Annotated in this window: 56 protein-coding genes and 2 pseudogenes (2 of these 58 running past the window's edge); 32 read left to right on the forward strand and 26 right to left on the reverse strand. The window is 72.4% G+C overall.

Annotation, left to right across the window (positions count from 1 at the left end):
* Positions 1-285, forward strand: partial view of an alpha/beta hydrolase gene (locus ABT296_RS20975; protein WP_351929451.1) — the 3' end only. It extends 834 nt beyond the left edge of the window; only the last 285 of its 1,119 coding nucleotides appear in the window; its start codon lies beyond the left edge, outside the window; the stop codon is at positions 283-285.
* 175 nt (positions 286-460) lie between these two features.
* Entirely contained in the window at positions 461-1,861 is a 1,401-nt protein-coding gene (locus ABT296_RS20980; RefSeq protein WP_351929453.1) for a hypothetical protein, read from the forward strand.
* A 19-nt stretch (positions 1,862-1,880) separates the two neighbouring features.
* On the opposite strand, the gene ABT296_RS20985 is transcribed toward ABT296_RS20980, so the two are convergent.
* Positions 1,881-2,294, reverse strand: a complete 414-nt coding sequence (locus ABT296_RS20985) for a VOC family protein (protein ID WP_351929455.1) — start codon at positions 2,292-2,294, stop codon at positions 1,881-1,883.
* An 82-nt stretch (positions 2,295-2,376) separates the two neighbouring features.
* Positions 2,377-3,267 carry a KPN_02809 family neutral zinc metallopeptidase gene (ypfJ, locus tag ABT296_RS20990; RefSeq protein ID WP_351929457.1) on the reverse strand — a complete coding sequence of 297 codons (891 nt, stop codon included), beginning with the start codon at positions 3,265-3,267 and terminating at the stop codon, positions 2,377-2,379.
* 260 nt (positions 3,268-3,527) lie between these two features.
* Between ypfJ and ABT296_RS20995 the strand changes: the two genes are divergently transcribed.
* From ABT296_RS20995 to ABT296_RS21005, 3 genes are all read left to right on the forward strand, one after another.
* Entirely contained in the window at positions 3,528-5,126 is a 1,599-nt protein-coding gene (locus ABT296_RS20995; protein ID WP_351929459.1) for an ABC-F family ATP-binding cassette domain-containing protein, read from the forward strand.
* A 335-nt stretch (positions 5,127-5,461) separates the two neighbouring features.
* Positions 5,462-5,680 carry a helix-turn-helix domain-containing protein gene (locus tag ABT296_RS21000; RefSeq protein ID WP_019758351.1) on the forward strand — a complete coding sequence of 73 codons (219 nt, stop codon included), beginning with the start codon at positions 5,462-5,464 and terminating at the stop codon, positions 5,678-5,680.
* A gap of 144 nt (positions 5,681-5,824) precedes the next feature.
* Positions 5,825-6,616, forward strand: a complete 792-nt coding sequence (locus ABT296_RS21005) for an enoyl-CoA hydratase/isomerase family protein (protein WP_351929462.1) — start codon at positions 5,825-5,827, stop codon at positions 6,614-6,616.
* Between the two features lie 380 nt (positions 6,617-6,996).
* Here ABT296_RS21005 and ABT296_RS21010 read toward each other — a convergent pair whose 3' ends face one another.
* Positions 6,997-7,722: a nucleopolyhedrovirus P10 family protein gene (locus ABT296_RS21010; RefSeq protein ID WP_351929464.1), complete on the reverse strand. Its 726-nt coding sequence runs from the start codon at positions 7,720-7,722 to the stop codon at positions 6,997-6,999.
* 88 nt (positions 7,723-7,810) lie between these two features.
* On the opposite strand from ABT296_RS21010, the gene ABT296_RS21015 reads away from it, so the two are divergent.
* Genes ABT296_RS21015 through amaP form a run of 5 tightly spaced genes read left to right on the forward strand, consistent with a single transcriptional unit; the run spans position 7,811 to position 10,190 of the window.
* Complete coding sequence (locus ABT296_RS21015) at positions 7,811-8,302, forward strand: Asp23/Gls24 family envelope stress response protein (protein ID WP_351929466.1); 492 nt, start codon at positions 7,811-7,813, stop codon at positions 8,300-8,302.
* Between the two features lie 31 nt (positions 8,303-8,333).
* The gene (locus ABT296_RS21020; RefSeq protein ID WP_351929468.1) at positions 8,334-8,525 is read left to right on the forward strand and encodes a hypothetical protein; all 192 of its coding nucleotides are present in this window, start codon (positions 8,334-8,336) and stop codon (positions 8,523-8,525) included.
* Positions 8,526-8,530: 5 nt separating this feature from the next.
* Entirely contained in the window at positions 8,531-8,929 is a 399-nt protein-coding gene (locus ABT296_RS21025; protein WP_351929470.1) for an Asp23/Gls24 family envelope stress response protein, read from the forward strand.
* On the forward strand, positions 8,926-9,606 hold the full coding sequence (locus tag ABT296_RS21030) for a DUF6286 domain-containing protein (RefSeq protein WP_351929472.1): 681 nt from the start codon (positions 8,926-8,928) through the stop codon (positions 9,604-9,606). Before ABT296_RS21025 ends, ABT296_RS21030 begins: the two co-directional genes overlap by 4 nt.
* Positions 9,603-10,190 (forward strand): alkaline shock response membrane anchor protein AmaP, encoded by a 588-nt coding sequence (gene amaP / locus ABT296_RS21035; protein WP_351929474.1) that lies wholly within the window; start codon positions 9,603-9,605, stop codon positions 10,188-10,190. Before ABT296_RS21030 ends, amaP begins: the two co-directional genes overlap by 4 nt.
* A gap of 57 nt (positions 10,191-10,247) precedes the next feature.
* Here the strand turns inward: amaP and ABT296_RS21040 are convergent, their stop codons facing one another.
* The 5 genes from ABT296_RS21040 to ABT296_RS21060 form a co-directional block, all read right to left on the reverse strand.
* Complete coding sequence (locus ABT296_RS21040; RefSeq protein WP_351929476.1) at positions 10,248-11,003, reverse strand: SDR family oxidoreductase; 756 nt, start codon at positions 11,001-11,003, stop codon at positions 10,248-10,250.
* A gap of 5 nt (positions 11,004-11,008) precedes the next feature.
* The gene (locus ABT296_RS21045) at positions 11,009-12,793 is read right to left on the reverse strand and encodes a glycoside hydrolase family 15 protein (RefSeq protein WP_351929478.1); all 1,785 of its coding nucleotides are present in this window, start codon (positions 12,791-12,793) and stop codon (positions 11,009-11,011) included.
* Positions 12,794-12,857: 64 nt separating this feature from the next.
* Positions 12,858-13,652 carry an SURF1 family cytochrome oxidase biogenesis protein gene (locus tag ABT296_RS21050; RefSeq protein ID WP_351929480.1) on the reverse strand — a complete coding sequence of 265 codons (795 nt, stop codon included), beginning with the start codon at positions 13,650-13,652 and terminating at the stop codon, positions 12,858-12,860.
* A 49-nt stretch (positions 13,653-13,701) separates the two neighbouring features.
* Positions 13,702-13,935, reverse strand: a complete 234-nt coding sequence (locus ABT296_RS21055) for a metallothionein (RefSeq protein ID WP_351929482.1) — start codon at positions 13,933-13,935, stop codon at positions 13,702-13,704.
* Between the two features lie 79 nt (positions 13,936-14,014).
* Positions 14,015-14,995, reverse strand: a complete 981-nt coding sequence (locus tag ABT296_RS21060) for a DEDDh family exonuclease (RefSeq protein WP_351929484.1) — start codon at positions 14,993-14,995, stop codon at positions 14,015-14,017.
* Positions 14,996-15,154: 159 nt separating this feature from the next.
* Here ABT296_RS21060 and ABT296_RS21065 point away from each other — a divergent pair, with 159 nt between their 5' ends.
* From ABT296_RS21065 to ABT296_RS21080, 4 genes are all read left to right on the forward strand, one after another.
* The gene (locus ABT296_RS21065; RefSeq protein WP_351929486.1) at positions 15,155-15,865 is read left to right on the forward strand and encodes a VIT1/CCC1 transporter family protein; all 711 of its coding nucleotides are present in this window, start codon (positions 15,155-15,157) and stop codon (positions 15,863-15,865) included.
* A gap of 118 nt (positions 15,866-15,983) precedes the next feature.
* A complete protein-coding gene (locus tag ABT296_RS21070; RefSeq protein ID WP_351929488.1) occupies positions 15,984-16,844 on the forward strand; it encodes a sterol desaturase family protein in 861 nt (286 codons plus the stop codon).
* On the forward strand, positions 16,841-17,506 hold the full coding sequence (locus tag ABT296_RS21075; RefSeq protein WP_351929490.1) for a lysoplasmalogenase: 666 nt from the start codon (positions 16,841-16,843) through the stop codon (positions 17,504-17,506). The genes ABT296_RS21070 and ABT296_RS21075 overlap by 4 nt, the downstream gene beginning before the upstream one ends.
* A 35-nt stretch (positions 17,507-17,541) precedes the next feature.
* Positions 17,542-18,585 (forward strand): zinc-dependent alcohol dehydrogenase family protein, encoded by a 1,044-nt coding sequence (locus ABT296_RS21080; protein ID WP_351929492.1) that lies wholly within the window; start codon positions 17,542-17,544, stop codon positions 18,583-18,585.
* Positions 18,586-18,785: 200 nt separating this feature from the next.
* Here the strand turns inward: ABT296_RS21080 and ABT296_RS21085 are convergent, their stop codons facing one another.
* The 4 genes from ABT296_RS21085 to ABT296_RS21100 all read right to left on the reverse strand — a co-directional run bounded on the left by ABT296_RS21085 (position 18,786) and on the right by ABT296_RS21100 (position 24,472).
* Positions 18,786-19,787: a CopD family protein gene (locus ABT296_RS21085; RefSeq protein WP_351929494.1), complete on the reverse strand. Its 1,002-nt coding sequence runs from the start codon at positions 19,785-19,787 to the stop codon at positions 18,786-18,788.
* A 101-nt stretch (positions 19,788-19,888) separates the two neighbouring features.
* Positions 19,889-21,259, reverse strand: a complete 1,371-nt coding sequence (locus ABT296_RS21090; protein ID WP_351929496.1) for a CoA transferase — start codon at positions 21,257-21,259, stop codon at positions 19,889-19,891.
* Positions 21,260-21,423: 164 nt separating this feature from the next.
* Entirely contained in the window at positions 21,424-22,923 is a 1,500-nt protein-coding gene (locus ABT296_RS21095; protein ID WP_351929498.1) for a S8 family peptidase, read from the reverse strand.
* A gap of 25 nt (positions 22,924-22,948) precedes the next feature.
* On the reverse strand, positions 22,949-24,472 hold the full coding sequence (locus tag ABT296_RS21100) for a S8 family peptidase (RefSeq protein ID WP_351929500.1): 1,524 nt from the start codon (positions 24,470-24,472) through the stop codon (positions 22,949-22,951).
* 377 nt (positions 24,473-24,849) lie between these two features.
* Here ABT296_RS21100 and ABT296_RS21105 point away from each other — a divergent pair, with 377 nt between their 5' ends.
* The 3 genes from ABT296_RS21105 to moaA all read left to right on the forward strand — a co-directional run bounded on the left by ABT296_RS21105 (position 24,850) and on the right by moaA (position 27,960).
* Positions 24,850-25,206, forward strand: coding sequence for a DUF485 domain-containing protein (locus tag ABT296_RS21105; protein WP_351929502.1), 357 nt, complete (start codon positions 24,850-24,852; stop codon positions 25,204-25,206).
* Entirely contained in the window at positions 25,203-26,825 is a 1,623-nt protein-coding gene (locus ABT296_RS21110) for a monocarboxylic acid transporter (RefSeq protein ID WP_351929504.1), read from the forward strand. Before ABT296_RS21105 ends, ABT296_RS21110 begins: the two co-directional genes overlap by 4 nt.
* A 145-nt stretch (positions 26,826-26,970) precedes the next feature.
* Positions 26,971-27,960 (forward strand): GTP 3',8-cyclase MoaA, encoded by a 990-nt coding sequence (gene moaA / locus ABT296_RS21115; RefSeq protein ID WP_351929506.1) that lies wholly within the window; start codon positions 26,971-26,973, stop codon positions 27,958-27,960.
* A gap of 4 nt (positions 27,961-27,964) precedes the next feature.
* Here moaA and ABT296_RS21120 read toward each other — a convergent pair whose 3' ends face one another.
* Together ABT296_RS21120 and ABT296_RS21125 are read right to left on the reverse strand one after the other, a co-directional pair.
* Positions 27,965-28,183: a hypothetical protein gene (locus tag ABT296_RS21120; RefSeq protein ID WP_351929508.1), complete on the reverse strand. Its 219-nt coding sequence runs from the start codon at positions 28,181-28,183 to the stop codon at positions 27,965-27,967.
* 215 nt (positions 28,184-28,398) lie between these two features.
* Positions 28,399-28,797, reverse strand: coding sequence for a DUF3099 domain-containing protein (locus tag ABT296_RS21125; protein ID WP_351929509.1), 399 nt, complete (start codon positions 28,795-28,797; stop codon positions 28,399-28,401).
* Positions 28,798-29,041: 244 nt separating this feature from the next.
* Here ABT296_RS21125 and ABT296_RS21130 point away from each other — a divergent pair, with 244 nt between their 5' ends.
* Positions 29,042-29,320, forward strand: coding sequence for a GlsB/YeaQ/YmgE family stress response membrane protein (locus tag ABT296_RS21130; protein ID WP_351929511.1), 279 nt, complete (start codon positions 29,042-29,044; stop codon positions 29,318-29,320).
* A gap of 64 nt (positions 29,321-29,384) precedes the next feature.
* Here the strand turns inward: ABT296_RS21130 and tyrS are convergent, their stop codons facing one another.
* The 3 genes from tyrS to ABT296_RS21145 all read right to left on the reverse strand — a co-directional run bounded on the left by tyrS (position 29,385) and on the right by ABT296_RS21145 (position 33,691).
* Positions 29,385-30,653 (reverse strand): tyrosine--tRNA ligase, encoded by a 1,269-nt coding sequence (gene tyrS, locus ABT296_RS21135; RefSeq protein ID WP_351929513.1) that lies wholly within the window; start codon positions 30,651-30,653, stop codon positions 29,385-29,387.
* A gap of 43 nt (positions 30,654-30,696) precedes the next feature.
* Complete coding sequence (locus tag ABT296_RS21140; RefSeq protein ID WP_351929515.1) at positions 30,697-32,085, reverse strand: metallopeptidase TldD-related protein; 1,389 nt, start codon at positions 32,083-32,085, stop codon at positions 30,697-30,699.
* Positions 32,086-32,167: 82 nt separating this feature from the next.
* Positions 32,168-33,691, reverse strand: a complete 1,524-nt coding sequence (locus ABT296_RS21145; RefSeq protein ID WP_351929517.1) for a TldD/PmbA family protein — start codon at positions 33,689-33,691, stop codon at positions 32,168-32,170.
* A gap of 244 nt (positions 33,692-33,935) precedes the next feature.
* Between ABT296_RS21145 and fabG the strand changes: the two genes are divergently transcribed.
* The 3 genes from fabG (at position 33,936) to ABT296_RS21160 (ending at position 35,934) form a co-directional block, all read left to right on the forward strand.
* Positions 33,936-34,640, forward strand: a complete 705-nt coding sequence (gene fabG, locus ABT296_RS21150; RefSeq protein WP_351929519.1) for a 3-oxoacyl-[acyl-carrier-protein] reductase — start codon at positions 33,936-33,938, stop codon at positions 34,638-34,640.
* A 5-nt stretch (positions 34,641-34,645) separates the two neighbouring features.
* Positions 34,646-35,413 (forward strand): enoyl-ACP reductase FabI, encoded by a 768-nt coding sequence (gene fabI / locus ABT296_RS21155; protein WP_351929521.1) that lies wholly within the window; start codon positions 34,646-34,648, stop codon positions 35,411-35,413.
* Between the two features lie 167 nt (positions 35,414-35,580).
* Positions 35,581-35,934, forward strand: a complete 354-nt coding sequence (locus ABT296_RS21160) for a hypothetical protein (protein WP_351929523.1) — start codon at positions 35,581-35,583, stop codon at positions 35,932-35,934.
* Here ABT296_RS21160 and ABT296_RS21165 read toward each other — a convergent pair.
* Positions 35,915-36,604, reverse strand: a complete 690-nt coding sequence (locus ABT296_RS21165; RefSeq protein ID WP_351929525.1) for a FadR/GntR family transcriptional regulator — start codon at positions 36,602-36,604, stop codon at positions 35,915-35,917. The two genes, ABT296_RS21160 and ABT296_RS21165, sit on opposite strands and share 20 nt — an antisense overlap.
* A 70-nt stretch (positions 36,605-36,674) precedes the next feature.
* On the opposite strand from ABT296_RS21165, the gene ABT296_RS21170 reads away from it, so the two are divergent.
* From ABT296_RS21170 to ABT296_RS21185, 4 genes are all read left to right on the forward strand, one after another.
* Positions 36,675-38,033, forward strand: a complete 1,359-nt coding sequence (locus tag ABT296_RS21170) for a CynX/NimT family MFS transporter (RefSeq protein WP_351929527.1) — start codon at positions 36,675-36,677, stop codon at positions 38,031-38,033.
* 49 nt (positions 38,034-38,082) lie between these two features.
* Entirely contained in the window at positions 38,083-38,202 is a 120-nt protein-coding gene (locus ABT296_RS21175; RefSeq protein ID WP_351929529.1) for an SGM_5486 family transporter-associated protein, read from the forward strand.
* A gap of 253 nt (positions 38,203-38,455) precedes the next feature.
* Entirely contained in the window at positions 38,456-38,662 is a 207-nt protein-coding gene (locus ABT296_RS21180; RefSeq protein ID WP_351929531.1) for a hypothetical protein, read from the forward strand.
* 65 nt (positions 38,663-38,727) lie between these two features.
* Positions 38,728-39,249: a SixA phosphatase family protein gene (locus ABT296_RS21185; RefSeq protein WP_351929533.1), complete on the forward strand. Its 522-nt coding sequence runs from the start codon at positions 38,728-38,730 to the stop codon at positions 39,247-39,249.
* Between the two features lie 57 nt (positions 39,250-39,306).
* Here ABT296_RS21185 and serB read toward each other — a convergent pair whose 3' ends face one another.
* Positions 39,307-40,515, reverse strand: coding sequence for a phosphoserine phosphatase SerB (gene serB, locus ABT296_RS21190; protein WP_351929535.1), 1,209 nt, complete (start codon positions 40,513-40,515; stop codon positions 39,307-39,309).
* A 275-nt stretch (positions 40,516-40,790) separates the two neighbouring features.
* Positions 40,791-42,701 carry a streptophobe family protein gene (locus ABT296_RS21195; RefSeq protein WP_351929537.1) on the reverse strand — a complete coding sequence of 637 codons (1,911 nt, stop codon included), beginning with the start codon at positions 42,699-42,701 and terminating at the stop codon, positions 40,791-40,793.
* Positions 42,702-42,940: 239 nt separating this feature from the next.
* Here ABT296_RS21195 and ABT296_RS21200 point away from each other — a divergent pair, with 239 nt between their 5' ends.
* Positions 42,941-45,463 carry an ABC transporter ATP-binding protein/permease gene (locus ABT296_RS21200; RefSeq protein WP_351929539.1) on the forward strand — a complete coding sequence of 841 codons (2,523 nt, stop codon included), beginning with the start codon at positions 42,941-42,943 and terminating at the stop codon, positions 45,461-45,463.
* 90 nt (positions 45,464-45,553) lie between these two features.
* Here ABT296_RS21200 and ABT296_RS21205 read toward each other — a convergent pair whose 3' ends face one another.
* The 3 genes and pseudogenes from ABT296_RS21205 to ABT296_RS21215 all read right to left on the reverse strand — a co-directional run bounded on the left by ABT296_RS21205 (position 45,554) and on the right by ABT296_RS21215 (position 48,403).
* Entirely contained in the window at positions 45,554-46,321 is a 768-nt protein-coding gene (locus tag ABT296_RS21205) for a transglycosylase SLT domain-containing protein (protein ID WP_351929541.1), read from the reverse strand.
* 298 nt (positions 46,322-46,619) lie between these two features.
* Positions 46,620-47,708, reverse strand: a complete 1,089-nt coding sequence (locus tag ABT296_RS21210) for an S-adenosylmethionine:tRNA ribosyltransferase-isomerase (protein WP_351929542.1) — start codon at positions 47,706-47,708, stop codon at positions 46,620-46,622.
* A pseudogene (locus tag ABT296_RS21215) lies at positions 47,705-48,403 on the reverse strand (SDR family NAD(P)-dependent oxidoreductase). The gene ABT296_RS21210 and the pseudogene ABT296_RS21215 overlap by 4 nt, the downstream one beginning before the upstream one ends.
* Before the next feature lie 205 nt (positions 48,404-48,608).
* Here ABT296_RS21215 and ABT296_RS21220 point away from each other — a divergent pair.
* The 3 genes from ABT296_RS21220 (at position 48,609) to chpE (ending at position 50,813) form a co-directional block, all read left to right on the forward strand.
* Complete coding sequence (locus ABT296_RS21220) at positions 48,609-49,775, forward strand: GAF domain-containing sensor histidine kinase (protein WP_351929544.1); 1,167 nt, start codon at positions 48,609-48,611, stop codon at positions 49,773-49,775.
* Positions 49,768-50,409 (forward strand): response regulator, encoded by a 642-nt coding sequence (locus ABT296_RS21225; protein ID WP_351929546.1) that lies wholly within the window; start codon positions 49,768-49,770, stop codon positions 50,407-50,409. Before ABT296_RS21220 ends, ABT296_RS21225 begins: the two co-directional genes overlap by 8 nt.
* A gap of 155 nt (positions 50,410-50,564) precedes the next feature.
* Complete coding sequence (chpE, locus tag ABT296_RS21230; protein ID WP_351929548.1) at positions 50,565-50,813, forward strand: chaplin ChpE; 249 nt, start codon at positions 50,565-50,567, stop codon at positions 50,811-50,813.
* A 239-nt stretch (positions 50,814-51,052) separates the two neighbouring features.
* Here chpE and ABT296_RS21235 read toward each other — a convergent pair whose 3' ends face one another.
* Positions 51,053-51,841, reverse strand: coding sequence for an Rv1486c family protein (locus ABT296_RS21235; RefSeq protein ID WP_351929550.1), 789 nt, complete (start codon positions 51,839-51,841; stop codon positions 51,053-51,055).
* 138 nt (positions 51,842-51,979) lie between these two features.
* Between ABT296_RS21235 and ABT296_RS21240 the strand changes: the two are divergent.
* The 3 genes and pseudogenes from ABT296_RS21240 to ABT296_RS21250 all read left to right on the forward strand — a co-directional run.
* A pseudogene (locus ABT296_RS21240) lies at positions 51,980-52,504 on the forward strand (ABC transporter ATP-binding protein); the annotation flags it as partial.
* 375 nt (positions 52,505-52,879) lie between these two features.
* Positions 52,880-53,311 (forward strand): NfeD family protein, encoded by a 432-nt coding sequence (locus ABT296_RS21245; protein ID WP_351929554.1) that lies wholly within the window; start codon positions 52,880-52,882, stop codon positions 53,309-53,311.
* A gap of 155 nt (positions 53,312-53,466) precedes the next feature.
* Positions 53,467-54,414 (forward strand): SPFH domain-containing protein, encoded by a 948-nt coding sequence (locus ABT296_RS21250; protein ID WP_351929556.1) that lies wholly within the window; start codon positions 53,467-53,469, stop codon positions 54,412-54,414.
* Positions 54,415-54,480: 66 nt separating this feature from the next.
* On the opposite strand, the gene ABT296_RS21255 is transcribed toward ABT296_RS21250, so the two are convergent.
* Together ABT296_RS21255 and ABT296_RS21260 are read right to left on the reverse strand one after the other, a co-directional pair.
* On the reverse strand, positions 54,481-54,987 hold the full coding sequence (locus ABT296_RS21255) for an HNH endonuclease (protein ID WP_351929558.1): 507 nt from the start codon (positions 54,985-54,987) through the stop codon (positions 54,481-54,483).
* Positions 54,988-55,133: 146 nt separating this feature from the next.
* Positions 55,134-55,600, reverse strand: partial view of a YbhB/YbcL family Raf kinase inhibitor-like protein gene (locus ABT296_RS21260; protein ID WP_351929560.1) — the 3' portion only. It continues 73 nt past the right edge of the window; 467 of the gene's 540 nt are visible here — the last part of the coding sequence; its start codon lies beyond the right edge, outside the window — the gene reads right to left on this strand; the stop codon is at positions 55,134-55,136.

Below are 55,600 nucleotides of genomic sequence, written 5' to 3' on the forward strand. Positions count from 1 at the left end.
ACCCCCGACGCCCTCCTCCCGCTCGCGGTCCGCGCCGCCCAGGGACGGACCGGCCTCTACGGCGACCGCGCCGCCCGCGCCGACGGGCTCACCGTGCCGGCCCTGATCTTCCACGGCCCCGACGACAGGGTCGCCCCCTGGATCCACTCCCGCCGCCTGGCCGAGACCCGCCCCGACCTGGTCGCGCTCCGCACCGTCGGGCACGCCCCGCACAGCGCCATGTGGAACGCCGACCCCCAGTCCTACGAGGAGTCCCTGCGCCGCTTCCTCACCCCCCTCATGTGAGGAACCCGGCCGACGGGCCGCCGCCGAACCCGGTGCCGAGGCTTCCGTTTGGCGCGGTACGAATGGCCTGTTCCCGGTCCTTCCGTGCCCGCCGCACCCCGTGCGTTGGCCAGTCCCGTAGCCGCTCGTGACATTCCGTTTGGGATTTCGGACCGTCAACCGGAAGACTGCACCCGTGACGTCCCGTATCCCGCGCGACTCCAGGCTTCGACTCGTCCGCCCGCGACCCCTGGCCGCCGCCCCCAGAGCTGTCAATCAGCGGCGCCCGCGCCGCGCCGCACCGCGCCCTCCGGAGGGCACCCCCGCCCCGGCCGAACTGGCCGGAATGGCTCGCTCCGGCCTGGCCGCCGCAGCCCGTGTCGCCCGCTGGGCCGACGCCACCCTGCGCCCCGCCCGCGACGGCGCACGCCCCGACGGCAAGGGCACCCTCTCGGACGCGACCGCCGCACGGGCCGCCGCGGACCTGGCCCTGACCGTGCCCCAGGTCCGCGCCGACTGGGACACCGCCCGCCTCGCCGGTCTGATCGAGGTGCACGGCGACACCGCCCGCCCCGGTTGGCGGCTGCGCGCCTGGGACCGGGACGACAGCGCCGTGCTGCGCGGCTGGGTCGCCCTCTTCGACGCCTGGTCGCTCGCGTACCCGGAGCCCGCCGACCACCGGCCCGCCGCGGTCGCCGAGGTCGTCTCGGCCATGCCGCAACTGCTCTCCTTCCTCCAGCTGTCCGCCGGCCCGGTGCCGGTGGCCCAGCTCCTGGACCTGCTGGAGCAGCGCGTCACGGAACTGCGCACCGAACGCTGCGAGATCCCCTACGGCCCGCAGCCCGAGCCGGACCCCGAGGCCCGCGACACGGACGCCCCGCTCGCCCCGCTCCTCGAATGGGCCCTGCACGCCCTCGCCTCCGTCGGCGCCCTCACCCGCGGCGACGGCCAGGCCACCCTCACCCCGCTCGGGAACTGGGCGGTCTGGGTCAAGCTGGAGCAGATCTGCGTCGCCGCGCAGAGCCCCGCCGGGAACATCGAGCAGGCCGCCGAGGACATGCTCCGCGGCTGCGCCCAGCTCCGCCCCAACGCCGCCCGCGCCGAGTACCGCGCCTGGCTGGCAGCCCGCCCCGTCGGCAGCGCGGTCACCGAGCTGATCCACGCCGCCCGCGGCGAGGACGCCCTGCTGCGCGGCCTCGCCTTCGAGGCCCTGCGCGTGGTCGGCGCCCCCGCCGAGCCCGACGTACGGTCCGTGGCGGAGGAGCCCGCGCTGAGGCCGTACGCCCTGCTGTGGCTGGCCGAGCACGACGGGGTGGACCCCGAGGACGCGCACGAGGTGCTCACCCGCCACGAGGCCACCTGGCTCTGGGTCGACACCGCCGCCGCGGTCGCCGACCACGGGGAGGCCCCGATGCTGGTGCGCCACCTGGAGTCGGCGCTCCAGCCGACCGTCCCCGCCCTGCTGGACGAGGTCCGCGCCGTCGGCCACCCCCGCACCGTGCAGGTCCTGGTCGCCCTCGCCGCCGCCCACCCCGACCCGGCCCTGGCCAAGGCCGTCCGCCGGGCCGCCTTCCAGGTGCACACCGGCGGGAACTGAGCACCGCGGTCGCGGCCGGCTAGCCGCCCAGCTCCGGCATGTACGTCCCGAAGCTCCAGATGTTGCCCTCGGCGTCCCGGGCCATGTAGTCCCGCGACCCGTAGTCCTGGTCCGTCGGGGGCATCAGGATCTCCACGCCGTGCTCCACCGCGCGCCGGTGGTGGTCGTCCACGTCGTCCACGACGACGTACACCCCCACCGGCCCCGCGCCCTTCATCGCCGAGTCGAACAGCCCGCCACGGCCCTTGGACCCCACCATGATCGCGCCGTTGCCCTGGGTCAGCTCGGCGTGGAACACCGAGCCGTCCTCACCCTCGTACACCGTCAGCTCGGTGAAGCCGAGGCCCTCGGTGAGCTGCCTGAGCGCCGCGCGCGCGTCCGCGTACAGCACCGTCGGATAGATGCTCGGACGCCCGCCGTCCGTGCCTGCCATGGAGACCACTCCCTCGCGGCCGACTGCCTGAGAATGCCCACTGCCTGAGAATGCCCACTTCCGCCAGTGTGGCAGCGCCCGTCTACCGGAAGGTGTCGCATCGGGCCATGTCCCCGCTCTCGAACCCCCGCAGGAACCACTCCTGGCGCTGCGCCGCCGAACCGTGCGTCCAGGTCTCCGGGGTCACCCGGCCCTGGAACCGCTCCTGGATGCGGTCGTCACCGACGGCCGCCGCCGCGTCCAGGCCGTCCCGGACGTCGGCGTCGGTGAGGCTGGTGATCAGCGGACGGCCGGTCGACTCGTCCTTCGTCGTGGTCGCGTGGTGCGCCCACACCCCCGCGTAGCAGTCGGCCTGGAGCTCCACCCGCACCGCGTTGCTGCCGGCCCCCGTCCGCCCGTCCCGCGACCGGCCGAGCGTGCCCATGAGGTCCTGCACATGGTGCCCGTACTCGTGCGCCACCACGTACGCCTGCGCGAACGGGCCGCCGCTGGACCCGAACGTGGTGCGCAGCTCGTCGAAGAAGCCGAGGTCCAGATAGACCTTCCGGTCGCCCGGACAGTAGAACGGCCCCACCGCGCTGGTCGCCGACCCGCACGCGGTGTTCACCCGCCCGCCGAAGAACACCGTGGGGGAGCGCGAGTACGCGCCGCCGCGGCGCGCGAACTCCTCGTCCCAGTAGTCCTGCACGCTGTTGACCGCGGCCACCACCCGGCAGTCGTCCCGGGTGTTCGCGTCCTGCCCGGTCCGGCACGCCTGCTGGACCTGCGCCAGTCCCGACGCGGTGGCCGCGGGCTGCTCCGAGCCGTCGGTCAGGCCCAGCTGATCGGGGCCGACCCCGAGGAGGAGGGCCACGACCAGGGCCAGCAGCCCGGCCAGCCCGCCGCCCACCGTGGCCCTGCCGCCGGGGATGCGGCTGCCGCGCACGTCCTGCACCTCGGAGGTGTCCAGCCTGGCGTCGTCGTCGAACTGCACGGTCCCGCGCCCTCCGCCCATGTCGTCCCCCGCCGCCATCCTCGACCGCACCGCGCACCGGACGCCGGACGGGAGGGCCGAACGGGGTACGGCGGGGCGCGGGCGACGACGTCGCAGGTGAGGCGTATCGCGGGACGGAGCCGGAAAAGCGCTTGCACACCACCGTTAGAATGGCTCCATGGCCATTCTCCTCGCGCATTAGACGGCGGGAACGTCCTCAGCCGCCCAACCCGCCACCGACCCCGCCCTGGAGTCTGTCCGTGATTTCCGCCACCGGCATCGAGCTGCGCGCCGGCGCCCGCGTCCTCATCGAGTCCGCCACCTTCCGCGTCGCCAAGGGCGACCGCATCGGTCTGGTCGGCCGCAACGGCGCCGGCAAGACCACCCTCACCAAGTGCCTCGCCGGGGAGGGCATCCCCGCCGGCGGCACCATCACCCGCTCCGGCGAGGTCGGCTACCTCCCGCAGGACCCGCGCACCGGCGACCTCGACGTCCTCGCCCGCGACCGCATCCTCTCCGCCCGCGGCCTGGACACCCTGATCCGCAAGATGCGCGAGAACGAGGAGCGCATCGCCACCGGCAAGGGCTCCACCCGCGACAAGGCGATGCGCCAGTACGAGCGCCAGGAGACCGAGTTCCTCACCAAGGGCGGGTACTCCGCCGAGGCCGAGGCCGCCACCATCGCCGCCGCGCTGAACCTGCCCGACCGGGTGCTGGGCCAGCCCCTGCACACCCTCTCCGGCGGTCAGCGCCGCCGTATCGAGCTGGCCCGGATCCTGTTCTCGGACGCCGACACCCTGCTCCTCGACGAGCCCACGAACCACCTCGACGCCGACTCGATCGTCTGGCTGCGCGACTACCTCAAGACCTACCGCGGCGGTTTCATCGTCATCTCCCACGACGTCGACCTCGTCGACACGGTCGTGAACAAGGTGTTCTACCTGGACGCCAACCGCGCCGCGATCGACGTCTACAACATGGGCTGGAAGCTCTACCAGCAGCAGCGCGAGGCCGACGAGAAGCGCCGCAAGCGCGAGCGGCAGAACGCCGAGAAGAAGGCCGCCGCCCTCAACGCCCAGGCCGACAAGATGCGCGCCAAGGCCACCAAGACGGTCGCCGCGCAGAACATGGCCCGCCGCGCCGAGCGCCTGCTGTCCGGCCTCGACGAGGTCCGTATGTCCGACAAGGTCGCCAAGCTCCGCTTCCCCGAGCCCGCGCCCTGCGGCCGGACCCCGCTGACCGCCGAGGGCCTGTCCAAGTCGTACGGCTCGCTGGAGATCTTCACCGATGTCGACCTCGCCATCGACAAGGGCTCCCGGGTCGTCATCCTCGGCCTCAACGGCGCCGGCAAGACGACCCTGCTGCGGCTGCTGGCCGGCGTCGAGCAGCCGGACACCGGTGCGGTCGTCCCGGGCCACGGCCTGAAGGCCGGCTACTACGCCCAGGAGCACGAGACCCTCGACGCCGACCGCACGGTCCTGGAGAACATGCGCTCGGCCGCGCCCGACATGGACCTCGTCGAGGTCCGCAAGGTGCTCGGCTCGTTCCTGTTCTCCGGCGACGACGTCGACAAGCCGGCCGGGGTCCTCTCCGGCGGTGAGAAGACCCGCCTGGCGCTCGCCACCCTCGTGGTCAGCTCGGCCAACGTGCTGCTCCTCGACGAGCCCACGAACAACCTCGACCCGGCCAGCCGCGAGGAGATCCTCGGCGCGCTGCGCACCTACAAGGGCGCCGTCGTCCTCGTCACCCACGACGAGGGCGCCGTGGAGGCGCTCCAGCCCGAGCGGATCATCCTGCTGCCCGATGGTGTCGAGGACCTCTGGGGCTCCGACTACGCGGATCTCGTCGCCCTGGCTTGATCGAATGGTTGATCCACGGCGTATGGATCATTCGGCCGAGCGGTGATCCATCATCTGTGTGAGATCTCCTCGTACCGAGGTGTGTCCTACATCCATTTCACGGCCGAGCCCTTTGTCGACAAGGGCTCGGCCGTGGTGCATCCCTGACCAGGAACTTCGCGGAACGACCCGTTCGGCGGTATGGACGCGCCATCGCGGAATAACTGGTTCCCCTTGTGTGGACCTGCTCCTGTCGTCAAATCCGTGTCTCACGGACCTTGCCGAATGGGTGGCCATCAGGCGCGGGAGGGGTGATCATGAGGAGACCAGAGCGCACTTCCCATGAGGAGGCACGGGTGGCCGAGACTCTGAAGAAGGGCAGCCGGGTAACCGGCGCCGCGCGCGACAAGCTCGCGGCAGACCTGAAGAAGAAGTACGACTCCGGTGCGAGCATCCGGGCGCTGGCCGAGGAGACCGGCCGCTCGTATGGCTTCGTGCACCGGATGCTGAGTGAGTCGGGCGTCACGCTTCGTGGGCGTGGCGGGGCGACCCGCGGCAAGAAGGCCGCGGGCTGACCTCGGGCGGCCCATCGGCTCCGACGATGGTGGCCATCCGGTCGTTCTCCCCCTGAGTCCTGCAAGGGGCCCCAGGGGGACTCCAGACCGGCCGGTTGGTTACTGTGCAGTCACTTAGCTGACCGCACTCATCGGAGGCACCGCATGGCTTCGCCCGACCCTGCTCTCGACACCGACGGCGTACGACTCACCGTCGACGACGCAGTCGCCACGGTGACGCTGACCAATCCGGCCAAGCGCAACGCGCAGAGCCCCGCTCTGTGGCGGGCGCTGGCCGAGGCCGGTCGGCTGCTCCCCGGATCCGTCCGGGTGGTCGTGCTCCGGGCCGAGGGTAAGTCCTTCTCGGCCGGCCTCGACCGGCAGGCGTTCACGCCGGAGGGCTTCGACGGCGAGCCGTCGTTCATCGACCTGGCGCGCGGCAGCGACGCCGAGCTCGACGCGACCATCGCCGAGTACCAAGAGGCGTTCACCTGGTGGCGGCGCAGCGACATCGTGTCGATCGCCGCCGTCCAGGGTCATGCCATCGGGGCGGGCTTCCAGCTCGCACTCGCCTGCGACCTGCGCGTCGTCGCCGACGACGTGCAGTTCGCCATGCGCGAGACCAGCCTCGGGCTGGTCCCGGACCTGACCGGCACCCACCCCCTGGTGGGCCTCGTCGGCTACGCCCGGGCGCTGGAGATCTGCGCCACCGGGCGCTTCGTCACGGCCGAGGAGTCCGTCGGCACCGGCCTCGCCAACGTCGCCGTGCCCGCGGACCAGCTCGACGACGCCGTACGCGACCTCACCGCGGCCCTGCTGGCCGCGCCCCGGGACGCGGTCATCGAGACCAAGGCCCTGCTGCGCGGAGCCACGGACCGCACCTACGACGACCAGCGCGTCGCCGAACGCGCCGCCCAGGCGCGCCGACTGCGGGACCTGGCGGGCGTCGGCGAATGACCGGCCGACGCAACCGGCCGGCGCTGACGAGGACCGCCACCGCCGGCTGACCCGCGAACCCCCGGGCCGGGCCCTCGGGCCCGGGTGCCGCTGTGATCGTCGACCGGGGCCTGCGGGCGTCGGCGCGACCTCCCCCCGACGGTGGCGACCAGGATCGCGACCGTCGGGGGTTCGTGCACTGCGCGGCCGCTTTCGAGCCCGGGCCGCTGGGAGCGTCGGTTCTGGTCTGAAGGACGTCGGAGCGAGCGCCACCCGGCGGTGACCAGGATCGCGACGGTCGGGGGGCGTGAAACCCCGGCCGTCTTCGAGTACGGGCCGACGCGGCGGTCCCGGGGCGGCTGGGAGCGTCGGTCGGGGTCTTGGGCACGTCGGCGTGGGTGTCACCCGACGGCGGTCACCAGGACCGCCACCGTCGGGTGGTCCGGCAGCGCCGCGGCCACCGCCGTGCGGACCGCGCGGGCCACCGCCACGGCCCGGTGGTCCGCGGCGACCGCGATCTCCAGCCGGACATGGCGGGCCGGCAGCGCCGCGCCGGCGCCGGGCCGCTCCTCGATGTGCACCGGCCGGCCGAGACCGCCCAGCGCCCCGGTCAGCGCGGCCACGCCCGCGACCGCGAGCGCGGCCCGCGCGGCCCGCGACGCGTCGCCCTCCGCGGGCTCCCGGGCCGCCGACGGCTCCCCGGGCCGCGGCGGTTCGGCAGCGGCGACCTCGTCCAGCAGGGCCGTCACCCGCAGATCCACCTCCGTCACCTCCAGCCCGACGTCCGAGGCCGCGGCCTCGGCCAGCGCCGCCCGCAGCGCGTCCGCCACCGCCGGCAGCGGCTCGGACGCCGTCGCCTCGACCTCCGCCGTCACCCGCAGCGGACCGGGCGGCAGCGCGCTCGGCGGCGGCGGTACGACCGGCTCGGGCGCCCGCTCCGGATCGGCGAGCGCCAGCCGCAGCGCGCCGAGCCGCACCCCCGGCACCACACCGTGCACCGAGCGCCGCAGCGCGTTCGCCGCCGCCTCCTCCGCGATCCACGCACCGTCCCCGGGCCCGCCCAGCGGCAGCAGCCTGCCGAGCCCCAGTTGCCGCCGCACCGCCCGCGTCCATCCGTCCGCCGTCATTACCCCAGCCTGCCGCATCCCCGGGGCGCAATGCCGCAAACGCACTTACGGTGGTCGAAGAAGGACGAACCGAAAGGGACGTACGGCGATGAGTGACACCACTGAGCGCAGGCGGACACCGGACACGGAGTCGGCCGAGCAGGAACAGGCCGTTCAGACCCGCAAGCCCTCCCGGCGGGGTGGTGGTGACCCCTCGACCCGAGGCCGGACCACCATCGCCGACGGCGTCGTGGAGAAGATCGCGGGCCTCGCCGCACGCGACGTGGTCGGCGTGCACGCGATGGGCAGCGGCATCAGCCGCACCTTCGGCGCGGTCCGCGACCGGGTGCCCGGCGGCAGCTCGAAGTCCGTCACCCGCGGCGTGAAGGCCGAGGTCGGCGAGGTGCAGACCGCGCTCGACCTGGAGATCGTGGTCGACTACGGCGTCGCCATCTCCGAGGTGGCCCGGGCCGTCCGCGAGAACGTCGTCTCCGCCGTGGAGCGGATGACCGGCCTCGAAGTGGTCGAGGTCAACATCGCGGTGAGCGACGTGAAGCTGCCCGACGAGGAGGAAGAGGAACTGGAGCCCCGGATCCAGTGACCGTCCACCGCACCGTTGAGGGGAGCGCACGTTGAACATGGCCGTGATCGGCATGATCGCCGGCATGGCGCTGGGTTTCGCCGGGTACTTCGGCGGCTTCGGTGCCTTCCTGCTGGTGGCCGCCCTGGGCGCCGTCGGCTTCGTCGTCGGCCGGTTCCTGCAAGGGGACCTGGAACTCGGCGACTTCTTCCGTACCCGTGACGACCGGCGCGACCGGCGGTGACCTGAGTGACCGTCGAATCCGGCGAACTCGCCACGGGTCCGGCGACCGTGCCGCCCGCCGAGCGCGGCGCCACTCGGATCGCCGACCGGGTCGTCGCGAAGATCGCCTCCCGGGCGGCCCGTGAGGCCGTCGGCCCGCTGCCCGGCGACGCGGCGCCCCCGTACGCGGGCGTGGTCGTGCACCCCCATCCGGGTGCGAGCGGGGACCTCCCCGTCGGCACCGCCCGGGTCCGCGTCCACCTCGAACTCGACTACCCCACCGACATCGGCGCCCGCTGCACCGCGGTGCGTCGGCGGGTCACCGAGCGGGTAGGCGCGTTGGTGGGCATGGAGGTGTCGGAGGTCGCCGTTCAGGTGGAGCGGCTGCACCCGGCGCACGGCGCGGCACAGGGGAGGACGCGATGAGCGAGCCCCAGGGCTCCCAGGACAGCACACGACCACTGCCGGCCGTCGAACAGACGACCGGAACCGCCACACTCGACCAGTCCGCATCGGCGGCCGAGTACGACGCGCCGCCCGTGCTCGACGGGGAGGACGGCGGCAACGGCCGCTTCTGGTCGGCCCGTCGCGTACCGGCGGCGATCGTCGCCGTGCTCCTGCTGGCCCTGGCCGGCCTGTTCCTGTACGACGTCGTCGCCGTGCGCGCCGACCAGTCCGCCATGCGGTGGCGCAGTGAACTGGCCGGCCAGCTCGCCGAACGCCCCCTGGACGACACCTGGGTGCTGGTCGGGGCGGGCGTCGCGGTGGCCCTCGGCCTGTGGCTGATCGTGCTGGCCGCCACCCCGGGCCTGCGCTCCCTGCTGACGATGCGCCGCCCCCACCCCGAGGTGCGGGCCGCGCTCGACCGGGAGGCCGCCGCGCTGGTGCTGCGCGACCGGGCCATGGAGATCGCCGGTGTCCAGTCGGTCAAGGTGCGGGCCGGCCGGCGCCACGCCGATGTGCGGGCCGTCGCCCACTTCCGCGACCTGGACGACGTACGCGCCGATCTGGACGCCGTGCTCGCCGACGCGATCAGGGGGCTCGGCCTGGCCCGGCCGCCCGCGCTGGCGGTGCACGTACGGCGGCCCGGGAAGAAGGGGTGAGCGCGGTGCTCAAGACCGTCAACCGGATCCTGCTCGCCGTCCTCGGTGTGGTCCTGGTCGTCCTCGGCGGCGCGGTCCTCGCGGTCGGGCTCGGCCTGGACCCGCCGTCCTGGTGGATCCACCACGGCAGGGACGACGTCCTGCTCGGCGACGCCGAGCGGACCCGCTGGCGCGACGAGGGCTGGTGGTGGCCGACCGTCATCGCGGCCCTGGCCGTCCTGCTCCTGCTCGCCCTGTGGTGGCTGACCGCGGTGCTCAGGCGGCGCCGGCTCACCGAGGTGCTGGTCGAAACCGGCGACGGCGAGGGCGCGCTGCTGCGCGGCCGCGCCCTGGAGGCCGTACTGAACGGCGAGGCCGCCACGATGGACGGGGTGCACCGCGCCCACACCGACCTCCGGGGCCGCCGGAACGCCCCCGAGGCCGAGATGCGGCTCCTGCTGGAACCGCATGTGGACCCGGGCACCGCGCTGGCGGACCTCACCGAGGGCGCCCTGACCCATGCCCGCGACTCGGCCGGCCTGGCGTCCCTGCCGACGGAGGTCAGGCTGCGGGCGGCCAGGCACCGCGCGGAACGGGTCAACTGAGCGCCCGCGGCGAGCACCTCGGCCGGCGGACGCCCGCCGCTCAAGACTCGCCGCCGCTCAGAACCCGTGCCGGCCGCCCCCGTCGACGGGGAGCATGACCCCGGTGAGATAGGAGGCGGCCGGGGAGAGCAGGAAGGCGCCCGCGCGGCCGAACTCCTCCGGCGCCCCGTACCGGCGCAGCGGGATCCGCGTCTCGCTGGCCGCCCGGGTGGCCTCCGGGTCGGCGGACAGCGCGTCCAGCTCCCGCACCCGGTCGGTGTCGATGCGCCCGGGCAGCAGCCCCACGACCCGGATGCCGCGCGGCCCCAGCTCGTCCGAGAGGGACTTGGCGAACCCGGCGAGCCCCGGTCGCAGCCCGTTGGAGATCGTCAGCCCCGGGATCGGCTCGTACACGGAACCCGACAGCACGAACCCGATGACGCCGCCCGACTCCAGTTCCGCCGCGGCCGTGCGGGCCAGCCGGACCGCGCCGAGGAACACCGACTCGAACGCCGTCTGCCACTGCTCGTCGGTGTTGTCGGCGACGAACCCCGGCGCCGGGCCGCCGACGCTGACCAGGACGCCGTCGAAGCGGCCGAAGTGCTCCCGCGCGGCGGCGATCAGCCGTGCGGGGGTCTCCGGGTCGGCGTTGGCGGCGGCGACGCCCACCGCGTTCGGGCCCAGTGCGGCCGCGGCCGTGGTGACGGTCTCCTCGTCCCGCCCGGAGACGATCACTTTGGCGCCGTCGGCGACGAGCTCACGCGCGGTGGCGTTGCCCAGCCCCCGGGTGGCTCCCGTGACGACGTAGACGCGGTCCTTCAGTCCAAGATCCATGGCCCCTATCCTGCATCGTCGGGCCCGAACAGGGCGAGGGCGGTGTTCACCAGGCCGATGTGGCTGAACGCCTGCGGGAAGTTGCCGAGCTGTCGGCCGGCCGTCGCGTCGTACTCCTCGGCCAGCAGGCCGACGTCGTTGCAGAGGCCGACGAGCCGTTCGAACAGCTCCCGGGCCTCCTTGGTGCGGCCCGTCAGATGCAGGGCGTCGGCGAGCCAGAACGAGCAGACCAGGAAGGTGCCCTCACCGCCGGGCAGCCCGTCCACGGGGGACTCCTCGGCGCTGTAGCGGTGCAGGAAGCCGTTGTGCTCCAGCTCGGCGCGGACCGCGTCGACGGTGCCGATCACCCGTGGATCGTCCGGGGGCAGGAAGCCCACGCGGGGGATCAGCAGCAGCGAGGCGTCCAGTTCCCGCGAGCCGTAGAACTGGGTGAAGGTGTTCCGCTCGGGGTCGTAGCCCCGCTCGCACACCTCCCGGTGCACCTCGTCGCGCATCTCGCGCCAGGCGTCCAGGTCCCCGCCCAGCCCCGGATCGTCCTCCAGCGTGCGCACCGCGCGGTCCGCGGCCACCCACGCCATCACCTTGGAGTGCACGAACTGTCTGCGGCCCCCGCGCACCTCCCAGAGCCCTTCGTCGGGCTGCCGCCAGGCCGTGACGAGGAAGTCCATCAGCGCGACCTGGAGGGCCCACATGTGCGCCTGCGACTGCAGGCCCGAACTGCGGGCCAGGGCGAGGGAGTCCATCACCTCGCCGTAGACGTCGAGCTGGAGCTGGTTGACGGCGGCGTTGCCGATCCGCACCGGCTGGGAGTCGGCGTAGCCGGACAGCCAGGGCAACTCGGTCTCGGGCAGGCGGCGTTCGCCCGCCACGCCGTACATGATCTGGAGGTCCGCGGGGTCGCCGGCGACGGCGCGCAGCAGCCAGTTGCGCCAGGACTCGGCCTCCTCCAGGTACCCGGCGGACAGCAGGGCGCCCAGGGTGAGGGTGGAGTCGCGCAGCCAGCAGTAGCGGTAGTCCCAGTTGCGCACGCCCCCGGGCTCCTCGGGGAGCGAGGTGGTGGCCGCGGCCACGATGCCGCCGGTGGGGGAGTAGGTGAGCGCCTTGAGGGTGATCAGGGAGCGGACGACGGCGTCCCGGTGCGGGCCGTCGTAGCGGCAGCGGGACGCCCACGCCTGCCAGTCGGTGACGCTGACGGCCAGCGACTCGTGCGGGTCCAGGAGCGCCGGCCGGGGCTCGTGCGAGGGGTGCCAGGTGAGGACGAACGCCACCGACTCGCCCTCGGAGACGGTGAACTCCGAGTGCGTCGAGTGGTCCTCCCCCCAGGTGCGCACCTCGGGCTCGCTGCGCAGCCACACCGAGTCGGGTCCCGCGACCGCGACCCGGTGGCCGTCGGCGCGCCTTATCCACGGGACGATCGAGCCGTAGTCGAAGCGCAGCCGGAGGGTGCTGCGGACGGTGACCGTGCCGCGCACTCCCTCGATGATCCGGACGATGTCGGGCGCCTTGTCCCGCTGCGGCATCAGGTCGGTGACCCGGACCGCCCCCTCGTCCGTCTCCCACTCGGTGTCGAGCACCAGCGTGTCGGGCCGGTAGGCACGGCGGGTGCACCGGTCCGCGCCGACGGGGGCGATGCGCCAGTGGCCGTTGTCCTCGTCGCCGAGCAGCCGGGCGAAGCAGGCCCCGGAGTCGAACCGGGGCAGGCACAGCCAGTCGACCGATCCGTCGGTGCCGATGAGGGCGACGGTCTGCTCGTCGCCGATGAGCGCGTAGTCCTCGATTGGGGGATGCACGGGGTGCGGGTTCCCGGCGGACGGGACCTGCAATCCGGCCGTCGTGGCAATCCGGCCGTACGGCTCACACCCTGGCGGGTTCGGCCTCCGCCGCCGTCGGTCGGGCCGCCCGCGCCAGCCGGTCGCGCCGCTCGCGCCGGACCAGGACGACCCAGCCGACCGGGACACCGGCGGCGAACAGCCACCACTGGATCGCGTACGCGTAGTTGAGCGCGGCGTCCTCGTCGCCGGGCTCGCCGAGCTGCTGCGGGGTGTCGCCCTCGGGGTCGGGCGAGGTCAGCACGAGGTAGCCGCCGAGGACCTCGGCGTCCAGGCGCCGGGCCTCCCGGGCGCTGTCGATCAGCATGATCTGCCGGTCGGGCAGGCCCTGGAGGTTCTTGATGCCGCTCGCCTCGGTCGTCTCGTCCGGCATCAGCCGGCCGGTGACGGTCAGCTCGCCGGCGGGCGGGGCGGGGACCTCGGGGAACGCGGTCTGGCTGGTCCGGTCGGCCGGGATCCAGCCGCGGTTGACCAGCAGCACCTTGCCGTCGTTCAGCACGAACGGGGTCAGGACGTGGTAGCCGATCTCGTCGTCGCCGTTGGTGCGGCGCCGGACGACGACCTCGTCGTCGGTGTCGAAGCGCCCCTTCGCGGTGACCGTCCGGTACCGCTCGGCGGAGGTGACGGTGTGCCCGGGGGAGGTCAGCCGCTCCACCGGGACCGGGTCGGCGGACAGCGCCGCGGAGACCAGCTGGTTGCGGGCCGTGCGCTCGTCGTAGCGGTGCATCTGCCAGATGCCCAGCCTGATCATCGCGGGGATGAGGAGGAGGGCGGCCAGCGTGAGGATCACCCACTGCCGGGACAACAGGAAGCGGTACACCCCACGACCGTACAACTCGGTCGTGGGGCGCGTTCAGGCGGGTACCGGGTCACACCTTGTCGATGATGCCCACCTTTCCCTCCGCGCGGGCGCAGTGGGCCCCGCAGTACCAGTGGCCCTCGGCCTCGACGCCCTGCCCGATGATCTGGACGCGGCAGTGCTCGCAGACCGGGGCCATGCGGTGGATCGCACAGGCGAAGCAGTCGAATACGTGCACGGCGCCCTGCGCGCGCACTTCGAAGGTCATTCCGTAGTCATTGCCACAAACTTCGCATCTCGCCATGCGCCACAGGGTGGGCCGTCGGCGGGGTGCGGGCGAGCCGGTGGCGGGCGAGTCGCCCGGCAATCACCCATCCGTACGGTCACCGCTCCGCGGCGGGTTCCACATCCCTGAGCAGTTGCCCGAACGCCGCCTCGTCCACCATCGGGGTGCCGAACTGCCGGGCCTTGACCACCTTGGAGGTGCCGGAGTCGGGGTCGTTGGTGACGAGCAGGCTGGTCAGCCGGGAGATGCTGGTGGCCACATGGAGTCCGGCCTCGACCGCGCGGTCCTCCAGGAGGTCCCGCTCCACCGACGTGTCGCCCGAGAAGGCGATCCGCATGCCCTGTTTGAGCCTTTTGCCGTCTTCGTACCGGCCCGGGTTGGGATGCGGGCACGCGGGCCTCTTGCGCGAGGGGCGCCAACTGGTCGGCCGCTGGCCGCCGTACCCGCCCTGCTGTCTCGGTACGGCCCGGTCCGTCCACTCGGTGAGCGGACGGCACTCGTGCAGCGGGAGCCGTACGCCGCCCTCGGCCGCGGCCCGCAGGCTCGGCCGGAACGCCTCCGCCAGCACCCGGGCGTCGTCCAGCGCGTGGTGCGCGCGCTGCTGGACCACGCCGAAGTGCGCGGCCAGCGACTGGAGCTTGTGGTTGGGCAGCGGCAGGCCCAGCTCCTTGGAGAGCGCGATGGTGCACAGCCGCTGGCGCACGGGCGCCTCGCTGCGGGCGCGCGCGTACTCCCGGGCGATCATCTGCCAGTCGAAGACGGCGTTGTGCGCGACCAGCACGCGGTCCGCGAGACGCGCGGAGAACTCCTCGGCGATGTCCGGGAAGAGGGGCGCGCCCTCCAGTGCCTCGCTCGTCAGACCGTGGATCCACACCGGGCCCGGATCGCGCTCGGGGTTGACCAGCGTGTACCAGTGGTCCTCGACCTCGCCGCGCGCGTCCAGCCGGTAGACGGCCGCGGAGATGATCCGGTCGTCCCGGGCCAGGCCGGTGGTCTCCACGTCAACGACCGCGTATCCCTTCGGGTACGCGGCCGGCCACGGTGTGGGGGACGCTGCGGTCGTACGGTCTTCGAGCATGGTCACTGAGGATACGGGCCGCGACTGACAGCGTGGGCCCGTACCCCCGGGCCGTACCCCGTCAGGGGGCCGCCGGCGCCCGTCCGTTCGAGTGCCGGCCGCGGGAGCGGGCCAAGTCCCTTCCCGCAGGGGGCCGCCCGGAATGTCATCCTCCGGGGTGTGACGGAATCTGCGCGGGACGACAGCCACGGCGGAGCGCTCGGGGAACGGCTGAACTGGCTGCGGGCCGCGGTGCTCGGCGCCAACGACGGCATCGTGTCCACCGCCGGTCTGGTGGTCGGGGTGGCGGGCGCCACCGACGAACGGGCCTCCCTGTTCACGGCCGGGATGGCGGGGCTGCTCGCCGGGTCGATGTCGATGGCGGCCGGTGAATACGTCTCCGTCTCCACCCAGCGGGACTCCGAACGGGCCGCACTCGCCGAGGAGAAGCGGGAACTGCGCGAACGGCCCGAGGAGGAGCTCGCGGAGCTGGCCGAACTCCTCGAACGGCGCGGTCTGTCGGCGGACGTCGCCCGGGACGCGGCCGTGCAGCTCACCGAGCGGGACGCGCTGCGGGCCCACGCGCGCGTGGAGCTCGGCATCGACCCGGACCGGCTGACGAACCCCTGGCACGCGGCCTGGGCGAGCTTCCTCGCCTTCACCGCCGGCGCCCTCCTCCCGCTGCTGGCCATCGTCCTGCCCCCGGCCTCCGCCCGGCTGCCCGTCACGGTCTGCTCGGTCCTGGCGGCCCTGGCGCTGACCGGCTTCAGCAGCGCGCGGCTGGGGTCCGCGGCGCCGGGGCGGGCGGTGCTGCGCAACGTGGCCGGCGGCGCGCTGGCCATGGGCGTCACCTACGCGGTGGGCACGCTGCTCGGTGCGGCGGGCGTCTAACAGGGGGTTTGGCCGCACGTCGTTGGCGGAGATCACCAACAAGTAAGCGCGTACCGCTGGTAATACTTGTGAGTAACAACGTCTAGCCGTGGCAGTCCGCCGGTCCTACGGTGCGAACATGCCGAACCTGCCCGATGTCGTGCTCTGGTCGATACCCGCCTTCGTGATCCTCTCCGTGATCGAGATGATCAGCGTCCGCCTCCATCCCGACGAGGACGCGGCGGGCTACGAGAAGAAGGACGCCGCCACCAGCCTCGGCATGGGCCTGGGCAGCCTGTTCTTCGACTTCCTGTGGAAGATCCCCATCGTCGCGATCTACACCGCGGTCTACGAACTCACCCCCCTGCGCGTGCCCGTCCTGCTCTGGACGGTCCCGCTGATGCTCCTCGCGCAGGACTTCTTCTACTACTGGTCCCACCGCGGCCACCACGTCGTACGCATCCTGTGGGCCTGCCACGTCGTGCACCACTCCAGCCGCATGTTCAACCTCACCACCGCGCTGCGCCAGCCCTGGACGTCGCTGACCGTCTGGCCGTTCTACCTGCCCCTCATCGCCTGCGGTGTGCACCCGGCGGCGCTCGCCTTCTGCTCCTCGGTGAACCTCGTCTACCAGTTCTGGATCCACACCGAGCGCATCGACAAGATGCCCCGCTGGTTCGAGTTCGTCCTCAACACGCCCTCCCACCACCGCGTCCACCACGCCTCCCAGGGCGGCTACCTGGACCGGAACTTCGGCGGCATCCTCATCGTCTGGGACCGCCTGTTCGGCTCCTTCGTCGCCGAGACCGAGCGGCCGGTGTTCGGTCTCACCAAGAACATCGACACCCACAACCCGGTCAAGGTCGCCACCCACGAGTACGTCTCCATCGCCAAGGACCTCAGGAAGGCCCGTACTTGGCGCGACCGCGCCGGGCACCTCCTGCGCGGCCCCGGCTGGCAGCCCGCCGCCGAACCCGCCCCCGAGAAGGTGTCGGTGTGAAGGAACCGCGCCCGCTGCTCCTCGCCTTCGCCCTGGCCGCCGCCGTGGACCTGGGCTCCCTCGCGGCCGGCTTCGACACCGGGCACACCGTCGCCAAACCGCTGCTGATGCCGCTGCTCGCCGGATACGCCGCCCTGTCCGGGGCGCCCCGGACGCTCGTCGCCGCCCTGCTGTTCGGCTGGGGCGGCGACCTGGCGCTGCTCTTCGACGCCGAGCCGGCCTTCCTGCTCGGCATGGCCTCCTTCGCCGCCGGGCACGTCTGCTACCTCCTGCTGTTCCGGGCGCCCGGCACCCACCGCCCCTTCCTGCTCGCCGGGTACGCCGTCGCCCTGACCACCACCGTCGCCTCGCTCTGGCCGGACCTCCCCGCCGACCTGCGCATCCCCGTCGCCGGCTACAGCCTGCTGCTCACGGCCATGGCCTACCGGGCGGGCGCCCGCTGCGGCGCGGTCGCCGGAATCGGCGGCGCCCTCTTCCTGCTCTCCGACACCCTCATCGCCGTCGGTGTCGCCGAGTGGCCCGAGCCGCCCCGCCCCGACCTGTGGATCATGCTCACCTATATCGCCGCGCAGTTCCTGCTGGTCACCGGCGCGCTCCGGGCCCTCGCAGCGCGCCCCCACCCGGCGGCGACGTACGGTGAGGTGCGCTCTCCCACCCCTTGAGCGCGACTGCCGACACCGCTGGAGAAGACCTCGTCATGCGCGCCACCACCATTCACGCCCCGTACGACATGCGGGTGGCGGACGTCCCGGACCCCGTCGTCCAGCAGCCCACCGACGCCGTGGTCCAGGTGCTGCGCGCCTGCATCTGCGGCAGCGACCTGTGGGCCTACCGCGGTGAGGCGGCCCGGCAGCCCGGCCAGCGGATCGGGCACGAGTTCCTCGGCGTCGTCGCGGAGACCGGCTCCGAGGTCTCCGGGGTACGGACCGGCGACCTGGTCGTCGCGCCCTTCATGTGGTCCGACGGCGTCTGCGACTACTGCCGCGAGGGCCTGACCACCTCCTGCGAGCACGGCGGCTTCTGGGGCAGCGTCGGTTACGACGGCGGCCAGGGCGAGGCCGTGCGCGTGCCCTTCGCCGACGGCACCCTCGTCCGGCTGCCCAAGGAGGCGGCCTCCGACGAGCGGCTGCTGACCGCCCTGCTGACCCTGTCCGACGTCATGGGCACCGGCCACCACGCCGCCCTCGCCGCGGGCGCCCGGCCCGGCGCCACGGTCGCCGTCGTCGGCGACGGAGCCGTCGGCCTGTGCGCCGTCCTGGCCGCCAAGCGGCTCGGCGCCGAGCGGATCGTCGCGCTCGGCCGCCACCGGGTCCGCACCGACATCGCGCGCCGCTTCGGCGCCACCGACGTCGTCGCCGAGCGCGGGGAGGCCGCCGTCGAGGCCGTCCGCGCCCTCACCCGCGGCCGGGGCGCGCACGCCGTCGTCGAGGCGGTCGGCACCGGGCAGTCCATGAGCACGGCCGTGAACATCACCCGCGACGGCGGCGCCGTCGGCTTCGTCGGAGTGCCGCACGGCAGCGGCACCGGCCTCGACCTCGGCGTCATGTTCGACCGCAACATCGCGCTGCGCGGCGGAGTCGCCCCGGTCCGCGCCTACCTCCCCGAACTGCTGCCCGACGTCCTGAACGGCAGCATCGACCCCTCGCCGGTCTTCGACATGACGGTGGACCTGGAGGACGTACCCGCGGGCTACAAGGCGATGGACGAGCGGACGGCCCTCAAGGTGATGATCACGGCCTGACCCGCCCCGGGACGACGGGCCGGGCCACCGCCCCCTGTGCCGGACCCACGCCCGGTTCCGGGGGTCCGCCTGTCCGGCCGGGGCGGCCGGTCCGTGCGGTCGACCTGGGTCCGGACCGGCGGATCGCCGCCGTGGACGGGGGCTGCGGGTCCGTTCGGCCGGCACCGGGCGGTTTCGGTGGGGCGGCACGCCGGGCGGGGCTACCAGCGGATCGGTACCGGCAGGGCCGTCAGCAGGCCCGATGTCGCCACGACCAGGGCCAGTGCCACGACCTCCGCGCGCGCCGGCACGCAGGCCGTGAGCGGGTCGGTGGCCCGGCGCAACCGGGTCCGCGCCCACAGGGCGAGGGCGGCGACGGCGGCCACCAGCAGCACCTTGGCCAGCAGCACCCGCCCGTACGCGGTCTCCGTCAACTGCTCCAGGACCGTCCCCGGCGGCATCCGGCGCAGCGAGCTGCACACCCCGGTCGCCGTGACGGCGGCGAGCAGGACCACCGCCACGCGCGCGTAGAGCCCGAGCAGGGCCGCGCCCGCCGGGGTGCCGCCCCGCAGACTCCGCAGTACGTGCAGCAGACCGCCCGCCCACAGGGCCGCGCAGGTCAGGTGCAGCAGCGTCAGCCCGGAGCCGATCATCGGGGAGTACTCGGTCGGCGGGTGCGCGCGCAGCGCCTCGGCCACGACGATCGCGGCCAGCGGCCACACCTGGGTGCCGGGCCGCCGCGACAGCGCACACAGGCCCGCCGCGGCGAAGGCGTTGACCTCCAGCAGCGCGAGCTTGCCGTCCCGGGTGGCGTAGAGGCCGCCGACGTCCAGGTCGGAGAGGCTGTCCGGGACGAGGTTCCCGGTCGACACCACCGACGCGAGCCCGAGGGCGGCGAGGAAACCGGCGGTGGCCGCGTGCGGCGCCCAACTGCGGGGCGCGGGCGGGCGGGTGCCGGGTACGGAACGGGCCAGCCGGTTCACGAACAGCTCGCCCACCGGGACGCACAGCGCCGCGAACAGCACCGTCCGCAGCAGCGCGATGCCCCCCGTGCCGGGGGCCTCGGCCTCCCCGGTGCCGTGCAGCGCGGGGGACGGCCCGAGCAGGGGTATCAGCGCCCCGAGGAGCACCAGGAGCAGGACGGCCGCGGCCCCGCCGGTGCCGGGGCGGCGCAGGGGCTCGCCGGAACCGGCCGCCTCCGACGTGGGTCTTGTCAAGGTCACCTCGTGATCTTCACCAGTCGTCCCCGGACCGGGCAAGCGCGGGAGGACGAGCGGCGGGACGTCGTCGCGCCGATGAGTACGCTTTCGGGCTCCGCCACGACTCACGCCCACCGCGCGGGATCGGTTCCGTAGACCCCGGGCGGCCGCGCCCAGTCCGCCGGCCCACCCGTGTGGGCCACCGGCGGCAGGGCGTACCGCAGCCGCCCGAGCGCGCTGTCCCGCTCACGCAGCCAGGGCCCAGGACCGTCGTACGGCGCCGCGCCCGGGGTCTGCGTACCGGTCGCCCCGGTCGTACCGGTCGCCCCGGTCGTCAGCCAGTGCGCGGTCCGCGCCAGCGCCAGCCGTACGACCCTGCCGCCGCCCTCGTCGTACCGCTCGCTCAGGGCCCGCAGCACGCCCGCCGCCAGCAGGTACCCGGTGCCGTGGTCGAGGGCCTGCGCGGGCAGCGCCCCCGGCGCGTCCGGCGCCCCTTCCGTGAGGGAGATCCCGGTCGCGGCCTGCACCAGGCTGTCGAAGCCCCGCCGCTCGCCCCACGGCCCGTACGCACCCCACGCCGACACTTGCGCCACGACCACCCCGGGCCGCCGCTCGGCCAGCGCCTCCGGGGCCAGCCCGAACCGGTCCAGGGCGCCCGGCCGGTACCCGGTGACGACCACGTCGGCCGACGCCAGCAGTTCCTCGAAGGTCCGCCGGTCCGTACCGAGGTCGAGGACCGCGGAGCGCTTCCCGAACCCCGTGTCGGCGTGCTGGTCGGGCAGTTCGGGGTGGCGCGGCGGGTCCAGCCGCAGCACGTCCGCGCCCAGCAGGGCGAGGGTGCGGGTGGCGACGGGCCCCGCGAGGACCCGGGTGAGGTCCAGGACGCGCACCCCCTCCAGCGGGAGGCCCGCACCGGCGGCCGGAAGGGCACGCCCGCGTGCCGAGTCCAGCCGCTCCCGCTCCACCAGCGGCCGCAGAGCCACCTCGCCCGCCTGCGGATGCCGCGCCCACTCCTCGGCCGAGCGCACGGCGACGGCGAGCCCGCCGGCCGCGTACACCGCCTCCTCGACCTCCAGGGCCGGCCGCTCGGCGAGCACGGCTTCGAGCCGCTCCGCGGGACCCAGCGCCGTCAGCAGCCGCTCCCCGTGGTGCGGATAGTTGGCATGGGTCCGCACCCACCCGTCCGCGGTCCGCCAGAACCGCGACAGCCGGGCGAAACCGACCGGCGCCCGCCCGTCGACCAGCAGATGCCGCTCGCTCACGAACGCCGTGGCTACGGCCCCGTCGTCCACCCGCACACCGGGCACCGCGGCGAGCCCGGCCCGCCGCGCCCCCAGCTCCGCGGCCGCCAGCGCGCACGCGCCCACACAGGCGCGGGCCAGCCCCCGCACCGGCAGCCGGGACGCCAGCGCGCCCCCGCGCGCCACGACGGCCACCCGCGACAGCAGCCCGGGGTCACCACCCACCGCCGTCCAGGCGTACTCGATGTCGTTCATGACTGCACTATGCGCCATCGCCCGGCTCCGTACGAGAGCCGGCCGGCACCACGGCCGACAGGCCGGCACGACCACCGACCCGCCCGCCCGCCACGCACGCGTGCCGGGGCCCGGGGATCCGCTCCCCGCCCCGGCACGCGCGCCGAACCGCTACCGCGGTACCGCTACTTCGTCACCGCGTCCAGCGCGTCCGCCGTGCCCCAGCCGTAGAAGCCGTTGCGGTACTTGGAGCCCTCGCACACCGCGTCGACCGTGCCGTCGCCGTCGATGTCGTACGGCTCCGTGCACGCCGTGGCGTCGGCCTGTGCGTACAGCAGCGCCTTCACCAGGGCCGGCGGGGCCTTCGGGTGCGTCGACTTGATCAGCGCGGCGACACCCGCGACATGCGGGGACGCCATCGACGTACCGGCCATGTAGCCCCACTTGCCGCCCGGCAGCGTGCCGAGGATCAGGCCGCTGGTGGCCGGCGGGGCCGGGGTCTGGAAGCGGGTCGAGTCGCCGCCGGGCGCGGCGATGTCGACGACGCCCAGGCCGTGGTTGGAGAACGACGACTTGATGCCCTTCGCGCCGGTCGAGGCGACCGTCACCACACCCGGCAGCTGCGTCGGTATGTCCAGGCACTCGGAGGGGTCGACCACCCGGTCCGAGGGCGTCGCGTCGTTCGGGGACACCGGGTCGGTGATCTCGTCCGCCGCGAGGTCGTAGTTCTCGTTGCCGGCCGCGGCGACGTTGACCGCGCCCTTCTTCTCCGCGTACCGCGACGCCCGGGAGACGGCCTCGACGAGCGCGGCCTGGTCCGGGTCGTTCTTGCAGTTGAAGTACCAGGGGTCGGTGTAATAGCTGTTGTTCGTCACGTCGACGCCGTGCTCGGCCGCCCACACGAAGCCGCACACCACGGCCTCGGTGTAGAAGTATCCGGCGGTCGTGGACACCTTGATGCCGGAGACCTTCACCCCGGGCGCGACACCGGTCATGCCGATGCCGTTCTTGGCGGCCGCGATCTCACCGGCGACGTGCGTGCCGTGCGCGCTCTCCGTCGGGCCGGGCCGCCAGGCGCCCTCGGTGGTGTCCGGCTTGCCCGTCACACAGTTCACCGAGGCGTCGCGGTCGAAGTTGGCCGCGAGGTCGGGGTGGGTGTCGTCCACGCCGGTGTCGATGACGGCGACGGTGACCTTGCTGCTGCCGAGCGACTTCTCGTGCGCCCGGTCCGCCTTGATGGCGGGCAGGTCCCACTGGAGCGGCTGCAACGGGTCCTGGCCCTCGGCCGCCTCGACGGCGGCGGCCTCGGCCGCGCTGAGCACCCTCGGGGTGCCGACCTCCGTCGTCGACTGCGCGGGCAGCGGCGCGTTGCGGGTGTTGCCGGCCGAGTCCACGCCGGGCACCTTGCGCAGCGTCTTGGCGAAGTCGGGATTGGCCGAGTGGACCACGACCACGCCGATCCGGTCGTACGACGTGACGATCGTGCCGCCCGCCGCGGCGATGGCCCGCTCCACCCGGGACGAAGGACCGTGCCCGGGGCCGACGTTGACGACGTAGCTGAGCGCGGTGGCCTCCTCGGCCTCGGCGGCCGCCGAGACGTTGGGCAGCAGGGCCAGTGCCGTCGCCACGGCCATCCCCGCGGGGACGGCCACCAGGCGGCGGGAGCGCGAGATGTGCGCTGTCATGGTGTCAATCTCTCCTGTCCGAATATCACTTGACCGCGCGCAGCGCGTTGACGATGCCGTACCCGTAGAAGCCGTTCACGCGCGTGCCGCCCTCGCACGTCGCGTCCTGCGTGCCGTCGCCGTTCTGGTCGTAGGACTCCGGGCAGCCCGGGTTGTCCGCCTGCGCCTTCAGCAGCGCCTGGAGCGCGGCCGGACCCGCCCACGGGTGCTTCGACTTCAGCAGCGCGGCCACACCGGCGGCGTGCGGCGAGGCCATCGACGTGCCCTGGAGGAAGGCGTACTGCCCGTTCGGCATGGTGGACAGGATGCGGCCGTTCTTCGACGGCGTGTCGGGTATCTGGTACAGCCGGTCGCCACCCGGCGCCGCCACGTCCACGACACCCTTGCCGTACGAGGAGTAGTACGACTTCAGGTTCTGCACGCCCGTCGCGCTGACCGTGACGATGCCCGGGAGCTGCGTGGGGACGTCGTAGCACTCGTGCGGGTCGATCGTGCGCTCCACCGGGGTGGAGTCGTCGGGGCTGGTGGCGTCGACGATGGCGTCCGAGTCCAGGTCGTGGTTGGAGTTGCCCGCCGAGGCCAGGTGCAGCGTGCCCTTCCTCTGCGCGTACAGCTGCGCCCTGTTGACCGCGTCCACGATGGCCCGCTGGTCGGGGTCGTCCATGCAGTTGTAGAGCCACGGGTCCACGTAGTAGCTGTTGTTCGTGATCTCCACACCGTGGTCGGCGGCGAACACGAAGGCGCACACCACGCTCTCCGGGTAGAACAGACCGTTGTCCGGGTCGCTCACCTTGATGCCGGAGACCTTCACACCCGGCGCGACACCCGCGACCCCGATGCCGTTGCGGGCGGCGGCGATCTCACCCGCCACATGCGTGCCGTGGTAGTCGTCGGCCGTGTACGGCCGCCAGGCGCCCTCGCTGGTGTCCGCGACCCCGCCCACGCAGTTGGCCGACTGGGACTTGGAGAAGTTCGGCGCCAGGTCCGGGTGGGTGTCGTCGACGCCGGTGTCGATCACGGCGACGGTCACCCTGGCGCTACCGGGGTTGATCTTCGCCGCCTTGTCGGCGCCGATCGCGCGCAGGTCCCACTGGTCGGCCTCGAGGGGCTCGCTGTCCGGTGCGGCGGCGCTCGCGGCCTTCGCGGCCTGGGCGTCGGTCAGGAACTCGGCGGCGCCCTGGTCGGTGGTGCCCGCCGCGGTCAGCGGTGCCGTACGCGTCGCACCCGCCGACTGCACCCCGCGCACCGCGCGCAGCTGCTTGCCGAACTCGGGGTTGGCCGAGTGGGCGACGATCACACCGATCCTGTCGTACGACGCCACGACCGTTCCCTGGGCCGCGGCGACGGCCTTCTTCACCGACTCGAGGGTCCGGCGGTCCGTCTTCGTGTTCACCACGTACGCCAGCTTCGGCGCGTCCGCCGCCTGCGCGGTGGTCTCCGCGACCGGGGCGGCGGTCGCCGCGGTCGGCAGGAAGCCGAGCGAGGCGGTCAGTGAGAGCACGACGGGGACGGCCAGGGCGAGCCGGCGTCTTGAAGGCAGATGAGCCATGGGATCTCCACATCATCCAAAACGAAACTGCCCGAGACACAGATGGTGCTCGGGCAGGTACATGACGGGCGTGCAGGGTGAAACTATCTCCCCGCCTCGCTGGCCAGCAATGACCTTCGGGAAGTCAGTTCGGAAAGAAGTGATCGGTGTTGAACCGGTTCTCGCGTGGCGCCGTGACGTTGGACAGGAGGCCCGAGCACGATCGAGCCCCCTGTCGGATCACGCCCCGGGGCACGCTCCCCGCACCCGGACCGTGCGATCCACGTCACTGTGAGGTCTGAGCCGCCATGTCCGTCGTTCCCAGCCCGTCCCCCACGCCCGAACCGAACCCGTCCCCGTCCACTGTCGCGACAGCGCCCGCAACGCGAGGAGACTCCGTGGCCACCGACACACCGCCCCCCTCGAAAGAGCAGCATCAACTCCCCAGTACCGAGGAGTACACCGAGGTGCAGGAGAGCGCGGAGTTCGGTGAACTGCGCCGCGCCTACCGCTCCTTCGCCTTCCCGCTGACCATCGGCTTCATCGTCTGGTACCTGCTCTACGTCCTGCTGTCGAACTACGCGGGCGGCTTCATGGGCACCGAGCTGTTCGGCAACATCAACGTGGCCCTCGTCCTCGGCCTCGCCCAGTTCCTCACCACCTTCCTCATCGCCTGGTGGTACGCGCGGCACGCCGCCACCCACCTCGACCCCAAGGCAGAGGCGATCAAGTCCCGGATGGAGGGCGGCGCATGAGCTCCGCGCACATGGTCCTCGCGGCCGACGCCGCCAGCGAGCACCGCACCCTGATCATCAGCCTGTTCGGTGTCTTCGTCGTCGCGACCCTCGTCATCACCGTGTGGGCGGGCCGGCAGACCAAGGACGCCGCCGACTTCTACGCGGGCGGCCGCCAGTTCACCGGCTTCCAGAACGGCCTCGCCGTCTCCGGCGACTACATGTCCGCCGCGTCCTTCCTCGGCATCGCGGGCGCCATCGCCCTCTTCGGCTACGACGGCTTCCTGTACTCCATCGGCTTCCTGGTCGCCTGGCTCGTCGCCCTGCTGCTGGTCGCCGAGCCACTGCGCAACTCCGGTCGCTACACGATGGGCGACGTCCTCGCCTACCGGATGCGCCAGCGCCCGGTCCGCACCGCGGCCGGCACCTCCACCATCGTGGTGTCGATCTTCTACCTGCTGGCCCAGATGGCCGGCGCGGGCGTCCTGGTCTCGCTGCTGCTCGGCATCAGCAGCGACGCCGGCAAGATCGGCATCGTCGCCCTGGTCGGCATCCTGATGATCATGTACGTCAGCATCGGCGGCATGAAGGGCACCACCTGGGTCCAGATGGTCAAGGCCGTCCTGCTGATGACCGGCGCCCTGCTGCTGACCTTCCTGGTGCTGCTGAAGTTCGACTTCAACGTCTCCGACCTGCTCGGCACCGCCGCCGACCAGAGCGGCCACGGCGCGGCCTTCCTGGAGCCCGGCCTGAAGTACGGCGCCACCGGCACCACCAAGCTGGACTTCATCTCCCTCGGCATCGCCCTGATCCTGGGCACCGCCGGCCTGCCGCACATCCTGATCCGCTTCTACACCGTGCCCACCGCCAAGGCCGCCCGGAAGTCCGTGATCTGGGCCATCGGCCTCATCGGCTCCTTCTACCTGATGACCCTGGCGCTCGGCTTCGGTGCCGCCGCGCTGATCACCCCGGAGGAGATCACCACCTCCAACAAGGCCGGCAACACGGCCGCACCCCTGCTGGCGCTGCATCTCGGCGGCGTCGACTCCACCTGGGGCGCCATCCTGCTGGCCACCATCTCCGCCGTCGCCTTCGCGACGATCCTCGCGGTGGTCGCCGGCCTCACGCTCGCCTCCTCGTCGTCCTTCGCGCACGACATCTACGCCAACGTCATCCGCAAGGGCGAGGCCACCGAGAAGGAGGAGGTCCGCGCCGCCCGCTGGGCGACCGTCGGGATCGGCGTCGTCTCCATCGGCCTCGGCGCCCTGGCCCGCGACCTGAACGTGGCCGGCCTGGTCGCGCTCGCCTTCGCGGTCGCCGCCTCCGCCAACCTGCCGACGATCCTCTACAGCCTCTTCTGGAAGCGGTTCACCACCCAGGGCGCCCTGTGGTCGATCTACGGCGGTCTGACCACCGCGGTCGGCCTGGTGCTGTTCTCGCCGGTCGTCTCCGGCAAGCCCAGCTCGATGTTCCCCGACGTCGACTTCCACTGGTTCCCGCTGGAGAACCCCGGCATCATCTCGATCCCGGTCGGCTTCCTGCTCGGCATCATCGGCACCTACCTGTCGAAGGAGGAGCCGGACAAGGGCAAGTACGCCGAGCTGGAGGTCCGGTCCCTGACCGGCACCGGCGCCCACTGAGCACCCCCCGAAGCGGCCGCGTCGTAGGGATCTACGACGCGGCCGCGTCTTACCTCGTGGGATCGGGCCCTGTCGATGTCAGTGGGGTCACGTAGGCTCGCAGATGACGGAAACAGAGTGCTCCGCGACACGGGAGGGGGCCCACGTGCTCATCGACACCTACGGCCGAGTGGCCACCGACCTGAGAGTGTCGCTGACCGACCGGTGCAATCTGCGCTGCACCTACTGCATGCCCGAGGAGGGCCTGCAGTGGCTGGCCAAGCCCGACCTGCTCACGGACGACGAGATCGTCCGCCTGATCGACATCGCGGTCACCTCCCTCGGTGTCGAGGAGGTCCGCTTCACCGGCGGTGAGCCCCTGCTCCGCCCCGGCCTGGTCGGCATCGTCGAGCGCGTCGCCGCCCTCACGCCCCGCCCCCAGATGTCGCTGACCACCAACGGCATCGGTCTCAGGCGCACCGCCGCCGCCCTGAAGGCCGCGGGCCTGGACCGGGTGAACGTCTCCCTGGACACCCTGCGCCCGGACGTCTTCAAGACCCTCACCCGGCGCGACCGGCACAAGGACGTCATCGAGGGCCTGGAGGCCGCCCGCGCCGCGGGCCTGACCCCCGTCAAGGTCAACTCGGTGCTGATGCCGGGCCTGAACGAGGACGAGGCCCCCGACCTCCTCGCCTGGGCCGTCGAGCACGACTACGAACTGCGGTTCATCGAGCAGATGCCGCTGGACGCCCAGCACGGCTGGAAGCGCGACGGGATGATCACCGCCGGCGACATCCTGGCCTCCCTGCGCACCCGGTTCACGCTGACCGAGGAGGGCTCCCAGGAGCGGGGCTCCGCCCCGGCCGAGCGCTGGCTGGTGGACGGCGGCCCGCACCGCGTCGGGGTCATCGCCTCGGTCACCCGCCCGTTCTGCGCCGCCTGCGACCGCACCCGGCTCACCGCCGACGGCCAGGTCCGCACCTGCCTCTTCGCCCGCGAGGAGACCGATCTGCGCGCTGCCCTGCGCTCGGGCGCCCCGGACGAGGAGATAGCCCGTATCTGGCGCCTGGCGATGTGGGGCAAGAAGGCGGGAGCGGGCCTCGACGACCCGAGCTTCGTCCAGCCGGACCGCCCGATGTCCGCCATCGGCGGCTGAAACTCTACGGTTCGGCCGGCGCTTCCCACTCCGAGAAGCGCACGACGTCCTTCAGGAAGCCCCGCACCCCCAGGAACTGCGACAGATGCTCCCGGTGCTCGTCACAGGCGAGCCAGGTCTTCCGCCGCTCCGGAGTGTGGATCTTGGGATTGTTCCAGGCCAGCACCCATACGGCGGTGGCCCGGCAGCCCTTGGCGGAACAGATCGGCGTCTCGTCACTCACGGGATTCGTCTCACAGGGTCCGGAAAAAAGGCGACGCCGAGCAGCCACGGGGGGAGCTGCCCGGCGTCGGTCCGTCGCTCCGACGGGGGATGCGGAGCGCCTACGAAGTATGTCATGGGTCACCCGCCGCCCGGCACCTGAACAACAGTATTGTTCCTGAGCTTTTCTTGAGCTTGGCGCATGAACGGATTCCGCTTCCGGGCGTCCCGCCAAGGTCATTTCCGGTCATGTACGGCGCCCTCGGCGGCGCCCGCCGAATCGCCGGCCGCGTCCTCCGGAGCGCGTTCCGCCGACGGCGCCTCGGCCGCCGGTCCCATGATCATCGGACGGCTCGGGGCACCGACGAAAGTGGAGGGCAGCCCGGGCGCGTTCTCCCGTCCGGCGTTGGCGACGACCACCGCGATGTACGGCAGGACGGCACCGAGCACCAGCGCCACCACGGCCACATGCCGTTCGACGTTCCACAAGGTCGCCGCGAGGATCACCGACAGCGTGCGGATCGACATCGAGATGATGTACCGCCGCTCGCGGCCCCGTACGTCCTCCTGGAGGCCCGTCCGCGCCCCGGTGATCCGGAACACCTGGGCGTTGCCCCCGCCGTGCAGCTTCCGCATCACATTCCACCATCCGCCCGCATCGGGTTCTCCCCTGCCCGCACCCCCACCGCCCCCGGTCGGGGGGCCGGGCCCGGACACCTCCACGGTACGCCCGGCCTGCGCCGCCTACGAGGGCGGGGCACCTTCCGTACAGGTGAACGACCTCCGATGTCCCGCGTACGGACCCACCCGGCATGCGGCGTACGCGGTACGGGCCGAGACTGGGCGTACTGCTCACGCGCAGGCGTACAAGGAGGCGGCCATGGGCTGGTTGTGGGCGATCATCGTGGGGTTCGTGCTCGGACTGATCGCCAAGGCGATCCTGCCCGGCAAGCAGCACAGCCCCCTCTGGCTGACCACCATCTTCGGCATGCTCGGCGCCATCGTCGGCAACGCCATCGCGCGCGGTTTCGGCGTCGAGGAGACCGCCGGCATCGACTGGAGCCGGCACTTCTTCCAGCTCGTCGCGGCGATCATCATCGTGGCCGCGGGCGACATGGTGTACATGGCGACGCTGGGCAAGAGGAAGATGCAGACCTGAGCGCCGGGTACGGCGAAGGGGCGGCACCCGCGAGGGTGCCGCCCCTTCGTTGTGCATCAGAGCCCTATGCGCCCGTGACCTCGACCGCCGCCAGGTTCTTCTTGCCCCGGCGCAGCACCAGCCAGCGGCCGTGCAGCAGGTCCTCCATCGCGGGAACGGCGTCCTCGGCCGTGACCTTCACGTTGTTTACGTAGGCCCCGCCTTCCTTCACCGTCCGACGGGCCGCGGACTTGCTCGCCACCAGCCCCACCTCGGCGAACAGGTCGACCACCGGGGCCGATTCGGCGACCTTGATGTGCGGCACCTCCGACAGGGCCGCGGCCAGCGTCCGCTCGTCCAGCTCCGCCAGCTCGCCCTGACCGAACAGCGCCCGGGACGCGGCGATGACCGCGGCCGTCTGCCCGGCGCCGTGCACCAGCGTCGTCAGCTCCTCCGCCAGCGCCCGCTGCGCGGCCCGCGCCTGCGGCCGCTCCTCGGTCTGCCGCTCCAGCTCCTCCAGCTCCTCGACGGACCTGAAGGACAGGATGCGCATGTACGTCGAGATGTCCCGGTCGTCCACGTTCAGCCAGAACTGGTAGAACGCGTACGGCGTCGTCATCTCGGGGTCGAGCCAGACGGCCCCGCCCTCGGTCTTGCCGAACTTGGTGCCGTCCGCCTTCACCATCAGCGGCGTCGCCAGACAGTGCACGTCGGCCTCGGGCTCCAGCCGGTGGATCAGGTCCAGACCCGCCGTGAGGTTGCCCCACTGGTCGCTGCCGCCCTGCTGGAGCGTGCAGCCGTGCCGTCGGTACAGCTCCAGGAAGTCCATGCCCTGGAGCAGTTGGTAGCTGAACTCCGTGTAGCTGATGCCCTCCTGGGACTCCAGCCGACGGGCGACCGAGTCCTTGGTCAGCATCTTGTTGACGCGGAAGTGCTTGCCGATGTCCCGCAGGAACTCGATGGCCGACAGGCCGGCCGTCCAGTCCAGGTTGTTCACCATCACGGCGGCGTTCTCGCCCTCGAAGGACAGGAACGGCTCGATCTGCGCGCGCAGCCGGTTCACCCAGTTCGCGACCGTCTCCGGGTCGTTCAGCGTGCGCTCCGCGGTCGGCCGCGGGTCACCGATCTGGCCGGTGGCCCCGCCGACCAGGGCCAGCGGGCGCAGGCCCGCCTGCTGGAGCCGGCGCATGGTCAGCACCTGCACCAGGTGGCCGACGTGCAGGCTGGCCGCGGTGGGGTCGAAGCCGCAATAGAACGTGACGGGACCGTCCGCGAGCGCCTTGCGCAAGGCGTCCTCGTCGGTGGACAGGGCCCACAGACCGCGCCACTTCAGCTCGTCGACGATGTCCGTCACGGTTCTCTTGTCTCCTCGGGAAGGCTCGTGGTCAGGTACGAGGTTATACGCCCTGGCTGACCGAACTCATATTGAAGTCGGGCACCCGCAGTGCGGGCATCGCGGCCCTGGTGAACCAGTCGCCCCACTCCCTGGGCAGCGTCTTCTCGGTGCGCCCGGCCTCGGTGGCCCGGCCCAGCAGGTCCACCGGCGACTCGTTGAACCGGAAGTTGTTGACCTCGCCGGTCACCTCGCCGTTCTCCACCAGGTAGACGCCGTCCCGGGTCAGGCCGGTCAGCAGCAGTGTCGCCGGGTCCACCTCGCGGATGTACCACAGGCAGGTCAGCAGCAGCCCGCGCTCGGTGCCCGCCACCATCTCCTCCAGGCCGCGCCCGTCGCCGTCGCCGCTGTCGAGGATCAGGTTGTCGATGCCCGGGGCCACCGGCAGCCCGGTCAGGCCCGCGCTGTGCCGGCTGGTCAGCAGGCGCCGCAGCTCGCCCTCGCGGATCCACTCGGTGGGCGCGAGCGGCAGACCGTTGTCGAACACCGACGCGTCACCGCCGGAGGAGTGCGCCAGCACGAACGGGGCGGACTCCAGGCCCGGCTCGTTGGGGTCGCTGCGCAGGGTCAGCGGCAGCTCGGTGAGCCGGTCGCCGATCCGGGTGCCGCCGCCCGGCTTGGAGAACACCGTGCGGCCCTCGGCCGCGTCCCGGCCCGACGACGACCACATCTGGTAGATCAGCAGGTCCGCGACGGCGGTCGGCGGCAGCAGCGTCTCGTACCGCCCGGCGGGCAGCGCGATCCTGCGCTTCGCCCAGCCCAGGCGTACGGCCAGTTCCGCGTCGAGCGCCGCGGGGTCCACGTCCTTGAAGTCCCGGGTGGACCGGCCGGCCCACGCCGAGCGGGTGCGGTCGGGGGACTTGGCGTTCAGCTCCAGCGTTCCGTTCGGCTGGTCGTGCCGCAGCCGCAGCCCCGTGGACGTACCGACGTAGGACGAGACCAGCTCGTGGTTGGCGAAGCCGTACAGCTCGCGTCCGCCCGCCCGCGCCCGTGCGAACGCCTCCCCGAGCGCCGGGGCGAACTCCGCGAACACCGCGGAGGAGGTCTCGGCGGGGGCGTCCGTGAAGTCCGGCGACACCGGCACACCGGCCACCAGCGGCTGCGCGTCCTCGGCGGGCTCGGCACCGCGCGCGGCGGCCTCCGCGGCCCGCACCAGCGGCTCCAGCTCGTCCGCCGTCACCGCGGAACGGGACACCACTCCGGAGGCGGTGCCCTCCTTGCCGTCGACGGTGGCGACGACCGTGAGCGTGCGCCCGCGCGTGACACCGTTCGTGGTCAGCGCGTTGCCCGCCCAGCGCAGGTTGGCGGTGGACTGCTCGTCGGCGATGACGACACACCCGTCGGCCCGGGACAGCTCCAGAGCCCGCTCGACGATCTCGTACGGCTTGTTCATCGACCGGCCTCCTGGGTGGTGTTGGGACTGTGCTGTTCCGGGGGGCAACCCCCGGACCCCCGGCCGATCCCTGCACTGACGCTCATCGACCGGCCTCCTGGGTGGTGTTGAGGATGTTGACGCTCCTGAAGAGGGCGGACGGGCAGCCGTGGGACACCGCCGCGACCTGGCCCGGCTGGGCCTTGCCGCAGTTGAAGGCGCCGCCCAGGACGTAGGTCTGCGGGCCGCCGACCGCCGCCATGGAGCCCCAGAAGTCGGTGGTGGTCGCCTGGTAGGCGACGTCCCGGAGCTGGCCGGTGATCCGGCCGTTCTCGATCCGGAAGAACCGCTGGCCGGTGAACTGGAAGTTGTAGCGCTGCATGTCGATGGACCACGACCGGTCCCCGACGACGTAGATCCCGCGGTCGACGCCCCCGATGAGGTCCTCCGTCGACATCCCGGCCGGGTCGGGCCGCAGGGAGACGTTGGCCATGCGCTGCACCGGCACATGGCCGGGGGAGTCGGCGAACGCGCAGCCGTTGGACCGCTCGAACCCGGTCAGCCGCGCGATCCGCCGGTCCAGCTGGTACCCGACCAGCGTGCCGTCCTTCACCAGGTCCCAGGTCTGGCCGGCGACGCCCTCGTCGTCGTAGCCGATGGTCGCCAGGCCGTGCTCGGCGGTGCGGTCACCGGTCACGTTCATCAGCTCGGAGCCGTACCTGAGCTTGCCGAGCTGGTCGAAGGTGGCGAAGGAGGTGCCGGCGTAGGCGGCCTCGTAACCGAGGGCGCGGTCCAGCTCGGTGGCGTGCCCGATCGACTCGTGGATGGTCAGCCACAGGTTGGACGGGTCGACGACGAGGTCGTACAGGCCCGCCTCGACGCTCGGCGCGCGCATCTTCTCCGCGAGGAGTTCCGGCATCCGCGCCAGCTCGTCGTCCCAGTCCCAGCCGGTGCCCGTGAGGTACTCCCAGCCGCGTCCGACGGGCGGCGCGATGGTGCGCATCGAGTCGAACTCGCCGGTGGACTCGTCCACCGACACGGCGGTCAACTGCGGGTGCAGCCGGACCCGCTGCTGGGTGGTGACGGTGCCCGCGGTGTCGGCGTAGAACTTGTTCTCGTGCACGGTCAGCAGCGAGGCGTCGACGTGGTTCACCCCGTCCGCCGCCAGCAGCCGCCCGCTCCACTCGGCGAGCAGCCCCGCCTTCTCCGCGTCGGGCACGGTGAACGGGTCGATCTCGTACGACGAGATCCACGTCCGGTCGGCGTGCACCGGCTCGTCGGCCAGTTCGACCCGCTCGTCGGCCCCGGCCGCCTTGATCACCTGCGCGGACAGCTTCGCCATCGCCACGGCCTGGGAGGCGACCTTGGCCGCCGCGTCCATGGTCAGATCCACGCCCGAGGCGAAACCCCAGGTCCCGCCGTGCACGACCCGCACCGCGTAGCCGAGGTCGGTGGTGTCGGACGACCCCGCCGGCTTGGCGTCCCTGAGCCGCCAGGACGCGCTGCGCACCCGCTCGAACCGGAAGTCCGCGTGCTCGGCGCCCAGCGCACGCGCGCGTGCCAGGGCGGCGTCCGCCAGGGCACGCAGAGGTAGTGCCGTGAAGGACTCGTCGATGGTATGAGGCACCTGGATCTCTTCCTGTCGCCGTTGCCGTGGTCGCTCCGATCATGTCGTGACGGCCGGGTCGGCGACCACACGTTTGCCCGGCGCGGCCGGTTCGGTTCTGTAGGGACCCGACAGTGACTCCCACCAGCCACTGTCGGTGCCCGCTTCTCCGCGCGGGGACCCGGACCGATAGGTTTTCGGGGAAGCCGCCTGTCATCCAGGTGTTCGGGCGGGTGTTCAGGACCGCTATCGAAAGGGTGATCCGTTGAGCCGCTCGGTTCTCGTCACCGGAGGCAACCGGGGCATCGGCCTCGCCATCGCCCGTGCATTCGCCGACGCCGGCGACAAGGTCGCCATCACGTACCGCTCGGGTGAGCCGCCGACCGGCCTCCTGGCCGTCAAGTGCGACATCACCGACAGCGAGCAGGTGGAGCAGGCCTACAAGGAGATCGAGGCCGAGCACGGCCCGGTCGAGGTCCTCGTCGCCAACGCCGGTGTCACCAAGGACCAGCTCCTGATGCGGATGTCCGAGGAGGACTTCGCCTCGGTGATCGACACCAACCTCACCGGCACCTTCCGCGTCGTCAAGCGCGCCAACCGGGGCATGCTGCGCGCCAAGAAGGGCCGTGTCGTCCTGATCTCGTCCGTGGTCGGACTGCTCGGCTCCGCGGGGCAGGCGAACTACGCCGCCTCCAAGGCCGCGCTCGTCGGCTTCGCGCGCTCCCTCGCCCGTGAGCTGGGATCGCGCAACATCACCTTCAACGTCGTCGCGCCCGGCTTCGTGGACACCGACATGACCAAGGTGCTCACCGACGAGCAGCGCGCGGCCATCGTGTCGCAGGTCCCGCTCGGCCGGTACGCGCAGCCGGAGGAGATCGCCGCGACGGTGCGGTTCCTCGCCTCCGACGACGCCTCGTACATCACTGGAGCCGTCATCCCCGTTGACGGCGGACTGGGAATGGGTCACTGATCACCATGAGCGGAATTCTCGAGGGCAAGCGCGTCCTGATCAGCGGTGTGCTGATGGAGTCCTCCATCGCCTTCCACACCGCGAAGCTGGCCCAGGAGCAGGGTGCCGAGATCATCCTGACCGCCTGGCCCCGGCCCACGCTGACCGAGCGCATCGCCAAGAAGCTCCCGAAGCCCACCAAGGTCATCGAGCTCGACGTCACCAACGACGAGCACCTGGGCCGGCTGGCCGACCTGGTCGGCGAGGAGCTCGGTGGCCTCGACGGCGTCGTGCACTCCATCGGCTTCGCCCCGCAGGACGCCCTCGGCGGCAACTTCCTGAACACGCCGTTCGAGTCCGTGGCCACGGCCATGCACGTCTCGGCGTACTCCCTGAAGTCGCTGACCACGGCCTGCCTGCCGCTGATGCAGAACGGCGGCTCGGTCGTCGGCCTCACCTTCGACGCCCAGTTCGCCTGGCCGCAGTACGACTGGATGGGCCCGGCCAAGGCCGCCCTGGAGGCCACCAGCCGCTACATCGCCCGTGACCTGGGCAAGCAGAACATCCGCTGCAACCTGATCTCCGCCGGCCCGCTCGGCTCCATGGCCGCCAAGTCCATCCCGGGCTTCGACGAGCTGGCCTCCGTGTGGGACAACCGCTCCCCGCTGGAGTGGGACCTCAAGGACCCGGAGCCGGCCGGCAAGGGCGTCGTCGCCCTGCTGAGCGACTGGTTCCCGAAGACCACGGGCGAGATCATCCACGTCGACGGCGGTCTGCACGCCATCGGCGCCTGATCCGCGCACCACGCCGAGGGGCCCGCGTCCGGTAACCGGACGCGGGCCCCTCGGCGTGTCCCCCGTTCGGCCCAACCGGCCGGGCGGGGGCCGGGGACGACCACGCACCCTGGAGTAGGTGTTCACCGCACCGTTCCCCTCCCCAGCACGGCCGAGGAGGTCCCCTTGTGCGTCTGTCCCGCAGCCTCGCCCCAGCGACCGTCGCCGTCGCCCTCGCCGTCGTGATGTGCCTGCCGCAGGAGGCCACGTCCCACGCACGCGTACCGGCCGCCGAGGCCGCCCCGCCGGACCTCTCCGGCTCCGAGTGCCGCACCCGCGTGGACGGCTCCCATGTCACCGTCCACTGCCACAACCCCTACGCGGACGTGGACCGGGTGCGCCTGCACATCGAGTGCGCCCGCTGGTGGGACCTCGACACCGACAGCTCCCCGGTCGACGTCGGCCCGGCGGTGACCGTACGGCTCACCGGGCGCTGCTGGAAGGAGGTCGGCCCGGTCTGGGTCAGCCACCAGCGGCGCTGAACCTCCCCGGACGGCACTGGAAGGGATAGCCCGCCGCCTCCGCGGCCGCCGTCGCCGCGTCGCCCGCGCGGATCGCCTCGACCAGCCGGGCGTGGTCCATGTACGTCTCCGGCGTCAGCTCCTCGCCCACGTCCTCGCGCAGCCAGTCCCGCAGCACCTCGCCCAGGTCCGCGTACACCGCCGTCATCGCGTCGTTGTGGGACGCCGACACCACCGCGAGATGGAAGGTGGCGTCGGCCGCCACGAACGCCTCCGCCTCGCCCGACTCCCAGGCCGCCTCGCGCCGCGCCAGGAGCGTCTCCAGCTGCCGTAGGTCCTTCTCGGTGCGCCGTTCGGCGGCCAGCTTCGCCGCGCCCGACTCCAGCGTGGAACGCAGCTCCGCGATGTGCCGCGGGTCGGCACCGGCGAACCGGCGGTGCATCACCCCGGCCAGCTCACTGGTGGCGACCACATAGGTGCCCGAGCCCTGGCGGATGTCCAGCAGGCCGTTGTGGGCGAGGGCGCGGACGGCCTCACGGACCGTGTTGCGGGCCACGCCCAGCTGCTCGACCAGCTCGGGCTCGGTCGGGATCCGGGCGCCGACCGGCCACTCGCCCGAGGTGATCTGGTTCCGCAGCGCGGCGATGACCTGCTCGGACAGCGCCGACCGGCGTTGCTGGCTCAGGGGCATGGCACACCTTCGCACGGAACCGGTGACCGAGGGCGACCGGGGGATGGACAACCATTCATCCCATGATTCTATGATGGGCGACATGGTGAGCGAGGAAACCCGGACCGGGGAAACCCGGACCGAGACCCGGACGACGAGTCCCCAGGCGATACGCGGTTCGGCCCCGACGGCCGGCCCTGCCTCCGGCCCGCGCGCGTGGGCGACGCGTCTGGTCGTCGTCGGCATCGTGCTGACCGCGCTCAACCTCCGCCCCGCCATCACCAGCCTCGGCGCCCTCCTGGAAGAGGTTCGCGACGGCCTCGGCATGAGCGGCAGCGTCGCCGGGCTGCTCACCTCCGTGCCCCCGCTCTGCTTCGCCGTCTTCGGCGTCATGGCGCCCCGGCTCGCCCGCCGCTTCGGCACCGGCGCCGTCGTCTGCGCGGGCATGGCCGCGATCACCGCCGGACTGCTGATCCGGCCGTACGCGGGCAGCACGGGCGCGTTCGTGGCCGCCAGCGCCCTCGCCCTGATGGGCATCGCGGTCAGCAACGTCCTGATGCCGGTCATCGTCAAGCGCTGGTTCCCCGACCGCGTCGGCTCCATGACCGGCCTGTACTCCATGGCCCTCGCCCTCGGCACCGCGACCGCCGCCGCGGCCACCGTGCCGGTCACCGACGCCCTGGGCGGCGGCTGGCAGTCCGGGCTCGCCGTCTGGGCCGCCCTGTCGGCGGCCGCCGTACTGCCGTGGCTCCCGCTCCTCCGGGACCGGCGCGGGGCGGCCCTGGGGCCGGACACGGCGCCCGACGGCAGGCCGGGCCCCACGCGCGAGGAGGCGCCCGCGCTGCGCATCACGCGCAGCCGTACCGCCTGGGCGCTCGCCGTCTTCTTCGGCCTCCAGGCCACCGCCGCCTACATCACCATGGGCTGGATGGCGCAGATCTTCCGGGACGCCGGGGTGCCCGCGGGCACGGCCGGACTGCTGCTGGCGATCACCATGGTCATGGGCGTGCCGCTGGCCTTCGTCATCCCGCGGGTCGCCACCCGCCTGCCCCACCAGGGCCCCATCGCCCTCGCGCTGGGCGTCTGCGGCCTCGCCGGATACGCCGGCCTGTACTTCGCGCCCGCCTCCGGAGCCTGGCTCTGGGCCGTCCTGCTCGGCATCTCCAACTGCGCCTTCCCGCTCGCCCTGACCATGGTCGGGATGCGCGCCAGGACCGGCGCGGGCGTGGCCCAGCTGTCGGCCTTCGCGCAGAGCACCGGGTACCTGATCTCGATCCCCGGCCCGCTCCTGGTGGGCGTGCTCTACCAGCACAGCGGCGGCTGGGGAGTGCCGATCGCGCTCATGGCCGCGCTGATGATCCCGCAGATGGCGGTGGGCGTCCTGGCCGGGCGCAACCGGATCGTCGAGGACGAGGCCGCCCTCCGGCTGCCCGGGCCCCGGACCCGCTGAGGCCCACCCCGGGGGTCCGCCCGGGGGCCGCGGGTGCGAGACTGGCCGTATGTCGCCAGTGCTCGACCCGAACCCCCAGGACGGCCAGAAGAAGATGCTGATCGTCTTCGGCTCGTTCCTCGCCATCTTCGTGATCATCGGCATCATCGCGACGATCGCCTCGCCGTGAGCGCGGGTCGTCTCGGCGTGAGTGCCGGCCGTCTCGCCCTGAGCGCCGCCGGTGTGCGGCACCGCTGACCGACCGGGTGCCTCGCCCCCGTGGTGGGGCTAGCACCACCATCCCCTAGGGGGTGAGTGTCAGGGTCAACTGGGTGGATCACCGGATGGGTTGAGGGCCCGGGTTTCCGTACCTTCGAGTTGTGGCCGCGAGAGCGGCCCACGAGGCAGGAACCCGGCCCGCTCGAAGACCCGCGGAGGCACCCATGTCGGCCCCTACGCAGACCCCGCCGCACCCGGCACACCGGGGCGGCGTCGACACCCGGCTTCCCTGGTGGGCGCTCGCCCTGCCCGTCCTCGCCTTCGTCGCCCTGCTGGTGGTCGTACTCGACCCGGCCGAGGCACACGCGGCGACCGCCGACCCCGCGATCACCCGGCTCCTGGAGCACGTCCAGCACCTGATGGCACGCTGAGCGGGGACCCGGCCGCCGGTCAACTACCTGCGCCCTGTGGCCTGTTTCATGCGAAGCTGGGACCCATGAGCGACGCAGAACCCCGCAGGATTGTCCTCTTCCGGCATGCGAAAGCCGACTGGCCAGAGGTGACCGACCACGAGCGGCCGCTCGCCGACCGGGGCCGCATGGACGCCGCCGTCGCCGGCCGCAGGCTCGTCGACACCGGCTTCGAGTTCGATCTGGCCCTGTGTTCCACCGCGACCCGGACCCGTGAGACCTGGAAGCTGGCCGTCCACGAATTTCCGCACCGGCCGAAAACAGTCTACGAGGAGCGGATCTACGATGCCTCGCCCGGCGAGCTGATCACCGTGCTCAACGAGACCCCGGACGACGTGCGCAGCGCTGTCCTCATCGGCCACAATCCCGGCATCCACGGCCTCGCCGAAGTCCTGTCCGGCGCCGCCGAGGGGGACGCCCGCACCCGGATGAACCGCCACGGGTTCCCGGCCGCCGCCTTCGCCGTGCTGACCTTCACCGGCTCCTGGAAGGGCCTGGAGCCCGGTGTGGCGACCCTGCTCGACTACTGGGCGCCGACGGAGGAGTGACCCCACCCGTGCGCAGGGCCCGGTGCGTCACCGGGCCCCTTCCGCCGTGCCGCGGACTCAGTCCTCGTCGTGCATGTCGGCGGCCTCGACCTCTTCACGGGTGACGCCGAGCAGATAGAGCACGGTGTCCAGGAACGGCACGTTCACCGCGGTGTGCGCCGCCTCCCGCACCACCGGCTTGGCGTTGAAGGCGACCCCGAGCCCCGCCGCGTTCAGCATGTCCAGATCGTTGGCACCGTCACCGATCGCCACCGTCTGCGCCAGCGGAACGCCCGCCTCGGCGGCGAAGCGCCGCAGCAGCCGCGCCTTGCCCGCCCGGTCCACGATCTCGCCGGTGACCCTGCCGGTCAGCTTCCCGTCGACGATCTCCAACGTGTTGGCCTGGGCGAAGTCCAGCCCGAGCCGCTCCTTCAGATCGTCCGTGACCTGGGTGAACCCGCCCGAGACCACGCCGACTTGGTAGCCGAGCCGCTTCAGCGTCCGGATCAGGGTGCGCGCGCCCGGCGTCAGCCGCACCTCGCTGCGCACCTTGTCCACGACCGAGGCGTCCAGTCCGGCCAGCAGCTCCACGCGCGCGTGCAGCGACTGCTCGAAGTCCAGCTCACCACGCATCGCCGCCGCCGTCACCTCGGCGACCTCGTCCTCGCAGCCGGCGTGCGCGGCGAAGAGCTCGATCACCTCGTCCTGGATCAGCGTGGAGTCCACGTCCATCACGACCAGCCGCTGCGCCCGCCGGTGCAGTCCGGCCGCGACCACGGCCACGTCCACGCCGAGCTTCGCCGCCTCCGTCACCAGCGCGGTGCGCAGCGGCTCGGTCTCCACACCGGAGACCGCGAACTCGACGGCCGTCACCGGGTACTTGGCGAGCCGGAAGATACGGTCGATGTTGCCGCCGGCGTGGGTGATCTTCGCGGCGATGGCCGACGTCGCCTCCGCGGTGAGCGGGTGACCCAGCACGGTGACCAGGGAGCGGCCGAGCCCGCGCGGCCGGTTGTCGCCGAGCCCGGAGATGATCTCGGCCTGCATCCGCATGGACTCCGCCCAGCTGTGGACGGTGGCCCGCAGATCCCCTTCCATCCCGCGCGGCGGCTCGGTCACGAGGGCGCACAGCACGATCCGGCCACGGGTGACGACCTGCTCGATGTCGACCACGTCGACGGAGTAGGCGGCGAGGGTGTCGAAGAGTCCGGCCGTGATGCCCGGCCTGTCCTTCCCGAAGATCTTGACGAGAAGGGTGGGGACGTCAGAGGTCTGCGAAGCGCTCATGATGAATCCACCGTATCCGGCACGCAGTGCCTTCCGCCCCGGTGGTCCGCCTGACGGACACGGAACACTGGGTGTCGACCGGGTGGCCCACGCCTTACGGGACGATCACGTCTCACCCGTTTCCTGTGGACGGTACGGCAGAAAGCGCGTACGGCGATCCCTGTTGCCCCTACGGGCCTCACGGCGCCCGTGCCGCGAGGCCGTGGCCCCTGCTCGGGGCGGCCGGCGCCCGTGCCGCGAGGTCCTGGCCCCTGCCCGGGGCGCCCGGCGCCCGGTCAGCCGCGTCCCTCGGGGTCCTTCGGAGGGGCGGGCGGCGGCGGAGGCGGGGGCGGCGGACCGTCCGGCCAGTGCCGTGCCTCGTCACCGCTCCGGCCGCGTGCGGGCCTGCGGGGCGGCGGCTGGATCGGCCCGAGCACGGTGGGAGCGCCGTACACGTCGTCGTCATCACCGCCCGCGTCACCGGAGGGCGCCGAGGGTCCGCGCGGCGGGCCGGGGGCCCGCGCCGCTCCCCGCTCCCGTACCGGCTCTCCTCGCCCCGCCCCCGGCCACGGCTCTTCGCCGTGCCGTGCCCCGGCACTCCCCGAGGGCCGCCGATCCTCCGGAGGCAACAGCCCCTCGGGCCGCCGCAGATACGGGTTGGTGTCGGGATTCGGCGCCCGGTACGGCGCCCCCGGGTCGTACGGCCCACTGCCGGCCCCACCACCCGCGGCCCCCGCGCTTGCCGAACCACCCACGCCCCCCGAACCTTCAGCCGCCCCCGAACCCCACACAGCGTCCGGCGCCCCAGCGGCCTCCGCCCCCGCACCCCCCGAGTCACCCCGTGCCAGCGGCGCCGTCCGCTGCCCCGCCGCCCCCGTGCCGCGGGCCAGCAGTGCGCCCGCCGCGCCCGCCGCCGCACCCCACAGGGCGCCGAGGAGCAGGGCGAGGCCGAGCCGGCCGTGCAGTTCGACCCCGGCGTCGAAGGCGTCCACGCCGAGCACCGCGAGCGACGCGTCCACGGACACCTCGGTCAGCCACGCCAGCAGCGGCAGCGCCACCGCGGTGACGACGCCGAGCCGCAGCGCGCACCGGCCGGCGAACCCGGCGGTCCCGGTCTCCACCGGCGTCCGTACCGCCGTGAGCACCCCCGCCAGCAGCATCGCCACCGCCGCCGCGACGCCCAGCAGCCAGACCCGGCCGTCCAGCTCGGCGAGGCGTCCCAGCGTCACGGCCCGGTCGGAGTCGACCAGCAGATCGTCCAGCGGGTCCGGCAGGAACCGCGCCAGTGGGCCCGAGGCCTCGCCGTCCCAGGGCACGAACAGGCCGATGGGCAGGCCCAGCCACACCCCGTTCGGTGCCCCGAGCAGCGCGGCGCCCGCGATCCGCTTGGGGTTGTCGTCGCCGATCAGCGCGTACGCCGCCGCCGCGAACCCGGCGAGGACCGCCAGCAGCAGGACCGAGACGAGGGCGGACACGGCGGGCCGCACCACCCGGTGCAGGGCCGCCCAGCCGGCCGGCAGGGGAGTGCGCCGGGAGGCCAGCAACGCGATCAGCAGGATCCCGGCCGCCCAGCAGGCACCGCCGAGGAGGGTCGCCGCCGTGTCGACGCCGAAGCCGACCGCGGCCTCGGCGTCCACGAGGTCGCCGATCCGGTCGGGCAGCAGCCCGCCGATGTCCCCGACGTCCCCGAGACCCGGGATCTCGACCTCCCCGGCGCCCCCGCCGGGCAGGTCGTCGAGGCCGAGGGCGCCGCCGTCGAGGGTGATGACATCGTGACCCGCCCACGCGAGACCGCCCAGCATCGCCACGAACATCGCGACCACCGCGCCCGCGCGGGCGAGGAGTTCGGCCGGGGCGATCACGGCGCCCGCCGTGCGCAGGGACCGCAGGAAGAACCAGGACAGCAGCAGCGCGCCGACCAGACCCACCCCCAGCGGCGTGATCTCGAGGGCGGTCGTGGCCTGGGCGCCGGTCAGACCGAAGGCGGACACATCGCCCGAAGGCGTCACGGAACCACCCGCCCCGAGCGCCACGACCGCCGCCGTCATCGGCCCCAACGAGCCGGTCGCGTCCGCCTCCAGCAGATGCAGGCCCAGCGCGGCCGTGCCCGCCATGCCGATCAGCGCCCAGCTCACCGCGGCGACGGCGGACAGCAGCACGTCCGCCCACGGCACCCTGACGCTGCCCGCGTCCTTGGCCAAGCTCATCGCAGACCCCCCGATCCGCAGGCGGCGAACTCGCCGCGCATGTCCCCCCTCGCGTGGATTACCACTCTCCGGGCCGGTTTCAACCCCGTCAACGGAACCGGACGATGCCGGTGCGCGCGGTTTTCACAAGGCCCGACTTTCGGTCAGGGGGCCGAGCCTGAAATAGTTCCCGACGATGTTCGACATCCCTAGACTCCCTGTGATGGGGGTAACTCGGGGGACTACTCAGTGGGGCTGGAGTGCCGGAACTCGTACTGGAATTGAACGGACAAACCTGGACGCTCGATCCGTCCAGGACATACACCCTCGGCCGCGATCCGCAGGGTGACATCGTGCTGGACGACGCCAGGGTCTCCTGGCGGCACGCCACGATCAGCTGGAACGGCCGGAGTTGGGGGATCGAGGACCATGGCTCGACCAACGGCACGTTCGTGCAGGGCCACCGGATCCACCAGTTGGAACTCGGTGCCGGCTCGGCCGTCCACCTGGGCAACGCGACCGACGGACCACGCCTGAGCGTCTCCGGCGCCGGGGCGCCCGCCGCCCAGCCCCAGCAGCAGCCGTACGCAGCGCAGGGGGCCGGCCCGGCCAACCCCGGCTGGGCCCAGCCGCCGCAGCAGCAGGCGCCGCAGCAGCAGGCCCCGCAGGCCGGCTGGCAGCAGCCGCAGCAGGGCGCGCCGAACATCCCCCAGCAGCAGGGTCCCGGCGTCGGCGCGGGGGCGCCGCCGGTCTACGGCGACCGCAGCCCCACCACGTTCCACCAGTTCTCGCTGGGCCGTGTCATGCGGATCGGCCGTGCCCTGGAGAACGACCTGGTCGTCTCCGACCTCCAGGTCTCCCGGCACCACGCCGAGTTCCACGCGACCCCCGACGGCCGCATGGAGATCCGCGACCTCGGCTCGCACAACGGCACGTACGTCAACGGTCAGCCGATCACCAAGGGCGGCACCCAACTCCTCGGCTCCGCCGACATCGTGGGCGTGGGCCACTCCACGTTCCGGATCATCGGCGACCGCCTCGAGGAGTTCGTCGACACCGGTGAGGTGTCCTTCTCCGCCCGGCACCTGACCGTCACCGTCGACGGCGGCAAGCAGATCCTCAAGGACGTCTCCTTCGGCGTCCCCGAGAAGTCGCTGATCGCGGTCATCGGCCCGTCCGGCTCCGGCAAGTCGACCCTGCTCAAGGCGCTGACCGGCTACCGCCCCGCCAACCAGGGCGACGTCCTCTACGACAACCGGAACCTCTACAAGCAGTTCGCCGAGCTGCGTCAGCGCATCGGTCTGGTCCCGCAGGACGACATCCTGCACAAGGAGCTGACCGTCAAGAAGGCCCTCAAGTACGCGGCCAAGCTCCGCTTCCCCGCCGACACCACGGCGCAGGAGCGCGAGGCCCGGATCGACGAGGTGCTGCGCGAGCTGAAGCTGGACATCCACAAGGAGAAGAAGGTCACCTCCCTCTCCGGTGGCCAGCGCAAGCGGGTCTCGGTCGCCCTGGAGCTGCTGACCAAGCCGTCGCTGATCTTCCTGGACGAGCCCACCTCGGGCCTCGACCCGGGTATGGACCGCGACGTCATGCAGCTGCTGCGCGGTCTCGCCGACGACGGCCGCACGGTCCTCGTCGTCACCCACTCCGTGGCCGAGCTGGCGATCTGCGACAAGCTCCTGGTGATGGCGCCGGGCGGCGCCGTGGCGTACTTCGGTCCGCCCGAGGAGGCGCTGAACTTCTTCGGCTACGACACCTGGGCCGACGTCTTCTCCGCCTTCGAGAACTACCGCGACTACGACTGGGCGGGCCGCTGGAAGGGCTCGCAGCACTACCAGATGTACGCCGCGGACATCGACGCGATCGCGCCGCAGTCCGTACAGATGCCGCCGATGCAGGCGATGCGGCCGCCCAAGCCGCAGGGCTGGATGTCGCAGTTCAGCACGCTGGTGCGCCGCTATGTCTCGGTCATCGCCTCCGACAAGGGCTTCCTGGCCCTGTCGATCATCCTGCCGCTCGTCCTCGGATCGGTGAGCCTGCTCATCGACTCCGGCAAGGACCTGCTGGTCAACACCCAGATCAACCCGAACACCGGCAAGCCCGTCGCCAACGGCACGGCCCTGACGGTCCTGTTGATCCTCGCGGTGGGCGCCTGCTTCGCCGGCGCCGCGAACTCCGTCCGTGAGCTGATCAAGGAACGGGTCATCTACGAGCGGGAGCGGGCGACCGGCCTGTCCCGCTCCGCGTACCTGATGTCCAAGGTGTTCGTGCTCGGTCTGATCACCGTGCTGCAGGGCCTGATGGTCGGCGTCATCGGCTTCTCCAGCCGCACCATCCCGGACGAGGGCCTGATCCTCGGCAGCCAGATCATGCTGGAGCTGTGCATCCCGATCATGGCGCTGGGCTTCACCGCCATGATGTTCGGCCTGATCATCTCGGCCCTGGTGAAGACCGCCGAGAAGACCATGCCGCTGCTGGTCATGTTCGCGATCGTCCAGGTCGTCTTCACCGGCTGTCTGTTCCCGCTGGCCAACTCGGTCGGCGTCAACGAGCTCTCGTACCTGATGCCGTCGCGCTGGGCGGTCGCCGCCGCGGGCGCCACGCTCGACTTCAACAACATCAGCCCGCCCGCCAAGGGCGACAGCAACGACCCGCTGTGGGAGAACACGGTCGGCGCCTGGGGCATGGACATGGCCGCCCTGATCGTGCTCGGCGTGATCTGCGGCATCTTCGTGGCCCGCTTCCTGCGCCGCCACGAGCCCGAGGTCATGCGCAAGTGACGCGCCCCTGACCCGTCGTACGACGCCGAAGGGCGGCACCCGTCAGGGGGTGCCGCCCTTCGGCGTTCCGTACCGAGGTCCGCGCCGACCTCAGTACGCGCTGTTGACGTTGTCGATCGAGCCGTAGCGGTCGGCCGCGTAGTTGGCGGCGGCGGTCAGGTTCGCGACCGGGTCGTACTGGCTGTGGGCGGTGCCGGGGACGTGGTACGCGTCGAAGGTGGGCTTGATGATCTGCAGCAGACCGATCGAGGGCACACCGTTCTGGGCGTTGATGTCCCAGTTGTTGATCGCGTTCGGGTTGCCCGAGGACTCGCGCATGATGTTCTTGTGCAGCCCGTTGTAGGTGCCCGGGATGTTGTGCTTGTCCATGATCGCGAGGGCGTGCTTGATCCAGCCGTCCAGGTTGTTGGCGTAGGTCTTGGCGACCGGCTTGACCTGGGTGCGGGCGGCGGAGCGGCTCGCGGCCTCCTTGGCCTTGCGGGCCTGCTCGGCCTTCTGCTTCGCGGCGGCAGCGGCGGCGGCCTTCTTCTTGGCGGCGGCCTGCGCGGCGGCCTGGGCGGCCGCCTTCTTCTTCGCGACGGCGGCGGCGGCCGCCTGCTTCTTCGCCGCTATCGCCTCGGCCTTGACCGTGGCGCTCGCGAGCTGGTCGGTGATCCCGGCCTTGACGTCCTTGATCTTCTCCGACTTGAAGGCCACCGGGGCGGCGGCCGGCTCGGCGGTGGTCGTCGACTGCGCATTGCCCGGAACCGCCGAGAACGCGAGGGCGGCCGCGCCGAGCGTGGCGACACCGGCGACCGCGATCTTGTGCTGCCTGGTCAGGGGGCGGCGACGACCAGGGGTGAGGAAGTTCTTCGGCATGGCAGGGGACCTCTTCGGATAGCGCGGAGGTCGCTCGCTGTCCGGTCAGGACACGGGTGCTTCCGGCACAAACGCCGCGAGCGGAAACTCGCGGCGCTGAGCGACGAGAGCCATTGTTAGCGGCCGCAAAATTGCCAGGCAAAGGTGTGACGTACGATCCCCGATAGTGGAACAGGGAAGGGCAAATCGGGACAGACGGGAACGTCTTTCCCGCTCACAAAGGGTGCCTTTATCTCCTATGTCCCCTCGTACGTGACCTGGGCCCTATGCGCGGCCTCACAGTGGGCGCGCTCTCGCCTCACTCGCAGTTGCTGAAGCAATGCTCTGTGTGAGCCGTCTCCGCCGGGAGGAGGAGATGCACGTCCCCGAACTCGTGCCACAGGTAGCGCCCGCGCAGCGCCTCCTCGTACCCACGGCGGACGGCCGCCCCGCCCGCGACCGCCTCCAGCATCAGCAGATGCGAGGCCTCCGGCTCGTGCAGCCCGGTCAGCAGCCCGTCCACCACCCGCACCCCGCGCTCCGGAGTCACCACCAGATCCGTCCACCCCGCCCGCGCCCGTACGACCCCGTCCGCACCGGCCGCCGACTCCACCGCCCGCACCGCCGTCGTCCCCACCGCGATCACCCGCCCGCCCCCGGCCCGCGCCGCTCCGATCAGCCGCGCGGAGGCCGCCGGCACCGAGAACCGCTCCGGATACGGCGGCTCGTGCGCCTCCGCCGACGCCACCCCGGTGTCCAGCCGCACCGGCGCGAACCCCACCCCCCGGCTCACCAGCTCCGCCACCGTCCCCGCCGTGAAGGGACGCGCCGCACTCGGCATCTCCGCACTGCCCGACCCGTCGCCCGAGGGCAGCGCGAACACCGTCTGGTACGCGGACAGCGGCTGATCCCGCTCCGTGTAGGCGTACCGGATGGGCCGCCCGTGCTCCCGCAGCATCCCCGCCACCCCGGGACCGGACGCCCGCGCCCACCACAGCCGCGCCCCGCGCCCGTCCAACGGCTCCTCCAGCACCAGCCGCACCCCGCCCGGCAGCCCCACCCCCACTCCCGCGGGTCCGCCCGCACGCGCGCGTGTGGTGCCCCGCCCGTCCGGGTCCCGCAGCTCGACCGCCCACCGCCCGTCGTCCCCGCGGGTGGAGAAGTGCACCACCACGCGCGCGTGCCCGACCGTCCCGTCCACCGCGGCGGCCAGCGTCGGCGAGGTGTTCACCACCAGCAGGTCCCCGGCCCGCAGCAGCCCCGGCAGCTCCCGGAACGCGTGATGCGCCACCCGCGTCCCCCGCGACACCAGCAGCCGTACGGAGTCCCGGCCGCGCCCGGGCCCGCGCAGCTCGGCCGGCACCCGGGCCGACAGCTCCCCGGGCACCCGCACCGGAGTCGGCGTCACCGCCCTCCCTCCAGCAGCGCCGGCGCCCCGTACCGCCCACTGGCGGGCCGCTCGTCCAGCAGCCGCAGGAACGCCGGAACCACGCTGCCCGGCTCCGGCCGCTCCTCCCGGTCCCCGGGCACCGCCGCCGCGTACAGGTCGGTGCCCATGTCCCCGGGATCCACCGCCCACACCCGCAGCCCGGGCTCCTCCACGGCCAGCACCGCCGCCAGCCGGTCCAGGGCCGCCTTCGACGCCCCGTACCCGCCCCAGGTCCCGTACGCCTGCGAGGCCGCGTCCGAACTGACGGCGACCACCGCGCCGGCCGTGGCCGCCCGCAACAGCGGCAGCGCCTCCCGCACCAGGCCCAGCGCCGCGACCACGTTCACCTCCAGCGCCCGCCGCAGCCCCGCCAGGGGCAGTTCCTCCAGCCGTACGAGCGGCTCGGCGCCCAGCGCGCTCGCGTTGTGCACCAGCAGGTCGACGCCGCCCAGCCGCCGGGCCTACGCCACCAGCGCCGCCCGGTGCCCGGCGTCCGTGACATCGCCCGGCAGCGCCGCCACGCGCGTGCCGTGCGCGGAGACGGCCGCCGCCGCCCTCCTCAGCACCTCCTCGGTCCTGGCGTCCAGCACCAGATCCCAGCCCCGCCCGGCGAGCGCCTCCGCCAGCGCCCGCCCCAGCCCTTTCGAAGCCCCCGTGATGATCGCCACCGGCATGACATGTCCCCTCGCTCACCGCGTCCGAAGTGCCCTCACCGTAGGAACGCGCCCACCCGCACCGCCTCGGACGCGAGCCGCAGATCACCGGGGCATTTCGGCGGGGGGCCTGCGCAGGAGGACCTCGGACCTAGGACCCCGGGCCCAGCCCTGAGCGGTCACAGGTCCGATCCGCGCTGTCGCACCCCGCCGGTACGGTGAGGTCATGCATCAAGGTCCGGGGTCCGGCCTGGCCGCGGTGAGTTCCGCGCTGCTGGCCATGAGCAGGCATCTGGAGGTCCGCGACGTCCTCAAGACGATCGTCGCCTCGGCCCGCGAGCTGCTCGACGCCGAGTACGCCGCACTCGGCGTCCCGGACGACCACGGCGGCTTCGCCCAGTTCGTCGTCGACGGGGTCAGCGACGAACAGTGGAAGGCCATCGGCCCCCTCCCGCGGCAGCACGGCATCCTGGCCGCGATGCTGCACCAGGCCGGGGCCGAGCGGCTCGCCGACGTCCGCGAGGACCCCCGCTTCGAGGGCTGGCCCGCCGCCCACCCCGACATGTCCGACTTCCTCGGCCTGCCCATCCGCGACGGCGACGAGGTCATCGGCGCACTGTTCCTGGCGAACAAACTCCGCCCGGCGGAGCACCCCGAGGGCCCCGGGACCGGGAGCGTCTGCGGCTTCACCGCGCAGGACGAGGAACTCCTCGGAATCCTCGCCCAGCACGCGGCCATCGCCCTGACCAACGCCCGGCTCTACGAGCGCAGCCGGGAACTGACCATCGCCGAGGAACGCTCCCGCCTCGCGCACGAGCTGCACGACGCCGTCAGCCAGAAGCTGTTCTCCCTGCGGCTGACCGCCCAGGCCGCCGCCACCCTCGTCGACCGCGACCCCGCCCGGGCCAAGGGAGAGCTCCAGCAGGTGGCGGCGCTCGCCGCGGAGGCCGCCGACGAACTGCGCGCCGCCGTCGTGGAGCTGCGCCCCGCCGCGCTCGACGAGGACGGCCTCGTCGCCACCCTGCGCACCCACGTCCAGGTCCTCGACCGCGCCCACACCGCGCGCGTGAGCTTCGACGGCCGCGGAGTGCGGGCCCTGCCCGCGGCCCAGGAGGAGGCCCTGCTGCGGGTCGCCCAGGAGGCCCTGCACAACGCCCTGCGCCACTCCGGCGCCGAGACCGTCGAGGTGACCCTGCACCGCCGCGGCACCGGAGCCGTGCTGCGGGTGGCGGACGACGGCACCGGCTTCGACCCGAAGACCGTACGGCGGGCCGGCCGCCACCTCGGCCTGGTCTCCATGCGGGACCGGGCGAGCGGCGCCGGCGGCACACTGACCGTGGAATCGGCGCCCGGCAAGGGCACCACCGTCGAGATGGAGGTCCCCGGTGGCTGAACCGATCAAGGTGCTGCTCGTCGACGACCACCAGGTGGTCCGCCGCGGCCTGCGCACCTTCCTCGAAGTCCAGGACGACATCGAGGTGGTGGGCGAGGCGGCCGACGGCGCCGAAGGGGTCGCCGCGGCGGAGGAGCTGCGGCCCGACGTCGTCCTGATGGACGTCAAGATGCCGGGCATGGACGGGGTCGACGCGCTGCGCAGACTCCGCGAGCTGGACAACCCCGCGCGCGTGCTGATCGTCACCAGCTTCACCGAACAGCGCACGGTGGTCCCGGCCCTGCGGGCGGGCGCCGCCGGCTACGTCTACAAGGACATCGACCCCGACGCGCTGGCCGGCGCCATCCGCTCCGTCCACGCCGGGCACATCCTGCTCCAGCCCGAGGTGGCCGGCGCGCTGCTCTCCCAGGAGGACACGGGGCCGGGGCAGGGCAGGGCCGGTTCGCTGACCGAGCGGGAGCGCGAGGTGCTCGGCCTGATCGCGGACGGGCGCTCCAACCGGGAGATAGCCCGCGCGCTGGTCCTCTCCGAGAAGACCGTGAAGACGCACGTCTCGAACATCCTGATGAAGCTCGACCTCGCGGACCGTACCCAGGCGGCGCTGTGGGCGGTCCGCCATGGAGTCGCCGGCTGACCTGCCCGCGGTAGGCAACCGCGGAAGGTTCCACTCCGGTCTGAGATTCATACCGTCGTGGGAATGTCCCCCGTATGGCGCATCCTTCGGGGAGCCCCGCCGTTCTCCATGCGTGCCGCGGCGACTGCCGCGGCGATCGCTAGGAGGGCTCAGAAGTGAAGAACCTGAAGAAGGCAGCGGCCGTGACGATGGTGGCGGGCGGTCTGATCGCCGCCGGGGCCGGTATGGCCTCCGCCACCGAGAGCGGTTCGCACGCCGACGGCAAGGCGGTGGGCTCCCCGGGCGTCGTCTCGGGCAACCTCGTCCAGGCCCCCATCCACATCCCGGTCAACGCCGTGGGCAACAGCGTGAACGTCATCGGCGTCCTGAACCCCGCCTTCGGCAACCTGGGCCTCAACCACTGACCCAGGCGAACCGACCACCGGCCTCCCACCCCCACCCGGGAGGCCGGTCACCGGCCCGGCGCCGGACGCCGGAAGCGGGACGCCCCGGGGCAGTTGCCCGAAGACCGGGCACCGGGCACCGGGTGCCGGAAGCCGGGTGCCGGAGGGCCGCGCGCCCGATCGCCGGTAGCCGAATGCCAGTCGCCGAAAGGCCCGGCGCCCGAAGACGGAGCCCGCGACAGGCGCTCCGCCCCCTCCGCTCACCGCACGCCCCGCTCCCGCTCCTCCACATACGCGTTGTACGCGGCCACCTGCGCCCGCCGGGCCGTCCGCTCCACCGGCCGCAGCGCCTCCGCCCGCGCCGCCATCTCCCCGGACGTCACCGCGGCCCCGTGCCCGTTCTCCGACGCCAGCGACACCAGCACCCCCACTCGCTGCGCCAGCTCCAGCACCCGCACCGCCCGAGGCGGATAGCCAGGCGCCAGTACCTCACGCCCCCGCTCCGCCCGAGCTCGGTACGCGTCGATCGCCGCCTCCGCCACCGGCCCCGACCCGGCCACGTCCAGCCGGGACAACACCTCGGTCGCCTCCCGCAGCGCCTCCGCCAGCTCCCGCTCCGCCTCACCCAGCGACGGCACATCCGCCGGAGGCGCCTCCCGCACCGGCAGCACATGCCAGACCACCTCGACATGCACATCACCGTGCGGCCCAGCCGAGCGGACCTCGGGCACCAGCCCGAACGCGGCACCGTGACAGATCACCGCCTCCTCGGCCTCCAACGCCCGCGCGTTGAACTCCGGCGGCCCGCTCAGCCCCAGCGGATGCCCCGGCGCGGGCAGCGCGACCCGCAGTCCGGCCACCCCGAGCCCCCGCAGCCGCCCGAGCGCCAGCGTCAGACCGACGGCCCCGGACTCGCCCGGCAGCCCCTCCACCCGGTGCACCGCGTCGTCACCGACGATCGCGAGCACAGAGTCGTCCGGCGAGGCAAATCCGGCCAACAGGGCATTTCCCCAAGCGGCAAGGCGTCCTGAACGCGGTTCCGAGAGCATGCCTCCACCCTAAGGACCGGACCGATGGAATGAAGCGCCCGACCGGTGGCGTAGATTTCCTAGAGGGCTGCGCACGCAGGCGCACGCGACCACCGAGACGCCGAGACCGGTCACACTGCAAGGGGAGACAACGCGCTCATGAGCGATGTTCTGGAGCTTCAGGACGTATCCGTGGTCCGTGAGGGCCGGGCTCTGGTCGACCAGGTCTCCTGGTCGGTGAAGGAGGGCGAGCGTTGGGTGATCCTCGGCCCCAACGGCGCCGGCAAGACCACCCTGCTCAACGTCGCCTCCAGCTACGTCTTCCCCAGCAAGGGCACCGCCACCATCCTCGGCGACACCCTCGGCAAGGTCGACGTCTTCGACCTGCGCCCCCGCATCGGCGTGGCCGGCATCGCCATGGCCGACAAGCTCCCCAAGAGCCAGACCGTCCTGCAGACCGTCCTCACCGCCGCCTACGGCATGACCGCCTCCTGGCACGAGGACTACGACGAGGTCGACGAGCAGCGCGCCCGCGCCTTCCTCGACCGGCTCGGCATGAGCGACTACCTGGAGCGGAAGTTCGGCACCCTCTCCGAGGGCGAGCGCAAGCGCACCCTCATCGCCCGCGCCCTGATGACCGACCCCGAACTCCTCCTGCTCGACGAGCCCGCCGCCGGCCTCGACCTCGGAGGCCGCGAGGACCTCGTCCGCCGCCTCGGCCGTCTCGCCCGCGACCCGATCGCCCCCTCCATGATCATGGTCACCCACCATGTCGAGGAGATCGCCCCCGGCTTCACCCACGTCCTGATGATCCGTCAGGGCAAGGTCCTCGCCGCCGGCCCGCTGGAGCTCGAACTCACCTCCCGCAACCTCTCCATGTGCTTCGGCCTCCCGCTCGTCGTCGAGCAGGTCGGCGACCGCTGGACCGCCCAGGGCCTCCCGCTCTCCTGATCCACACCCCCGAACCGGACCAACTGCCCGCCCCGCGACGGGCCATGACATCGTGCGACCCGATCTGCGCCCTGTCCGCGGCAGGTTGTGCGGTCCTACCATGACCATGTGAACGACATCGACGCATGGGTGTGGTGGCTGATCGGCGCGGCCGCGCTCGGAATCCCGCTCGTGATCACCGCGATGCCCGAACTGGGCATGCTCGCGGTCGGCGCCCTCACGGCCGCCGGCGTGGCCGGACTGGGCGGCGGGATCGTCCTCCAGGTCCTCGTGTTCGCCGCCGTCTCCGCCGCGTTGACCCTCGCCGTACGGCCGCTCGCCGCCCGGCACCGCGCCCAGCGCCCCCAACTCGTCACCGGGGTGGAGGCGTTGAAGGGCAAGCAGGCCGTCGTACTGGAACGCGTCGACGCCTCCGGCGGCCGCATCAAACTCGCCGGAGAGGTCTGGTCGGCCCGCGCCCTCGACAACGGCCAGAGCTACGAAGTCGGCCAGGAGGTGGACGTCGTGGACATCGAGGGAGCCACCGCGATCGTCATGTGACCTCGCACGACGTAACCACGGGAACACCCCACGGGGCACACGACGGTCTGTCAGACTCGACCGGCAAGATCTTCAACAAGCATAAGATCTACACCAGTTAGGATCCGCAGGATCCAGGACAGTGCCGAAGCGGAGAAGGGTACGGGGAGCCGACGATGGAACCGGTCATCATCGTCTTGATCATTCTGGTGGTGTTGGTCTTCATCGCCCTGATCAAGACGATCCAAGTCATCCCGCAGGCGAGCGCCGCCATCGTCGAGCGCTTCGGACGGTACACCCGCACGCTCAACGCGGGCCTGAACATCGTCGTCCCGTTCATCGACACCATCCGCAACCGCATCGACCTGCGCGAACAGGTCGTGCCCTTCCCGCCGCAGCCGGTGATCACCCAGGACAACCTGGTCGTGAACATCGACACCGTCATCTACTACCAGGTCACCGACGCCCGGGCCGCCACCTACGAGGTCGCCAGCTACATCCAGGCGATCGAGCAGCTCACCGTCACCACCCTGCGCAACATCATCGGCGGCATGGACCTGGAACGCACCCTCACCTCCCGCGAGGAGATCAACGCGGCCCTGCGCGGCGTCCTCGACGAGGCCACCGGCAAGTGGGGCATCCGCGTCAACCGCGTGGAACTGAAGGCGATCGAACCGCCCACCTCCATCCAGGACTCGATGGAGAAGCAGATGCGCGCCGACCGCGACAAGCGCGCCGCGATCCTGACCGCCGAAGGCACCCGGCAGGCCGCCATCCTCACCGCGGAGGGCGAGAAGCAGTCCCAGATCCTGCGCGCCGAGGGCGAGGCCAAGGCCGCCGCCCTGCGCGCCGAGGGCGAGGCCCAGGCCGTCCGCACGGTCTTCGAGGCGATCCACGCGGGCGACCCCGACCAGAAGCTCCTCAGCTACCAGTACCTCCAGATGCTCCCGAAGATCGCCGAGGGCGACGCCAACAAGCTCTGGATCGTCCCCAGCGAGATCGGCGACGCCCTCAAGGGCCTCTCCGGCGCCATGGGCAACTTCAACCCCCTGGGCGGCGGTTCGGGCGGCGGCAACTCCGGCGGCAGCGGCGCGGAACGCCGCGAGAAGCCCTCCATAGACTGAGCCGCCACCGGCGACACGACAACGGGGTCCGCCTTCCCGGAAGGCGGACCCCGACTCACGTACCCGCTACGCCGCGTCCCGCGCCAGCCACTCCGGCAGCGCCGAGAAGTCCTCCGCACCCAGCGACAACAGCATCGCGTCGGCCGGCGTCGGCTCGAACGGTTCCTTCAGCAAGGGCATCCCCGCCTCGTCCGGAGTCCGGTTCGCCTTGCGGTGGTTGTCCTCCGCGCACGAGGCCACCGTGTTCAGCCAGGTGTCCTGCCCGCCCTGCGCCCGCGGTACCACGTGGTCCACGGTCGTCGCCCGCCTGCCGCAGTACGCGCACCGGTGACGGTCCCTGACCAGCACACCCCGCCTCGACCACGGCGCTCGTCTTCGGAACGGCACCCTCACGTACCTGCACAACCGGATCACCCGGGGGGCCGGTATGTCGACCGCGGCTCCGCGCATGCGCAGTTCGGGGTGGGACTGCTCGACGACGGCCTTGTCCTGGAGCACCAGAACGACGGCTCGGTTCAATGTCACCGTCGACAGCGGCTCGAAGCTCGCGTTCAGTACCAGCGTGTCCCGCATGACCAGCCCACCTCCTCTGTGCAGCGGCCCACCCCGTGGCGGGCTGGGATCAACTCTGGCCGGGCACGCCGAGATGGACAACGAAATAAAAAATGCCCGCCCCTGATCACTTCCATGACCAGGGGCGGGCAAACGTTCAATGAACGTCAGTCTTCGGCGGGCACTTCGTACTCACCGACGAGCTGGGCGCGGCCCAGCGTGTGGAACCGCAGATTGAAACCGACGGCCGCCGGAGAGGCGTCCGAGTCCGGGCCCAGCTTCGCCTGGTCCACGGCGTACACCGTGAACACATACCGGTGCGGCCCGTCCCCGGCCGGCGGCGCGGCACCGCCGAACTCCTTCGCCCCGTAGTCGTTGCGCGCCTGGACGGCGCCGGCGGGCAGCCCCTCGAAGGCACCGCTGCCGGCGCCCACGGGCAGCTCGGTCACCGAGGCCGGGATGTCGAACACGACCCAGTGCCAGAACCCGCTGCCCGTGGGGGCGTCCGGGTCGTAGCAGGTCACGGCGAAACTCTCGGTCTCGGACGGGAAGCCCTCCCACCGCAGCTGCGGCGAGGTGTTGCCGGCCGCGTAGACCTGAGCGTCCTTGAGGGTCGCGCCCTCCGAGACGTCCT

The organism is Streptomyces sp. NPDC000983, assembly GCF_040299205.1.
In the GTDB taxonomy this organism is placed as follows: Bacteria; Actinomycetota; Actinomycetes; order Streptomycetales; family Streptomycetaceae; genus Streptomyces.

Excerpts from the sequence above, each read along its gene's own strand:
- ABT296_RS20985 (WP_351929455.1), bottom strand. The coding sequence starts at position 2,294 with ATGGCAGGCACGGACGGCGGGCGTCCGAGCATCTATCCGACGGTGCTG.
- ABT296_RS21005 (WP_351929462.1), top strand. The coding sequence starts at position 5,825 with ATGGCTTCGCCCGACCCTGCTCTCGACACCGACGGCGTACGACTCACC.
- ABT296_RS21010 (WP_351929464.1), bottom strand. The coding sequence starts at position 7,722 with ATGACGGCGGACGGATGGACGCGGGCGGTGCGGCGGCAACTGGGGCTC.
- ABT296_RS21015 (WP_351929466.1), top strand. The coding sequence starts at position 7,811 with ATGAGTGACACCACTGAGCGCAGGCGGACACCGGACACGGAGTCGGCC.
- ABT296_RS21030 (WP_351929472.1), top strand. The coding sequence starts at position 8,926 with ATGAGCGAGCCCCAGGGCTCCCAGGACAGCACACGACCACTGCCGGCC.
- ABT296_RS21040 (WP_351929476.1), bottom strand. The coding sequence starts at position 11,003 with ATGGATCTTGGACTGAAGGACCGCGTCTACGTCGTCACGGGAGCCACC.
- ABT296_RS21055 (WP_351929482.1), bottom strand. The coding sequence starts at position 13,935 with ATGGCGAGATGCGAAGTTTGTGGCAATGACTACGGAATGACCTTCGAA.
- ABT296_RS21060 (WP_351929484.1), bottom strand. The coding sequence starts at position 14,995 with ATGCTCGAAGACCGTACGACCGCAGCGTCCCCCACACCGTGGCCGGCC.
- ABT296_RS21070 (WP_351929488.1), top strand. The coding sequence starts at position 15,984 with ATGCCGAACCTGCCCGATGTCGTGCTCTGGTCGATACCCGCCTTCGTG.
- ABT296_RS21080 (WP_351929492.1), top strand. The coding sequence starts at position 17,542 with ATGCGCGCCACCACCATTCACGCCCCGTACGACATGCGGGTGGCGGAC.
- ABT296_RS21090 (WP_351929496.1), bottom strand. The coding sequence starts at position 21,259 with ATGAACGACATCGAGTACGCCTGGACGGCGGTGGGTGGTGACCCCGGG.
- ABT296_RS21095 (WP_351929498.1), bottom strand. The coding sequence starts at position 22,923 with ATGACAGCGCACATCTCGCGCTCCCGCCGCCTGGTGGCCGTCCCCGCG.
- ABT296_RS21100 (WP_351929500.1), bottom strand. The coding sequence starts at position 24,472 with ATGGCTCATCTGCCTTCAAGACGCCGGCTCGCCCTGGCCGTCCCCGTC.
- ABT296_RS21110 (WP_351929504.1), top strand. The coding sequence starts at position 25,203 with ATGAGCTCCGCGCACATGGTCCTCGCGGCCGACGCCGCCAGCGAGCAC.
- ABT296_RS21125 (WP_351929509.1), bottom strand. The coding sequence starts at position 28,797 with ATGCGGAAGCTGCACGGCGGGGGCAACGCCCAGGTGTTCCGGATCACC.
- ABT296_RS21130 (WP_351929511.1), top strand. The coding sequence starts at position 29,042 with ATGGGCTGGTTGTGGGCGATCATCGTGGGGTTCGTGCTCGGACTGATC.
- ABT296_RS21140 (WP_351929515.1), bottom strand. The coding sequence starts at position 32,085 with ATGAACAAGCCGTACGAGATCGTCGAGCGGGCTCTGGAGCTGTCCCGG.
- fabI (WP_351929521.1), top strand. The coding sequence starts at position 34,646 with ATGAGCGGAATTCTCGAGGGCAAGCGCGTCCTGATCAGCGGTGTGCTG.
- ABT296_RS21165 (WP_351929525.1), bottom strand. The coding sequence starts at position 36,604 with ATGCCCCTGAGCCAGCAACGCCGGTCGGCGCTGTCCGAGCAGGTCATC.
- ABT296_RS21170 (WP_351929527.1), top strand. The coding sequence starts at position 36,675 with ATGATGGGCGACATGGTGAGCGAGGAAACCCGGACCGGGGAAACCCGG.
- ABT296_RS21175 (WP_351929529.1), top strand. The coding sequence starts at position 38,083 with ATGTCGCCAGTGCTCGACCCGAACCCCCAGGACGGCCAGAAGAAGATG.
- ABT296_RS21180 (WP_351929531.1), top strand. The coding sequence starts at position 38,456 with ATGTCGGCCCCTACGCAGACCCCGCCGCACCCGGCACACCGGGGCGGC.
- ABT296_RS21185 (WP_351929533.1), top strand. The coding sequence starts at position 38,728 with ATGAGCGACGCAGAACCCCGCAGGATTGTCCTCTTCCGGCATGCGAAA.
- serB (WP_351929535.1), bottom strand. The coding sequence starts at position 40,515 with ATGAGCGCTTCGCAGACCTCTGACGTCCCCACCCTTCTCGTCAAGATC.
- ABT296_RS21195 (WP_351929537.1), bottom strand. The coding sequence starts at position 42,701 with ATGAGCTTGGCCAAGGACGCGGGCAGCGTCAGGGTGCCGTGGGCGGAC.
- ABT296_RS21205 (WP_351929541.1), bottom strand. The coding sequence starts at position 46,321 with ATGCCGAAGAACTTCCTCACCCCTGGTCGTCGCCGCCCCCTGACCAGG.
- ABT296_RS21220 (WP_351929544.1), top strand. The coding sequence starts at position 48,609 with ATGCATCAAGGTCCGGGGTCCGGCCTGGCCGCGGTGAGTTCCGCGCTG.
- ABT296_RS21235 (WP_351929550.1), bottom strand. The coding sequence starts at position 51,841 with ATGCTCTCGGAACCGCGTTCAGGACGCCTTGCCGCTTGGGGAAATGCC.
- ABT296_RS21250 (WP_351929556.1), top strand. The coding sequence starts at position 53,467 with ATGGAACCGGTCATCATCGTCTTGATCATTCTGGTGGTGTTGGTCTTC.
- ABT296_RS21255 (WP_351929558.1), bottom strand. The coding sequence starts at position 54,987 with ATGCGGGACACGCTGGTACTGAACGCGAGCTTCGAGCCGCTGTCGACG.